The 57,671-nt window shown below is 42.1% G+C and carries 56 protein-coding genes and 3 pseudogenes (1 of these 59 running past the window's edge); 18 read left to right on the top strand and 41 right to left on the bottom strand.

Going from position 1 to position 57,671, the window contains the following annotated elements; translation table 11 throughout:
• The 4 genes from RRG12_RS19720 to RRG12_RS19705 all read left to right on the top strand — a co-directional run.
• Positions 1 to 1,709, top strand: the end of a protein-coding gene (locus RRG12_RS19720; protein WP_420760240.1) for a PfaB family protein. It extends 3,043 nt beyond the left edge of the window; the window shows 1,709 of its 4,752 coding nt (coding positions 3,044-4,752); the start codon falls outside the window, past its left edge; it ends in the stop codon at positions 1,707 to 1,709.
• 135 nt (positions 1,710 to 1,844) lie between these two features.
• Positions 1,845 to 3,521: a PfaD family polyunsaturated fatty acid/polyketide biosynthesis protein gene (locus RRG12_RS19715; RefSeq protein WP_420760239.1), complete on the top strand. Its 1,677-nt coding sequence runs from the start codon at positions 1,845 to 1,847 to the stop codon at positions 3,519 to 3,521.
• A 2-nt stretch (positions 3,522 to 3,523) separates the two neighbouring features.
• Positions 3,524 to 5,038 (top strand): thioester reductase domain-containing protein, encoded by a 1,515-nt coding sequence (locus RRG12_RS19710; protein ID WP_420760238.1) that lies wholly within the window; start codon positions 3,524 to 3,526, stop codon positions 5,036 to 5,038.
• 570 nt (positions 5,039 to 5,608) lie between these two features.
• A complete protein-coding gene (locus RRG12_RS19705; RefSeq protein ID WP_420760237.1) occupies positions 5,609 to 6,412 on the top strand; it encodes an SDR family NAD(P)-dependent oxidoreductase in 804 nt (267 codons plus the stop codon).
• Between the two features lie 67 nt (positions 6,413 to 6,479).
• Here the strand turns inward: RRG12_RS19705 and hetI are convergent, their stop codons facing one another.
• Entirely contained in the window at positions 6,480 to 7,199 is a 720-nt protein-coding gene (gene hetI, locus RRG12_RS19700) for a 4'-phosphopantetheinyl transferase HetI (RefSeq protein ID WP_420760236.1), read from the bottom strand.
• A 740-nt stretch (positions 7,200 to 7,939) separates the two neighbouring features.
• On the opposite strand from hetI, the gene RRG12_RS19695 reads away from it, so the two are divergent.
• Positions 7,940 to 8,107, top strand: a complete 168-nt coding sequence (locus RRG12_RS19695) for a hypothetical protein (RefSeq protein ID WP_176727194.1) — start codon at positions 7,940 to 7,942, stop codon at positions 8,105 to 8,107.
• Between the two features lie 201 nt (positions 8,108 to 8,308).
• Here RRG12_RS19695 and RRG12_RS19690 read toward each other — a convergent pair whose 3' ends face one another.
• On the bottom strand, positions 8,309 to 9,373 hold the full coding sequence (locus tag RRG12_RS19690; protein WP_069074232.1) for a YheT family hydrolase: 1,065 nt from the start codon (positions 9,371 to 9,373) through the stop codon (positions 8,309 to 8,311).
• Between the two features lie 157 nt (positions 9,374 to 9,530).
• Between RRG12_RS19690 and RRG12_RS19685 the strand changes: the two genes are divergently transcribed.
• Positions 9,531 to 10,274 (top strand): response regulator transcription factor, encoded by a 744-nt coding sequence (locus RRG12_RS19685; RefSeq protein ID WP_069074231.1) that lies wholly within the window; start codon positions 9,531 to 9,533, stop codon positions 10,272 to 10,274.
• 234 nt (positions 10,275 to 10,508) lie between these two features.
• Here the strand turns inward: RRG12_RS19685 and RRG12_RS19680 are convergent, their stop codons facing one another.
• From RRG12_RS19680 to RRG12_RS19655, 6 genes are all read right to left on the bottom strand, one after another.
• On the bottom strand, positions 10,509 to 11,255 hold the full coding sequence (locus tag RRG12_RS19680; protein WP_420760235.1) for a Uma2 family endonuclease: 747 nt from the start codon (positions 11,253 to 11,255) through the stop codon (positions 10,509 to 10,511).
• Between the two features lie 177 nt (positions 11,256 to 11,432).
• On the bottom strand, positions 11,433 to 11,825 hold the full coding sequence (locus tag RRG12_RS19675) for a hypothetical protein (protein ID WP_420760234.1): 393 nt from the start codon (positions 11,823 to 11,825) through the stop codon (positions 11,433 to 11,435).
• Positions 11,826 to 11,927: 102 nt separating this feature from the next.
• On the bottom strand, positions 11,928 to 12,185 hold the full coding sequence (locus RRG12_RS19670; protein ID WP_176727193.1) for a hypothetical protein: 258 nt from the start codon (positions 12,183 to 12,185) through the stop codon (positions 11,928 to 11,930).
• Positions 12,186 to 12,198: 13 nt separating this feature from the next.
• Positions 12,199 to 12,405 carry a hypothetical protein gene (locus RRG12_RS19665; protein ID WP_069074228.1) on the bottom strand — a complete coding sequence of 69 codons (207 nt, stop codon included), beginning with the start codon at positions 12,403 to 12,405 and terminating at the stop codon, positions 12,199 to 12,201.
• A 55-nt stretch (positions 12,406 to 12,460) separates the two neighbouring features.
• On the bottom strand, positions 12,461 to 13,960 hold the full coding sequence (locus tag RRG12_RS19660; protein ID WP_420760233.1) for a cryptochrome/photolyase family protein: 1,500 nt from the start codon (positions 13,958 to 13,960) through the stop codon (positions 12,461 to 12,463).
• Between the two features lie 255 nt (positions 13,961 to 14,215).
• Positions 14,216 to 15,007, bottom strand: a complete 792-nt coding sequence (locus RRG12_RS19655) for an SAM hydrolase/SAM-dependent halogenase family protein (RefSeq protein WP_420760232.1) — start codon at positions 15,005 to 15,007, stop codon at positions 14,216 to 14,218.
• A gap of 155 nt (positions 15,008 to 15,162) precedes the next feature.
• Here RRG12_RS19655 and RRG12_RS19650 point away from each other — a divergent pair, with 155 nt between their 5' ends.
• The 5 genes and pseudogenes from RRG12_RS19650 to RRG12_RS19630 all read left to right on the top strand — a co-directional run bounded on the left by RRG12_RS19650 (position 15,163) and on the right by RRG12_RS19630 (position 21,010).
• Positions 15,163 to 16,062, top strand: coding sequence for a hypothetical protein (locus RRG12_RS19650; RefSeq protein WP_420760231.1), 900 nt, complete (start codon positions 15,163 to 15,165; stop codon positions 16,060 to 16,062).
• Between the two features lie 14 nt (positions 16,063 to 16,076).
• Positions 16,077 to 17,999 carry a hypothetical protein gene (locus RRG12_RS19645; RefSeq protein WP_420760230.1) on the top strand — a complete coding sequence of 641 codons (1,923 nt, stop codon included), beginning with the start codon at positions 16,077 to 16,079 and terminating at the stop codon, positions 17,997 to 17,999.
• A 93-nt stretch (positions 18,000 to 18,092) separates the two neighbouring features.
• A pseudogene (locus RRG12_RS19640) lies at positions 18,093 to 18,767 on the top strand (M90 family metallopeptidase); the annotation flags it as partial.
• Positions 18,768 to 18,889: 122 nt separating this feature from the next.
• On the top strand, positions 18,890 to 20,632 hold the full coding sequence (locus tag RRG12_RS19635) for an IS1634 family transposase (RefSeq protein WP_420758750.1): 1,743 nt from the start codon (positions 18,890 to 18,892) through the stop codon (positions 20,630 to 20,632).
• Positions 20,633 to 20,836: 204 nt separating this feature from the next.
• On the top strand, positions 20,837 to 21,010 hold the full coding sequence (locus RRG12_RS19630; protein WP_420760429.1) for a hypothetical protein: 174 nt from the start codon (positions 20,837 to 20,839) through the stop codon (positions 21,008 to 21,010).
• Positions 21,011 to 21,127: 117 nt separating this feature from the next.
• On the opposite strand, the gene RRG12_RS19625 is transcribed toward RRG12_RS19630, so the two are convergent.
• From RRG12_RS19625 to RRG12_RS19545, 17 genes and pseudogenes are all read right to left on the bottom strand, one after another.
• On the bottom strand, positions 21,128 to 21,775 hold the full coding sequence (locus RRG12_RS19625) for a hypothetical protein (RefSeq protein ID WP_420760428.1): 648 nt from the start codon (positions 21,773 to 21,775) through the stop codon (positions 21,128 to 21,130).
• Positions 21,772 to 22,350 carry a PspC domain-containing protein gene (locus tag RRG12_RS19620; RefSeq protein ID WP_420760427.1) on the bottom strand — a complete coding sequence of 193 codons (579 nt, stop codon included), beginning with the start codon at positions 22,348 to 22,350 and terminating at the stop codon, positions 21,772 to 21,774. The genes RRG12_RS19625 and RRG12_RS19620 overlap by 4 nt, the downstream gene beginning before the upstream one ends.
• 57 nt (positions 22,351 to 22,407) lie before the next feature.
• Positions 22,408 to 23,280, bottom strand: a complete 873-nt coding sequence (locus tag RRG12_RS19615; RefSeq protein WP_420760426.1) for a hypothetical protein — start codon at positions 23,278 to 23,280, stop codon at positions 22,408 to 22,410.
• A gap of 167 nt (positions 23,281 to 23,447) precedes the next feature.
• Positions 23,448 to 24,008: a type II CAAX prenyl endopeptidase Rce1 family protein gene (locus tag RRG12_RS19610; protein WP_420760425.1), complete on the bottom strand. Its 561-nt coding sequence runs from the start codon at positions 24,006 to 24,008 to the stop codon at positions 23,448 to 23,450.
• Positions 23,989 to 24,273 carry a hypothetical protein gene (locus RRG12_RS19605; protein ID WP_420760424.1) on the bottom strand — a complete coding sequence of 95 codons (285 nt, stop codon included), beginning with the start codon at positions 24,271 to 24,273 and terminating at the stop codon, positions 23,989 to 23,991. The genes RRG12_RS19610 and RRG12_RS19605 overlap by 20 nt, the downstream gene beginning before the upstream one ends.
• Complete coding sequence (locus RRG12_RS19600) at positions 24,270 to 24,929, bottom strand: DUF998 domain-containing protein (protein WP_420760423.1); 660 nt, start codon at positions 24,927 to 24,929, stop codon at positions 24,270 to 24,272. The genes RRG12_RS19605 and RRG12_RS19600 overlap by 4 nt, the downstream gene beginning before the upstream one ends.
• Positions 24,930 to 24,940: 11 nt before the next feature.
• Positions 24,941 to 26,452, bottom strand: a complete 1,512-nt coding sequence (locus RRG12_RS19595) for a serine hydrolase (RefSeq protein ID WP_420760422.1) — start codon at positions 26,450 to 26,452, stop codon at positions 24,941 to 24,943.
• A 92-nt stretch (positions 26,453 to 26,544) separates the two neighbouring features.
• A complete protein-coding gene (locus RRG12_RS19590) occupies positions 26,545 to 27,660 on the bottom strand; it encodes an Acg family FMN-binding oxidoreductase (protein ID WP_420760421.1) in 1,116 nt (371 codons plus the stop codon).
• Between the two features lie 281 nt (positions 27,661 to 27,941).
• Positions 27,942 to 29,054, bottom strand: a complete 1,113-nt coding sequence (locus tag RRG12_RS19585) for a ferrochelatase (RefSeq protein WP_420760420.1) — start codon at positions 29,052 to 29,054, stop codon at positions 27,942 to 27,944.
• Positions 29,055 to 29,058: 4 nt separating this feature from the next.
• Entirely contained in the window at positions 29,059 to 29,373 is a 315-nt protein-coding gene (locus tag RRG12_RS19580) for a hypothetical protein (RefSeq protein ID WP_420760419.1), read from the bottom strand.
• A gap of 54 nt (positions 29,374 to 29,427) precedes the next feature.
• Positions 29,428 to 31,023, bottom strand: coding sequence for a pyruvate kinase (locus tag RRG12_RS19575; protein WP_420760418.1), 1,596 nt, complete (start codon positions 31,021 to 31,023; stop codon positions 29,428 to 29,430).
• Positions 31,024 to 31,102: 79 nt separating this feature from the next.
• Positions 31,103 to 31,657, bottom strand: coding sequence for an HdeD family acid-resistance protein (locus RRG12_RS19570; protein ID WP_420760417.1), 555 nt, complete (start codon positions 31,655 to 31,657; stop codon positions 31,103 to 31,105).
• Positions 31,658 to 31,696: 39 nt separating this feature from the next.
• The gene (locus RRG12_RS19565) at positions 31,697 to 32,866 is read right to left on the bottom strand and encodes an FAD-dependent oxidoreductase (RefSeq protein WP_420760416.1); all 1,170 of its coding nucleotides are present in this window, start codon (positions 32,864 to 32,866) and stop codon (positions 31,697 to 31,699) included.
• Positions 32,863 to 33,048, bottom strand: coding sequence for an SDR family NAD(P)-dependent oxidoreductase (locus RRG12_RS19560; protein ID WP_420760415.1), 186 nt, complete (start codon positions 33,046 to 33,048; stop codon positions 32,863 to 32,865). Before RRG12_RS19560 ends, RRG12_RS19565 begins: the two co-directional genes overlap by 4 nt.
• A gap of 62 nt (positions 33,049 to 33,110) precedes the next feature.
• Positions 33,111 to 33,464, bottom strand: coding sequence for a DUF5335 family protein (locus RRG12_RS19555; protein WP_420760414.1), 354 nt, complete (start codon positions 33,462 to 33,464; stop codon positions 33,111 to 33,113).
• 297 nt (positions 33,465 to 33,761) lie between these two features.
• A pseudogene (locus RRG12_RS19550) lies at positions 33,762 to 36,497 on the bottom strand (hypothetical protein); the annotation flags it as partial.
• A 496-nt stretch (positions 36,498 to 36,993) separates the two neighbouring features.
• The gene (locus RRG12_RS19545; protein WP_420760413.1) at positions 36,994 to 37,419 is read right to left on the bottom strand and encodes a hypothetical protein; all 426 of its coding nucleotides are present in this window, start codon (positions 37,417 to 37,419) and stop codon (positions 36,994 to 36,996) included.
• Between the two features lie 911 nt (positions 37,420 to 38,330).
• On the opposite strand from RRG12_RS19545, the gene RRG12_RS19540 reads away from it, so the two are divergent.
• Genes RRG12_RS19540 through RRG12_RS19530 form a run of 3 tightly spaced genes read left to right on the top strand, consistent with a single transcriptional unit; the run spans position 38,331 to position 41,832 of the window.
• On the top strand, positions 38,331 to 39,824 hold the full coding sequence (locus RRG12_RS19540; protein ID WP_420760412.1) for an efflux RND transporter periplasmic adaptor subunit: 1,494 nt from the start codon (positions 38,331 to 38,333) through the stop codon (positions 39,822 to 39,824).
• Between the two features lie 14 nt (positions 39,825 to 39,838).
• Positions 39,839 to 41,134 carry an ABC transporter permease gene (locus RRG12_RS19535; protein ID WP_420760411.1) on the top strand — a complete coding sequence of 432 codons (1,296 nt, stop codon included), beginning with the start codon at positions 39,839 to 39,841 and terminating at the stop codon, positions 41,132 to 41,134.
• A 5-nt stretch (positions 41,135 to 41,139) separates the two neighbouring features.
• Positions 41,140 to 41,832: an ABC transporter ATP-binding protein gene (locus tag RRG12_RS19530; protein WP_420760410.1), complete on the top strand. Its 693-nt coding sequence runs from the start codon at positions 41,140 to 41,142 to the stop codon at positions 41,830 to 41,832.
• Between the two features lie 77 nt (positions 41,833 to 41,909).
• Here RRG12_RS19530 and RRG12_RS19525 read toward each other — a convergent pair whose 3' ends face one another.
• The 11 genes from RRG12_RS19525 to RRG12_RS19475 all read right to left on the bottom strand — a co-directional run bounded on the left by RRG12_RS19525 (position 41,910) and on the right by RRG12_RS19475 (position 48,815).
• On the bottom strand, positions 41,910 to 42,431 hold the full coding sequence (locus RRG12_RS19525; protein WP_420760409.1) for a DUF3122 domain-containing protein: 522 nt from the start codon (positions 42,429 to 42,431) through the stop codon (positions 41,910 to 41,912).
• 54 nt (positions 42,432 to 42,485) lie between these two features.
• Positions 42,486 to 42,959, bottom strand: a complete 474-nt coding sequence (locus RRG12_RS19520; protein ID WP_420760408.1) for a rhodanese-like domain-containing protein — start codon at positions 42,957 to 42,959, stop codon at positions 42,486 to 42,488.
• A gap of 71 nt (positions 42,960 to 43,030) precedes the next feature.
• Entirely contained in the window at positions 43,031 to 43,402 is a 372-nt protein-coding gene (locus RRG12_RS19515) for a permease (RefSeq protein ID WP_420760407.1), read from the bottom strand.
• Positions 43,403 to 43,674: 272 nt separating this feature from the next.
• Entirely contained in the window at positions 43,675 to 44,454 is a 780-nt protein-coding gene (locus RRG12_RS19510; RefSeq protein WP_420760406.1) for a LemA family protein, read from the bottom strand.
• A gap of 8 nt (positions 44,455 to 44,462) precedes the next feature.
• The gene (locus tag RRG12_RS19505; RefSeq protein ID WP_420760405.1) at positions 44,463 to 45,737 is read right to left on the bottom strand and encodes a TPM domain-containing protein; all 1,275 of its coding nucleotides are present in this window, start codon (positions 45,735 to 45,737) and stop codon (positions 44,463 to 44,465) included.
• Between the two features lie 67 nt (positions 45,738 to 45,804).
• Entirely contained in the window at positions 45,805 to 45,972 is a 168-nt protein-coding gene (locus RRG12_RS19500) for a hypothetical protein (protein WP_229557312.1), read from the bottom strand.
• A gap of 160 nt (positions 45,973 to 46,132) precedes the next feature.
• Positions 46,133 to 46,375: a thioredoxin family protein gene (locus tag RRG12_RS19495; RefSeq protein WP_420760404.1), complete on the bottom strand. Its 243-nt coding sequence runs from the start codon at positions 46,373 to 46,375 to the stop codon at positions 46,133 to 46,135.
• A gap of 87 nt (positions 46,376 to 46,462) precedes the next feature.
• Positions 46,463 to 47,125, bottom strand: coding sequence for a GIN domain-containing protein (locus tag RRG12_RS19490; protein WP_420760403.1), 663 nt, complete (start codon positions 47,123 to 47,125; stop codon positions 46,463 to 46,465).
• 199 nt (positions 47,126 to 47,324) lie between these two features.
• Positions 47,325 to 48,002: a DsbA family oxidoreductase gene (locus RRG12_RS19485; protein WP_420760402.1), complete on the bottom strand. Its 678-nt coding sequence runs from the start codon at positions 48,000 to 48,002 to the stop codon at positions 47,325 to 47,327.
• A gap of 12 nt (positions 48,003 to 48,014) precedes the next feature.
• On the bottom strand, positions 48,015 to 48,551 hold the full coding sequence (gene petC, locus RRG12_RS19480; protein ID WP_420760401.1) for a cytochrome b6-f complex iron-sulfur subunit: 537 nt from the start codon (positions 48,549 to 48,551) through the stop codon (positions 48,015 to 48,017).
• A gap of 42 nt (positions 48,552 to 48,593) precedes the next feature.
• Positions 48,594 to 48,815 carry a YgaP family membrane protein gene (locus RRG12_RS19475; RefSeq protein WP_420760400.1) on the bottom strand — a complete coding sequence of 74 codons (222 nt, stop codon included), beginning with the start codon at positions 48,813 to 48,815 and terminating at the stop codon, positions 48,594 to 48,596.
• Positions 48,816 to 49,107: 292 nt separating this feature from the next.
• Here RRG12_RS19475 and RRG12_RS19470 point away from each other — a divergent pair.
• Together RRG12_RS19470 and RRG12_RS19465 are read left to right on the top strand one after the other, a co-directional pair.
• Positions 49,108 to 49,592, top strand: a pseudogene (locus RRG12_RS19470) (DUF4079 domain-containing protein).
• Positions 49,593 to 49,895: 303 nt separating this feature from the next.
• Positions 49,896 to 50,441 carry a rhodanese-like domain-containing protein gene (locus tag RRG12_RS19465; protein ID WP_420760399.1) on the top strand — a complete coding sequence of 182 codons (546 nt, stop codon included), beginning with the start codon at positions 49,896 to 49,898 and terminating at the stop codon, positions 50,439 to 50,441.
• Positions 50,442 to 50,487: 46 nt separating this feature from the next.
• Here RRG12_RS19465 and RRG12_RS19460 read toward each other — a convergent pair whose 3' ends face one another.
• The 5 genes from RRG12_RS19460 to RRG12_RS19440 form a co-directional block, all read right to left on the bottom strand.
• Positions 50,488 to 51,078 carry a PspC domain-containing protein gene (locus RRG12_RS19460; RefSeq protein ID WP_420760398.1) on the bottom strand — a complete coding sequence of 197 codons (591 nt, stop codon included), beginning with the start codon at positions 51,076 to 51,078 and terminating at the stop codon, positions 50,488 to 50,490.
• Positions 51,079 to 53,724: a cation-translocating P-type ATPase gene (locus tag RRG12_RS19455; RefSeq protein WP_420760397.1), complete on the bottom strand. Its 2,646-nt coding sequence runs from the start codon at positions 53,722 to 53,724 to the stop codon at positions 51,079 to 51,081.
• A 196-nt stretch (positions 53,725 to 53,920) separates the two neighbouring features.
• A complete protein-coding gene (locus RRG12_RS19450; RefSeq protein WP_335103554.1) occupies positions 53,921 to 54,370 on the bottom strand; it encodes a pyridoxamine 5'-phosphate oxidase family protein in 450 nt (149 codons plus the stop codon).
• Positions 54,371 to 54,653: 283 nt separating this feature from the next.
• Positions 54,654 to 55,022, bottom strand: a complete 369-nt coding sequence (locus RRG12_RS19445; RefSeq protein WP_420760396.1) for a Crp/Fnr family transcriptional regulator — start codon at positions 55,020 to 55,022, stop codon at positions 54,654 to 54,656.
• A gap of 644 nt (positions 55,023 to 55,666) precedes the next feature.
• Complete coding sequence (locus RRG12_RS19440) at positions 55,667 to 56,434, bottom strand: hypothetical protein (RefSeq protein ID WP_420760395.1); 768 nt, start codon at positions 56,432 to 56,434, stop codon at positions 55,667 to 55,669.
• Positions 56,435 to 56,603: 169 nt separating this feature from the next.
• On the opposite strand from RRG12_RS19440, the gene RRG12_RS19435 reads away from it, so the two are divergent.
• Complete coding sequence (locus RRG12_RS19435; RefSeq protein WP_420760394.1) at positions 56,604 to 56,888, top strand: hypothetical protein; 285 nt, start codon at positions 56,604 to 56,606, stop codon at positions 56,886 to 56,888.
• 6 nt (positions 56,889 to 56,894) lie between these two features.
• Positions 56,895 to 57,215 carry a hypothetical protein gene (locus RRG12_RS19430; RefSeq protein WP_420760393.1) on the top strand — a complete coding sequence of 107 codons (321 nt, stop codon included), beginning with the start codon at positions 56,895 to 56,897 and terminating at the stop codon, positions 57,213 to 57,215.
• Positions 57,216 to 57,671 lie beyond the last annotated feature (456 nt).

Raw genomic sequence — 57,671 nt, 5'->3', positions numbered from 1 at the left:
CCTTTGAAAACGGCACAGATTGGCAAACACCACTAGGTAGTTATTTCACAGCGAAACCATTAGGTAAAACTGGAGCAGTTGCTTACGTTTATCCCGCAGCAGTCAATTCTTACATTGGTATTGGTCGTACTGTTTTTCGCTTATTTCCGAAAGTATTCGAGGACTTAAAAAGTAACAATCTCTACAATCGGGCTGCCGATGTCGAAAAGTTAGTTTACCCCAGAAGCTTACCTAAATTAACAACCAGGCAATTAGAAACTCTTGAAAAGCAATTGTTAGATGATTCCCTAGCAATGTTTGAAAGTGAAATCGCCTTTGCTAGATACATGACGGCAATTTTCCGAGATGATTTTAAAGTCAAGCCGCAATCTGTATTTGGGTATAGCTTGGGCGAAACTAGTATGATGGTTGCCCAAGGAGTTTGGAGTGATTTTGAGGGCGGAAGTAACACTTTAAACTCATCACCTCTATTTGGCGATAAGTTATCTGGGCCGAAAAATGCAGTGCGTGAATATTGGGGATTAACCGATTCACCAAACAACAATCTTTGGAATACCTATGTTCTCATGGCTACTCCATCGCAAGTTAGAGAATGCCTGAAACATGAGAATCGCGTCTACTTAACTCAAATCAACACACCAGAAGAAGTATTAATTGCAGGTGATGATGCCGCTTGTAAGCGAGTGATTGCAACTTTAGGTTGCAATGCGTTCCCCGCTCCCTTCGACCATGTGATACATTGTGAAGCGATGCGATCGCAGTACGAAGAAATCAAGAAGGTAAACACCTTACCATCGCAAAATCTTCCAGGTATTATTTTTTATTCTGCCGCCGATTATCAACCAATTACACTTGATAGCGATACCATTGCTCACAACATCGCCAAAGGATTGTGCCAAGAACTTGATTTTCCGCAATTAGTTAATCGTGTCTACGGTGATGGAGTCAAAATATTTCTAGAAGCAGGCGCGGGTAATGTCTGTTCGCGATGGATTGACAAAATTCTCGGCAACCAAGAACATATCACAGTCTCTCTAAATCGTAGAGGCATGGATGACCATGCTGCAATGGTCAAAGCATTAGCAAAACTACTCAGTCATCAGGTGAATGTCGATTTATCACCGTTGTACAACAAAGCTCAAGGAACCGCTAATTCAAATAAAGCAACATTGAGAACAGTTACCTTGGGTGGGAAAGCAATCGCTGCTACAATTTTGAGTGAAGAAAATCGCCAGATTGTTAAAGATTTGGTTGAGGATATTAAATGCGATCGCTTCAAAATACAGCATCCAGATATACCTAACATCCAGCAATCTGAAATCACAGATTATCTTAACACTTCCAACCAAATAACCCAAGAAGAAAATTACTCCCCTAACATCTTGCCTCAGCCAGAAGAAGTAAAACCGAAAAATATCATTGATAACGTTTTTGAACCGAAAGAACAATTACAATCTTCTGAGTCAAGCGCAATTAGACAGCCAATTCCTCTTTCTTCTGCACCTGTCATAACTCGAAAAATTAGTAGCATCATCAGCATGTTCGATTTAAATAAGACCCAGTATCAAAAGCTCAATGCTAATAATTCAAAGATAACTAAAGCACACACAGCCTTCTTACAAGCTAGACAAGATTACAGTCAGCAAATGAGCGAAATCATTCAATTGCAACTAGCTTGCGCCCAAAACTTACTTAACGACGAATCTTGACATAAGTCTACATACTTCAACCGTCAATAACCTTGGGTAAGGGGAAAGGTGGATTGATAAAAGGAAAATATTTCTTCCCCATTCCCTATTCCCCACTGCCCTTATTTAATAATTGTAATCCGAGGGATAACTGCCGTGACAACCGTAGATACGGTACTAAGTAAACACGATAATGGCCTTAATTTTTCTTCCTGGTCATATAACAAAAACCAGGTTTGGAAAGGTTCTTTAGAAACTGTATCTTTTGAGAAACAAACCATCAAAGATAAATTGATGGTGTTAAATAAACCCTGCTACATCGTGAAAGTTGCCGGAAAAATCGGTGTCACAAACGAGGGGTATTTATGCCCTGGTGATAATGGCACAACAGCACAAGTAGAACTGCTAACATTTGCAGCTCCAATCCGCATTCAACAGTTTGGAGATCCCAATTTTCTCTCCTCTCATGGAGTAAAATATGCTTACGTTACAGGTGCAATGGCTGGCGGAATTGCTTCCGAAGAAATGGTCATTGCACTCGGAAAAGAGCAAATTTTGAGTTCCTTTGGTGCAGGTGGTTTAACTCCAGAACGTTTGGAAGCAGCCATCAATCGCATCCAACAAGCTTTACCTCAAGGGCCCTACGCATTTAATTTAATTCACAGCCCCAACGAACCTGCGATTGAACGCCGCGCAGTGGATTTATACCTCAAATATCAAGTGAGAACAGTAGAAGCATCTGCATTTCTCGACTTGACACCCAACATTGTTTATTACCGTGTTGCTGGATTGAGCTTAAATAGCGCCAATCAAATTGAAATCAAAAATAAAGTCATTGCCAAAATTTCTCGTCGAGAAGTTGCGACTAAATTTTTGCAACCAGCACCAGCAAGAATTCTCAAAGAACTTCTTCAACAAGGGTTAATTACCGAGTTACAAGCAACCCTTGCAACTAAAGTTCCGATGGCTGATGATATTACCGTCGAGGCTGATTCTGGAGGTCATACAGATAACCGTCCCCTTGTTTGTTTGCTGCCTTCTGTTATTGCCTTGCGTGATGAAATTCAAGCCCAATATCATTACCAAACACCGATTCTAATCGGCGTTGCAGGGGGAATTGGAACACCACAATCAGCATTAGCAGCTTTCATGATGGGTGCTGCTTATATAATGACTGGTTCCATTAATCAGTCATGTGTTGAATCTGGGGCTTGTGAACATACCAAAAAGTTACTAGCCCAAGCAGAAATGGCTGATATGATAATGGCCCCAGCAGCAGATATGTTTGAAATGGGAGTCAAATTGCAAGTTCTCAAACGGGGTACAATGTTCCCCATGCGAGCGCAGAAATTATTTGAACTCTATCGCGCTTATGATTCCATTGAAAGCATCCCTTTGGCAGAAAGAGAGAAATTAGAAAAACAAGTTTTTCGTAAAACTATTGCCGAAGTATGGGAAGGAACTGCGGCTTATTTGTCCCAAAAGAATCCTGAAAAACTTGGGAAAGCAGTCAATAATCCTAAACTGAAAATGGCGTTGATTTTCCGTTGGTATTTAGGATTATCTTCTCGCTGGTCTAGTTCTGGTGAAAAAGGTAGAGAAGTCGATTATCAAATTTGGTGTGGCCCGGCAATGGGCGGTTTCAATGACTGGGTACGCGGTTCTTATTTGTCTGAACCAAATAATCGTCAGGTAGTTGATGTTGCTAATCAAATTATGACTGGTGCAGCCTTTTTGTACCGCGTCCAAAATTTGAAAATTCAAGGGCTGCAAACTTCCGATTATTACAGTCAATATCACCCTGTTCGTTCTACATCCTTGTTGGAGATTTAAAAATGACTATAAAACAGTCTTTCACAGCAGACGATATTCAAAGATTTTTGGTATCTAACTTAGCTAAGTTGCTAGGAGTTGCAACTGATGAAATAGATGTCAAAGAACATTTAGAAAACTATGGGTTGGATTCAGCCCAAGCAATGATTCTAGTCAGTAACTTAGAAAAGTTGCTCGGATTTCAGCCCTCTCCATTGCTGCTGTGGCATTACCCAAATATTGAAGCTCTTTCACAGCGTTTAGCTGAAGAAGTGCAAGATGGTTCACCAGTTCAAGATACAAAGGTAGTAGCCTCTAATGCCAACACTGCACCCACTGTTCTAGATTTAGGTGCTGAGGCTGTTCTTGATCCTACCATCCATCCTGGTGCGGCATCTAATGTGCTTGTGGGTGAACCCAAGAACATCTTTTTAACTGGTGGAACGGGCTTTTTAGGAGCCTTTATCATCCGGGAATTGCTACAAGAAACCAATGCGGATATCTATTGCTTGGTGCGTGCTGCTAATGCCGAAGAAGGCAAAAGCAAGCTCCAAAAAAACCTGGAACAGTATGCCATTTGGCAGGAAGAATTTAACTCCAGAATTATTCCGATTGTCGGCGATTTATCTCAGCCATTGTTAGGTATTGGTTCAGAACAGTTTCAAATTTTAGCTGCCAATATTGATACTATATATCATAGTGCTGCTTTATTGAATTATGTTTTCCCATACTCTGCACTGAAAGCAGCCAATGTTTTAGGAACTCAAGAAGTTTTGAGATTGGCTTGTCAAATTAAAGTCAAGCCTGTACATTACGTTTCCAGTGTTGCTGTTTTTGAATCTACTGCTTATGCTGGCAAGGTTGTTAAAGAACAGGATGAATTCAATCATTGGGAAGGTATTTATCTTGGTTACTCACAAACTAAATGGGTAGCTGAAAAGTTAGTTAAAATTGCTCGTGACCGTGGGCTTCCTGTAACTATCCACAGACCACCGCTGATTTCAGGTGATAGCAAAACAGGTATTTGTAACACACATGACTTTATCAACTTGATGACCAAGGGCTGTCTACAAATGGGATATTTCCCTGATGTAGATTATATGTTGGATATGTCACCTGTGGACTATGTAAGTAAAGCCATTGTTTATCTATCACGCCAAAAAGAATCCATAGGTAAAGCTTTCAATTTACAACATCCCCAACCCGCCTCTTTGAAAATGCTCGTTGAGTGGATACGCTCTTTTGGTTATTCAGTTGAGATGATTCCTTACGAAAAATGGCAATCTGAGTTAATCAATAATGTCACTTCTGCTGACAATCCTTTGTACACTCTGCGGCCATTTTTATTGGAACGTTGGTCTGATGAACAACTGACTATTCCTGATTTGTATTTACAAGCTAGAAGACCCCATATTAGCTGCCAAGATACTCTTCATGCATTGGCAGGTAGTTCTATTGCTTGTCCTCCCATTGACTCTCAATTGTTTATGACTTATACTTCCTACTTGATTCAAAGCGGCTTCTTGAATCTCGCTTAGAAATTCACAACTTGCGTAGGATGTGTTAGGAACGTAACGTATTATCCCGGATACTTTCGGTGCGTTACGGAAGCCTTAACACACCCTACAAATACAACAAAACAAGTTTATTCAGTCGATGTTTTTTAAAACTCAGTACTGCTGAATAGTTAATATTTCAGATGCCAGCAACAACTTATATACCAACAGTGGCAATATAATTGCCCTGTTTTTTTATGCTCAATCATGTAAATATTTAGTATTCACCCCTTGACAGAAGCAATTGAGGATAGAATGGTTAATGTCGGGCATAAAGTTTGATTTTACCTGCTGGCTTTTGTGAGTGATTAAAAGCCTTATGCTAGTAATCTGAAATAACCGAACTTATTTAATGCCCAACTTCTTCGATGCATAAGTCCTAAATTTGCGTTTGGACTGCTACATCTATCCAATGCACTAAACAAGCATTTGAAAGAGTAATAACTCAAGATATTTCTTGTAGGTTGAGATATTACGCGTACTTAATTGTAGAACGAGAACCACTGTAAATGCAACGCAGCTTGATCAAGTTGAATTCACCAATATTCTTAAATGAACACAACACTTCAAAGACAGAGCAAACAAACTGCTCTTATTACCGGGGCAGCCGGTGGAATTGGCTACGAATTAGCATGTATTTTTGCTGCTCATGATTACAATCTGGTCTTAGTAGACAGAAACGGGCCAAAGCTAGTAGAAATTGCAGTTCAATTCCAAAAAAAATTTGGAATTTTTGTCAAGGCTATTGTTAAGGATTTATCTATATCAACGGCTCCTGAAGAAATTTTTACAGAGTTACAAAAAGCCGATATTAATGTTGATGTGCTGGTAAATAATGCCGGATTTGGTATCTATGGATTATTTCACGAAACAGACCTAGCTACTGAACTGGAAATGCTACAGGTAAATTTGGTGTGTCTCACCCATTTAACCAAGCTATTCCTGAAACACATGGTCAAGCAAGGTGAAGGTAAGATATTAAACGTCTCCTCGGCTGCGGCTTTTCAACCAGGGCCTTTGATGGCAGTTTATTTTGCTACTAAAGCTTATATCTTATCGTTTTCAGAAGCGATCGCTAATGAATTAGAAGGTACTGGTGTCACTGTGACAGTTCTTTGCCCAGGCTCAACCGCATCCGCTTTTCACGAAAGAACCGGAATGGCTGACTCTAAGCTGCTCAAGGGTAAGAGAATGATGGATGCACGAACAGTAGCAGAAGTTGGTTTTCGTGCCTTAATGAAGGGTCAAACCATTGTCATTCCTGGTTTACTCAATGCAATACTTGCAAAAAGCGTCAGATTTGTACCTAGAAATCTGGTAACAAAAATTGTGCGAAATATGCAGGAGGATAAGTAAGGGCATGGGGCATGGGGCATTGGGCATGGGGGAAGAATAACAAATGACTAATGACTAATGACTAGTATTAATACTGCCAACACTTCAAGTCCCAGCCAAAATTCTCTACCGCAACAGCAGCAACATAATTGTTTGCGGGTACTAGTTCAAATAAACTCCAGTCTTCAGTTATCTGTAACTTGGCTGGTTCTGTGGGAGTGAGCGACACTTCAATTTGCTCTAACTGGGATAGTCCGTCTCCAGTTGCTTTTAAATAAGCTTCCTTACAAGTCCAGTAACGGAAAAATATCTCTTGCTGTTGGTTAGGAGATTGCGATCGCAACATATCATATTCTCTCGGCAAAAAGAACCGTTTGGCAAGAGCTTCTAAATCAGACATCGGGCGAATATATTCTAGGTCTACACCAATTTGGCGAGTACAATTTACCGCACACAAACCTAAACCTTGGGAGTGAGACAAGTTAAACGCCAGTCCACTATCGGCAAATTTATCTGCTAATACTGGTTTCCCACGCTGTTGATAATTAAACTGTACTTGTCGGGGCTGGATATCCAAATAGCGACCTAATATAGTTCTGAGGATACCGCGACCAGCAATGAAACGCTGCCGATGTTCCTGAAAATAGAACCGTTCAGCACGAGCCGTTTCGTCACTGGAAAGAGTTGCTGCTAAACTTTGCAGTTTTGTTTCTGGTTGGTCAAGGTCTATGCGCCAGACATGAATCTCATCCGGTAGCAAAGTGAAATCCGTGGGTGCAGGTAGCCAAATATCATTAGAAGCGGTCATTGAGTCAAAAAGTCAAGGGAGTTTTACTTTAATAGTTTGTTTAATTACAACGATTATTATGGGTGGATCTAGTTTGACGCTTTAGCATTACTATATACAACTGCGCGTGTTTTTCCTAGAATCTACCATAGGTGTTGTTAGATATTAAGTCTAGCTGTAAACCTAAATACAGGTAGCCGCGATCGCTTTTGCTAGCTAAATATTATAATTTATTACTCTAGATGTACGCTCCTCAACTCCACGTTAAATCCCCTGAGAGAGAATACTTTAAAACTCTTGACAGAGAATCGCAAATTTTATTTTGGCTACAACATTAGCTATTACAGTTTTACTCAAAGCAACTAAGAGGAATGTCTGCAAGTGTTCTGACGTAGATATATCTTCACTGAGGAAAAAAGGTAAAGGGGGAAAGGGGAAAGGGGAAAGGGAACTCCATGCTTAAAAGCTCTTGTTTCAAATATGGACGCTGATTTTTATTGCACTACGTGTCGCTAAAAATCTTCTTTTAATATTTTCCATATTTAAAAATAGGGGCTTTATACCGTGTGGGAAAAGTTTTATCTTTAATTCCTTTACCCCTTCCCCCGCCCCTTATCCCCAGAGGGGGCCCCACCTTCCCCTTTTCCCTTTTTTGGTAAATAGGTTTTCTCCAAAAGTGTTAAATCTGGAACAAAAAACCCTTGCCAAAGCTTGTTAAAAACCTATTACAACTACTTTTTTGTAGAACATAGTGAGGATGAATGATTCTTAATTTGGAGTACTTTGCCTTTTTTATACTGCTACTAGCAGCGCTGCTATCAGCAATTAGGCAAATGAGCGTTGCTTTGGATGAGTTAGATATTGCGCGTTTTACTCTCTGGACAGGTATTGCTTCTGTTCTTGCTGGTTTACCAATGATATTGTGGTAGCTTCTGGGTCAATGCCATATTCTCTATAGCAATCCTACTGAGTTGTGAAATTAGTTGTGGAGACAGGCAATAGGCAATAGGCAATAGGCAATAGGCAAGAGATTTTTTTCACGAATGATTTAGGATTGCTCTATTTTAGGCTTCCAAGCAATACGACTCCATCCGTCGAGTATCCTAGCAACTAGAATGTCGTTCTGCCTATTACTCTGTTCGTTGTTGCTCTAACCATTGTAAGACCCGATTCCATGCCCACCAAGGATCAGAATCGTTTACCTGACGCTGGCACTCTTTACTGCTCAAATAGCCAACATGGCCGCCGTACTGAGTGAGAAACAAATCTATTGCAGAATTGCGATCGCAAGCTTCTTCTAATTCCGGTATGATACTTGGGTCAAAAAGTGGGTCATCAGCGGCATATAAAATCAAAGTTGGTTTCGAGATTTGCGGCAATATTTGTAAAGCACTACTAGCTTGGTAATATGCTTCCACAGAAGGAAAACCAAGTCGCTTAATTACCAGTTCATTGTCAAAACCCCAAATACTGTTCGCCCGTTCAATCGCTTCTGGGTCAAGGCTTCCAGGATGAGCATCATGAATCCGCCATGCCAGTTTTTTTAAATTTTGGGCAATCCCTGCTTCCAAATATCTACCAAATGGCTTTGTAACTAGATAAGATAGCGATCGCTCCGAATCCAAGCTTGGACAAATCACCATACCACCGCCAATATCGCTATCTTCTAGTCCTAAATCTCCATAGTCCCTAATCACCTCACCAGCCACCTTCACCGCCCATAGCGCCAATTGCCCCCCTAAAGAATACCCTGTAAACCAAAATTTACCCGGACATCCCATTGCCTTAGCTGCGGCGGCGATGCGAACAAAATCTTCCCCCTCATACAAACCATCAGAAGTTAGAGTCGGGGACAGTTCGGCACTTTTGCCGTGGGCACGCCAATCAAATAACACAATCGCGTATCCTTGAGCGTAAGCCTTACGTCCTAGCACCCTCAAAAACCATTCCGTCTCTAACTCTCCGGTAATGCCATAAGTACCAATAATCGTGCTGTGAGCATTTTCCGGGATGGCAACCAAGCCAAAAATTGGCACACCTTGACCACCAATGAAGATTTTCTCGTGATAAGACGGTTCTGGGTCTTTAGTAGTACTTTGCCAGTTACGTTTTCCCCACAAAGCGGTGTATACAGTCATGATCACACCGTTTTGTAAAAACCAAGACGGATTGTAGGGGGGAGTATAACACATCATAGACTATAAGATTTCGTGTAATTGAGTCTTGATTTCACAGTCATTTAATCTTAATATTTATGTAAGATTTAAAAACTTTTTCATCATTGATTCAAAAATCTTTGTATCTATCAAAGGTTGTTAATTATCCTTAATAAGTAGTAATAATTTTTTAAGAATGCCGAGGATTCTTGTCATAGACGATGACCCAGCGATTTCAGAACTAGTTGCCGTCAACTTGGAAATGGCTGGCTACGATGTTAGTCAAGCTGAAGATGGCATCAAAGGTCAAGCGCTGGCTCTCCAGCTACAACCAGACTTGATCATGCTCGATTTAATGTTGCCTAGAGTAGATGGGTTCACCGTTTGCCAACGCCTGCGCCGAGACGATCGCACCTCTGAGATTCCCGTGTTAATGTTGACGGCTTTGAGCCAAACTCAGGACAAGGTGGAAGGCTTCAATGCTGGCGCAGATGACTACCTCACCAAACCTTTTGAAGTTGAAGAACTGCTAGCGCGGGTACGGGCACTTTTGCGGCGGACTGACCGGATTCCCCAAGCCGCAAAGCATAGTGAGATTCTCAACTATGGCTCATTGACCCTCGTTCCCGAAAGATTTGAGGCAATATGGTTCAATGAGACGGTGAAATTGACTCACTTGGAATTTGAGTTACTTCACTGCTTATTGCAACGCCACGGTCAAACAGTTTCTCCCAGCGAAATCCTCAGAGAAGTTTGGGGCTACGATCCTGATGATGACATAGAAACGATTCGAGTGCATATTCGCCACTTGAGAACCAAACTTGAACCAGATCCTCGCCATCCCCGCTATATCAAAACAGTGTATGGTGCTGGATACTGTCTTGAGTTACCCGGTATACCTCCATCAGTAGAAGGTGCTTCTGTAACAGTGGTGGAGTGAAATCACCCAAGCAGTACTGAGTGGTGAGTGTCCAGATTTGTAGGCTAGCACAGCTGTGCACGCCTACGAATTTTATATACTTTTGTACCAGCTTTTAAGCTATGGAACCTTTAACTACTGAGGCGATCGCATTTTTGCCTCAACTGTATTCTAAATATTCTGAATTCTAACTCCTGAATTCTGACTCCTGAATTCTGAATTCTGAATTCTGAATTCTGAATTCTGCTCTAAGTTCTACGTTTCTATTTCAGATTTATTCAAACCTGTTAACCTAGCTACCTGTTCGATTGTCATCCCAGACTCAAGTAAGTTGCGTGCAGTTTGTAATAACTGTGATTCTGCCTTGTCTGCCCTTTGGCGTTCCTTTTCTTCAGGAGTTGGCAGTAATTCTCCTAACGACATTGCCCAGCGTAACCAAGTAGCATTAATACCTTTATAATTTCCCTGCCAAAGCTGCAATGCTAACCCTAAAGATTGACTCACCAACTGATTTTGAGCATTTGCGGCAATGGGTTGATAAACTCCTTTTTCATTAGAAAAACCAGCCAAATCATCAGGGTTAAAAGGGTCATACCAGAAATATTCTGGTACACGCATTTGATTTTGATAAATCAACTTTTTGAAGTTTTTGTCTGCTTGGGCTGTGCTGTCAGAAAGTAACTCAATAACTACATCTGGTGCTTTTCCTTCTTCCCAAACTACCCAACTGCGTCGTTCTCCTTTAGGGACTCCCAACACAGCAAAAAAGTCTGGCCCTTTAAAGTCTTTGTTCCGCACCTGCGCCAGACTGTAGTAAACAAACATATTACCGCCAATAAACCCATCCTCTCGTTCTGACAACCAAGGTATCAGAGCATCTATGAGCAAGTCCATCTGGGCTTTATGGCGTGCGCTTTCCATTGGAATACCGTCATCGTAGGGTAATTCTGCTTGGGTGGGTGGGAGTTGAATATCTGGTGCAGCTAGGATAGTTTCTGACATAGCTTTTCACCTGTTGGCTGGGCGTTGCGGATATTTTTATCTTAAGCGATCGCCTCAATCTAAACCCCAAGATCGATAAAGGCGATCGCTTCATCCCGGAAAGAAGTGTGCGATCGCCTTTATAAAAACCCTAATTGCAATGCAACGTCTCTACTAATGATTGAAGACTGCGATATCCTATTTAATTTGCAAACCAGTAGAAGCAGGTTGACCGAAAGCAGAAACCACACTTTGACGCACAATACGCTTGCGAGCGCTTTTACGAGTACCTCCAGCCATCTGATACTCATAGCTATTATTACCAAATTTATAAGCTATACCACGCAAAATTTTCTCAGAATAGTCTGCCAAATCTTCTTCATTTTCAAGAATCTGGGTTAACAAGATATCAATAGTGGAGAGGGTGGTATTGTATGCTTCTAGAGATTGTCGCAGGCTTTCGATTTTTACAGTATAATCTTTGACTGACAATCCCTCTCCGACATCTAGACTTGAATTAATAGATTTAATGCTTGCTAGACGTGTTTCAGCTTTGCCAAGAATACGTGAATTACGTTTTGGTCTTGCCATAATTGTTACTCATTTTTTAAATTTACATAACTCTATAGTGGACAATTGTTTAAAAAGTTGTCATACGTAAAATTATTGATTTTTATCAATAAACTTAGAATTTCAGTAATTTACATCTACTGTTGATAACGTCAGGGCGGAAGCTGCTACAGCCTGCGCGAAACACTCAAACGTGAAGGCAGAAATTGCTACAGCCAAGGCAGAAGTTGCTACAGACTGCGCGAAACACTCAAACGTGAAGGCGGAAGTTGCTACAGTTAAGGCGGAAGTTGCTACAGCGTGCGCGAAACACTCAAACGTGAAGACAGAAGTTGCTACAGCCAAAGCAGATTGGAAATGGCTGGCTACGATGTTAGTCAAGCTGAAGACGGCATCAAAGGGCTGTAGCAGACTGACTAATTTCAGTTGGCGGCCGTTTAATTTTTCCCTCGCAGTAACCCAGGTCGTACATACTAGCAGCTTGAGAATCTTCTTCTGGTGCCAATTTAGCTTTTCCAGCCCAAGCATCAGATTTTCCTAAGTTAAACCAATCTTCATTAGTCATCCCTGAACCAAATGTGTTCTCGGTTGTTTTTGTCATTTAAGTACCTCTACCGTACTGATAAGTGACTGGTTCTGATATACCTTTACGATACCTATAATTGGGCGTGCCAATCTTGAGCTTGTTGACGGATAGACTGTAATTCTTCAGCAGACATTTTATCCAAATTCTTTAAAATAAAACTCATCCTTCCTTGAGACTGTAGTTGTTGGCGGTGTCTGTCAAGAAAATCCCAATAGAAGAAGTTGAACGGACAAGCATTTTTACCTACACGTTCCTTATGGTTATAAACACAACTTTTACAATAGTCACTCATTTTATTTATATAGTTAGCAGAAGCAGCATAGGGTTTAGATGCCAACACACCTCCATCAGCAAATAAACCCATACCAATAACATTTGTCTGCATTACCCAGTCATAAGCATCTATAAACACTGCATGGAACCAGTTTTCTACAGATTGTGGTGAAAGTCCGGCAATTAAAGCAAAATTACTCAACACCATTAACCGTTGGATATGATGAGCGTAGCCAGTGCGTTCCACTTGCCTAAGAATCTGGTGTAAACAATTCATTTCGGTTCTACTTGTCCAGAAAAAATCTGGTAGTGGTTGTGTATGGTTAAACCAATTTTTATCTGAGTAATCTGCATCTACATAGTGATAAATACCGTGCATATATTCTCGCCAACCCAACAGCTGACGAATGAAACCTTCCACACTATTTAAAGGCAATTGCTGTTGGAAGTATGCTTGTTGTACGGCTTCAATTACCTCAATTGGTTGGAGTAACCCAATATTTAAATAAGGAGAAAGTAGCGCGTGCCACATTGTTTCTTCTCCCGTTACCATTGCATCTTGATAGGGGCCAAAATTCGGTAGACGGTTTTGAATAAACCAGTCTAATACTAGAAGTGCCTGTTGACGATTTATCCCCCAGCGAAAAGGTTTTATTTCTCCATAAGTTGGGCAAGTGAGAGAATTAACTTGATCAATGACATCGAGAGTAATTTCGTCTGGTTCAAACCATTGTGCAGGTGGTGTGTTTAATTTACCTTTGGGTGGTTGACGATTTTCTTTATCTAAATTCCACTGTCCGCCGACTGGTTTATCTTTCTCCATTAAAATTTGGAAACGTCGCCTTCCTTCCCGATAAAAGTCTTCCATTAATAGACGCTTACGACCTGACGCCCAATTATTGAATTCTTCTGTACTCCACAAAAAATGATTGTTAGGAATCAAGGTAATTGTGCAAAATAGTTCTAAACTTTGAATCATTTGGGTGAACGGTAGATCATTCGGTGTCATCACCCGCAACTGAGTAATTTGATTTTCCCTAATCCATTCTTGGAGTGGTGTTTCAAAATCTTCAGCTATTTTGTATGTGACTGAATATTTTAGTTGTCGCAACTCTTGGGCAAAATGCCTCATTGCCGACCAAAGTAAGACCAGCTTTTGCTGATGGTAAGGTCTTACTTGAACATGATCCAGTGACTCAATTAAAATTACAGGCACGTTCTCTTGATCAAAACAACTTTGTAAAGCTGCTTGTTTTACCCAAAGTTGGTCGCCTAATATCCAAACCCCAATTGTCATTGTTATTACCACTAATACCCACACCTACAGATAAACATAGATAGTGTTTATTTGTAAGGCGTGGGGGAGTGGATTTGATTTGGTAGTTTATCGAACAGAATTCAGGAGTCAGGAGTCAGAATTCAGAATGAATTCTGTACGACCCGCGACTGATTGATTCTGACTCCTGTTAGCGGATAGCTAAGGTTTAGCCCATTCTGACTTCTGAATTCTTCTTCAAGAGTTTTCTTTTAGAATTTCTGGGGGCGATCGATTTTAGGCAATTCTAGTTACTTGCTGATTCACACGGGGACGACCAAAGCGCTCCCAAGCACTCCCTCCTCGCAGAAATAGTTCTAAAAAGCGCAATGGTTCCCCTGAATCGCCTCTTGACCAACCGGAACTACCAGGAGCAAAAGCTAAAGTTCCTTCAGATACCTTGAAACTGCCATCAGAATATACTGCATCGCTGACCACATCTCCAATGCGAATCACGATCTTGCTTTGAGGCTCCAAGTTAAGTGTATGCGCCCCAATAGTTGTTTTGATGTTGCCGTAGCCATCAACCCAGGCAATTCGATCTGGTGGAACGTCTGGGATTTGCTCACTCTTCAAGCTATCTCCCAAAAGGCTAAAATCTTCATTCATAATGGCAGCCGCAGCTGGAGGAAACACATCCCGTGAGCGAAACTGCGAACCACCACGAGAAACGTTGACCACTCGCAACTCCTTTGTATGGTCTTTGATAAAGGAGAGGGTGTAACCTGCATTCACACCCACTACTTTTACACCATTGGATAAAAGGGCATAAGTTAGTCCTTCACCTTCATTGTCTCGACGGGCTTCAGGATCATCTTGGCGAGGCGCACAGTTGTGATAAATTAAGCGATCGCTAGGGCCTGGGTTAAGTCCGAGTTGGGCAATCCAAAATCCCGTTGCTAAGGTACTGAATGCTGGAACCGAAAGCAAATGAATTTGGGCATGGGGAAAAGTCATCAGCAGACGTTGTGTGACTTCAGTAAATGCCGGATCTCCTGTACCGTAGTCTGCAATGACGCAGATAAACATTCTGTTACTCCTTCTGATGAGTAGTAATTTGCAATCAACTTAATTCATAATTAGGAATTATGAATTATTTCGTAATTATGTGATTACAGGTTGAAATGAAAAAACGATTGTTCATTTCACTCCTAATTAATAACCTTAAAGTCTTAGTCAACGCAATGAAAACAATTACTTCACTTTTTAGCGAAGAACGCAACCAACTTCAGACAGATATTGATAATACAATCGGCATTGAGCAAATAGTGAAACTGGTTCAAAACCGACTCGATAATCTCGAAAGAATTTACATTGAAAAGCTGAATTTGGCTCAAGTTCGTCTGGCTTCCTTTTTTCTGGATACGCTGCGGCAGTCTATCGCTACTCTTGCGGCAGCTAACTATCTTCAAGTTGCTCCAACAGGACAAAAGCAAATTACTAATACAGGGACAAAGTTGTTTAGCAGCAGATTAATTCTGAAACTGCTAAAGGGACTAATTTATATAGGCATCTTAGGTTCTTTGTTTTCCTTAACGAAAACTACCCCAGGTGCGTGGATGGCTATCTTATTAACCTCTTTACTTATAGGATTAGAAATTGTACTTCAACTCGAATTAAACAATCAGCAAAATAATTCTATATCTGAAGGACTATTGGAATTACCTCAACCCATTCTTAGGGTTGATAGCAAAGTATTTCTAGATCATCTTGGCGATGCTCTCAACACTATTGACCTAGCAGTGGCTAGAGTAGAAGAATCAAATAAACATGAAGGCGATCTAGCAATAGAAGAACTGCCAGAGCTATTGAATTTTCTCCAAAGACTAATGGGCGCATCCAAACTTGATAAACCCCAAATGGCTCATGAACTGGCGAAACTTCTGCCACAGATTTTAATGTCTCAGGGAATTAACGCTCAAATTTACCGAGCAAATAGCGATCGCAATTATTTTGACTTTGAGCCAAGTATCGACCCCGATACCAAAGAACACGTGACTCTAACGCCGGCTTTGTTAAAAGGCGATCGCTTGATTAGACGCGGTAGGGTAATTGAACCAGCATATTCCTCTGCTAGAGAATAATAGACAATAAAGGTATGGAAATTTTAGAAACAATCGGTTTTGATTTGGGACACGGTGAAACGGCTGTAGCGAAAGCGATCGTGGAAAGCATCGAACCCCCCCAAATGCTGGAGATTAATAACAAGAAGAACCAAATTACGGCTCTTGGCTGGCATCCCAAACTCGGTTATCTTGTCGGCGAACAAGCATTAATTCAAGCTGGCGTTACCCAACTGACAATTTCATTCAAGCAAAAACCCAATAATGATCCCAAATATCGGGAAACAATTAGCACTTTTGTGGCAACCTACTACCGCCTTTTGAAAGAAAGTAAACAACTTGAAGGTGGTGAAGGTAGCTATTTTTACATTGGTTGCCCTTCAGGATGGACAGTTAGCGATCGCACCGAATACCAAAAGCTACTTCAAGAAGCTGGCATTCCCCAACTAAATGTTGTACCTGAATCGCGGGCTGCTTTCATGCAAGCCAAGGAAGCCGGGAAGTTGGAGTATGACAAACTTCTGGCATCGGTGCTAATTGTCGATATTGGTTCTTCAACCACAGATTTTACTCTAGTTAAAAGCTTAGAAGAGATACCCATCGATTTCGGGAGTAATACTTTAGGTGCATCCCTAATTGACAAAGCTATTTTTGCCCGGACTCTCGCCAACCACGAACAAAAAGCATTACTCGAAAAAGTATTTAAGGAATATCCCCATCACCAAGCTCGTTGTGAACTTGCTTGTCGCAAAGCTAAAGAAGATTACTTTTCTAATGAACAGCTATACAGCGATCCTGAATCCTTTGCGCGTGGCTTCGAGTCGATCAACGAACAGATTTATTTTATTCCCCAAGTGAATAAATTGATCATGGAGGAAATTTTAAACCAGCCCTTACCGGAACTGGAGCTTAATAGTTGGGTGCGATCGTTTAGCAACTCTTTAACCGAGGCGAAAGAAAAGCTAGAAAAACTTGGAATCGTGCCGAAACTTTTGCTGATGACTGGCGGTGCATCTCGCATGAAGTTTACGCACGTTCTTTGTCAGGAAATGTTTCCTGAACCAGAAACGCTGCTTCGCCCTGATCCAGAACCGGAACGCTGCATTGCACTGGGTTTAGCACGAGTAGGACGATGGGATCTACGTGCTGCTGCTTTTAAACAAGAAGTCAACAAACTATTTACCTCAAATAAGCTTAAAGGCTTGATTGAAAAGCATATCCCGGAGTTAATCGAATCACTAACTAAGCCTTTGACAGATGGCTTGATTGTCAACGCAATTAAACCAGGTTTAAAAGATTGGCAAAAAAACAAAATACGGACTTTAGCAGATTTGGAAACATCTTTATTCAGTCAAGCAGAACAGTGGCTCAAAAGCGATATTGCTGTGCAGATAATTAATCATCAATGTGCTTCTTGGTTTAGCAATAAAATCCAACCCGATTTAGCCGCACAAACCGATCCAATATGTCGAAAGTTTCAGATACCTAGAAGCAGCTTAAGATTCGAGGATAGTATTGATCCAAATTTTGTTAACCCAGAGCTACGAATTGGAGATGCTATCCTGGCTGAGACAGTAGCGTTTATTGTCAATGTAGTAATTGGTGGAGGCGCTGTGGCTAGCATCATTACTCTCATACTAACTGGGCATTTAACCTGGCCTATTGCACTAGTATATGGGGCTTCGGTTATGGCGGCAGGAATGGAGCTAAATCGTAAGAGTGTTCAAGAAGTAATCAAGACAAATGTGGATATTCCTAGTTGGATTCGTTCGAGTTTTTTGAATGACAAAAAAATTGATGATATGTGTGAGCAAATCAAGCCGGAGTTAGAGAAAGTTTTTCAAGAACAATTGACAGCAAATCAAGAGGCTTTTGACAAACTGATTGTCAAAGTTGAACAAGGGCTACAAAAAACCCTTGCCACTAAAGTTCAATCTTGTATAATTCTGATCCAATAGCAGTTATATTACCAGTAAATGTAGTTTTTATAAATTTTTACCGCATCGCCTCAGTTGACCGATAAATTAAATATGTAAACTGCTCAAAAGGAAATGATTAAAACAATAGTTGTCTTTCTCATTATTGGGCTGATCATCACTGGAATTTTAGTCAATCCTATCCTAGTTAAGAAGCGAAGAAACCGTCTGAAAAATCGTCCTTTTCCTCCACTTTGGAATGCCATTATTGAGAATAATCTTCCCATTTTTCTCTGCCTTGCTCCCGATGAAATCAGGCGACTTCAGGGGCATATTCAAGTTTTCTTAGCAGAAAAGCAATTTATTGGCTGTAGAGGATTACAGGTGACGGAGGAAATGAAACTGACTATTGCTGCTGTCGCCTGTTTACTCCTATTAAATGAACGTGGACAGTACTTTACCAAACTTCGTTCAATTCTGGTATATCCCAATGCTTATTTTGTTCAGGAAAAAAATTCTGTCGGAAATTATGTTGTTGAAGAAAGGCGTGTAGCAAGACTGGGTGAATCGTGGACGAATGACCAATTAGTAGTGTCTTGGGAACAGGTGAAACAAGACACGAATAACTGGAGAGATGGACGTAATGTTGTGCTTCATGAATTCGCCCATCAATTAGATCAAGAAAATGGTAAAGCTGAAGGAGTTCCGATACTGCAAAGTAACTCAGACTATACTATTTGGGCGAAGGTGATGACAGAAGCATATCAGCAACTTTGTAATGATGTTTTACAAGGTGTAAAGACGGTAATGCTGTGCGTTCGCTGATTTTAAGGCAGTCAAAGGAATTAATTCCTTGAGGGGTAATGATTAAGAGGATTTTTGAAGCAACTCCCTGATGAGAGTGGATTTGGGGGTAGTTTGAGTAGAGAATGATGTCAGGTGGTGGTGCATCGATGAGTGAGACAGAAGTAAAAATAAGCTCCGAGCGGATAGACGATATTCCATTAATAGTTGAATGGCTTGCTCAGATAGAGATAGCCAAACATATCGACCAAAAACTGAAGAAGCCGCACGGAAACCACCAAGGAATGAGCTACGGGCAGTTGAGTGTATTATTACTAACGTATATAATCACTCAATCAGACCATCGGTTATGTGCAGTCGAAGAATGGGTAGAAACACATCGAAAGATTTTGGAATTGACAACGGGGTGGTCGATAGGAAACAAAGATGTCAGTGATGACAGATTGGGAAGGGTAGTAGAAGAATTAGGCAAGCAATCACTTGCTAGACAAGAAATAGAAATTAAATTAGGAAGGCAGATAATTAGAGCATACGAATTACCGACAAAAATTGCACGCACAGACACAACAAGCTTCAGTGTAAATCATGAAAACACAAGTCATCTAGAAGACAATCTATTGCGTCATGGCTACTCCAAAGATAAACGCCCAGACTTATTGCAATATCGTCAGTTACTAGCAACGCTCGACCCGATGGGAATGCCGTTAGTCAGCGCCACTCTTGAAGGCAATGGAGCCGATGACCCTTTATATTTTCCCACCTGGCAAAAGATACAAAAAGTAATTGGGCACAAACATTTTGTCTTCATCGCTGACTGTAAGGCTGGTTCGATCTCAACCCGTGCCAACATCGCATTAAATGGAGGATTTTACTGTGTTCCCTTGCCAATGAGCGGACAAAACCCCCAATTGCTCAAACAATGGGTAAAACAATCATCAACAGAAATCATCGATATTCGTTTACCCCAACAAGAAGAACAAGAAACTGCTGTTGGTAAAGGTTTTGAGGTTGAGTTGGGTAAGTTTTGGTTAAATCCAGAAACAAATAAATGGGTTCGTTGGCACGAACGCTATTTGGTAGTTTATTCCCACAAGCTTGCTCTAGGAGCGATTGATAGTCAAAACAAACGCATCAATCAAGCTCAACTTGCCTTGGAGAAATTAGCCAATAAACCAGGAACCGAGCTAGATGTGCTTACTTATAAGGTTGAGAATATCCTCAAACGCCATCGCGTTACTGATTTTTTCTCAACTACGATTACAGAACAAACACGAACAGAAACTCGCCATCAAAGACGAGGACGACCCTCGAAAAATACTCTACAACAACAGGTTACTTCGACACGGCTTCAACTCCAAATTGAGAAAATTGATAGTGCAATTGTTGAAGCAGAAATTTTGGCTGGTTGGCGATTGTACGTAACTAATGCACCTACCGAACAGCTAACTTTATCTGAGTCGGTAATGTATTACCGAGACGAATGGCTTCTTGAACGCGGTTTTCATCGCTTTAAAAGGGGTTCTTTGCCTGCTTTACCGATTTACTTCCAGAATCAAAACCGAATCACTGGCTTGATGTTTTTATTAAACATTGCTTTGCGCGTTTTTACCCTTATGGAGTTTGTTGTCAGGCAGGCACTTCAACAAGCTGAAGATTCTTTGCAAGGTCTTTATGATGGCAATCCCAAACGAAAAACTCCTCGTCCTTCTGCCGAACAAATGCTTAAGGCTTTTTGTCACCTAACTCTTTACTTCCTCCCTGATTCTACGGTCTTCATTACCCCTATTAACCAGCTTCAAAAACAGATTCTTTTATTGATGAAAATCCCTGAATCCATTTATGAGCTTGAACTTAAGCCCTGTAAGACATAATTCTCACTCACAAGGTCAAAATGAGCGAACGTCCAGTCAATAGGCTTGGTCGGATCGAAAGAGGAATCATTTACAATGCCCAGATACAGGATGCGATCTTTCACGCGACTCTCTAAAAGCGGAAGGATGTTGTCTTCAGCGCTAATAGTCAGGGACTCTTTTCCCGTCTGCTGCACCCTGACCCTACCCACGGATTTAAAGGAGATGGATGAAAATCCAGCAACTTCTCTGGATTCAGTTTTGACGATCCCAGAGCCTCTAAGCGCACCGAAGTTAAAAGAGCAGCCTGCAAACATACTCAAAGCTGCCAAGCACGCAGCTAAACTGTATAGCTTTGATCTCATTATTTTGCCTCCCTTGCTTCAAACTGAAATTTAAATAACTGAGCGCGATTCTCTTTTCCTGGGGAACGCTCCGCGAAGAGAGAGGCTACGTCAACGTCCGCACAATTTTCAATTTGGATAACTGAATAAAGTGACCTATGATAAAGCTTCCTTACCCTCTATTTTTGTTTTTCCTTGGTTTTGGATTAAGTACTGCTTCCGCCGCATAGATGCCAGCCAAGATACCCAAGATATTTCCTATCCAAGTGCGCCAATCAGAACTGTAACCCACATAGATCATGAATTTGCCAGATAAAATAGCGAAGATGATCAGTCCAGAAAATGCCGAAACTAAGACATATGTGATCAGGAAAAAGAAAATTGCTTTGAAACATGTGATCAGGAAAAAGAAAATTGCTTTGAAATATTTCATAAGTACCGATGCAGAATTTGCCTCCCTTGGTTCAAGCCGTCTTAAATGCCCATCCATCCATCTATCAAGTGGTAAACCAATGGCCAAGCCACCGATTAAGAGGAAAACTATCCCCGTCCATCCGATATGAAAAACGTAAGCGGCGAACACAACACCAAGGATTGCACCCGTTATCATGGCGACGATCGTGAGGGGCAATACCCACCAGAAATTTGCTGTGGCCTGGGATATTTCCCGACATTCAGGACATCGGTAATTTCCCCACGGCGCAGACCAATATCGCCGCCACGTAATGGGAAAAGCCGTTTGGCAATGGGGGCAAACTAACTGTCCCGCAAAGGTGGTTTTTGGGTGGTGAGGATTTTGATGAGCTTTGCGTAGACTCATGATTGTTCTCCTACAGGTTGTTGAGATCGCGGCTCGATTGGGAATGCCAACCAACACCAAAAGTACAGAAAAATAAATCCAGGGATGACGATCGCTAAAATAACGGTCACAATCCGAACACCCAGGATTGGTAAATTCCATAGCTGAGAAAGGGCATAACACACGCCTGCGAAAACTTTACGACGACTGCGATGAAATACAGTCCTTGGCATGACGGGAGTATTGGCATTCGATCGCTTGACCTTGAGAATCAAAGAAATCAGGAGTCCGATCGCACCCAAAATAGCTGATGGAATCGCAAAAATCGCCAGCCAGTGAGCCATGAACATCCCCGAAATGACTCCTCCAAGCCAAGATGAGGACGGACAAATAAAGCAAACTGCTTCCGCTGAACAACCAAAGCGTTCAGCTAAACCCATCCCCCCCCAAGTGACCAGGAATGGAAAAATTCCGTAGAGGATACACACGCCCAACAAAACTAAATGTCCACGGGTGGTCAGCGATCGTGTTATGGCGATCGCTGCAAGTGCTGGTCCAACAAGGAACAGGATTGAAATCAAAGGCAAGTAAATCATGGATTTTCTTAAACTTAAATAAGGTCAAATGTAGGATGAACATTCATGTCAACCTACTCACTCAGTAGCTATTTGAGGTTTTTCTTTACCAAATTTCCACAACAAGACGACACCCAAGCTGAAGAGATTGACTAAGAAAATTACTAACCCTCCGAAAAATGGAATTAGTGTCAGAACTGTCAGGATCGCTAAACCTACCAAAAACTGCTGCTGTAATGACCAATTGCCATTACTAAATAGGCGTTGACCGACAAAAAGTGCCACGGCTAATGACCCTACTAGAGAAGTAGCGATCGCACTCAGACTTAGCAGTGGAATCAGGGGAATACCAATAAGCGTAATCGCCAGAAACACACTGACAAAGATAATGGCGACCATCGCCCCCATTCCCCATAGAACAGCCGAAGTGGGGTGCTGACGCAATTTTGTAGCCAAATTCGGTAGGAACTGTGGATTGGTATGCAAAATAATCAGTCCGAGAATAGCTGCTACTACGGCGGCACTAATTCTAAAAATGGGACTGAGAGAAATAGTGAAGAAGAAGCTACCTGTACTTCTATTGGAACCAGAAATTATGCCATGTCTATCGCTAAATGTGGCGCGTTCGCCAACAATGATCGCACCTGGTTCCTGTACGATTTTGCCGCCAAAGGAGTAAGCATCACCATCTACCCGCACTCCTTTTTTCAGTATGACATCCCCGCCAAAAGCGATCGCAGTATCCAAAACTCTGGCATTAGGCAATACGGTAACACTCCCCCCGAAAGCCAAAGCGTTTTCGACAACTTGATTCTCTGGTACGGTTACGCTTCCACCAAAGCGAATCAGGTTGGTGTTATTGATATTGATATCAGTCTGCGCCAGGGCATTGCCTGCAAATATTAAGCTTATGGTGGCTATAAAAACCAGAATTAATTGTTGCCATTTCATAGATTTTATCCTCGTGAACAATAAGAACATCGACTATCTCTCATGACATTGAAAAAAATATAGTAAGAGCAAAAACCAGCAGAAAGAATTTTGATGGTGTTTTCTGGTTTGGTGTTATCCATAATTATTGTTAAATGAAGTTATTTTTCGTATTTTGAAAGTATTGCTTAATACAGAAGGGATTTCTTCCGACTATATGCTATTCCTAAAATGAGAGATACTATTAGCTCGATGGAAAAAACAACAATTACTTTCCAATTCAAGTTTAGCTGCATGGCTCCATTATTACCTATATATAAAGCTAACCCAATACATCCATTAAACCAGGCGTGACTTAATACACAGAAAAATAAGTTATTTGTGTATTTATACAGAGTTGTAAAACTAGAAGTTAAAATTATTCCTGAAAATAAATATAATCCAAATGGAAATGAACTTTGAATTGTCCCTTTTATAAACCATAACGGCAAATGCCATATACTCCATATAGTTCCCACCATAAGGATAGAAGGCAAATAATTAACTACCTTTTCTAATTTAGGCTGCAAAATTCCACGCCAACCTAATTCCTCTAATCCACCTAAAAGAATAAGGAGTGGTAGATTAATAATTACAGAAAGAATTGATATAGGCTTATTGATTCCAAAGCCAATCCAAACCATAAATAAACGCCAAATTAAAAATAATCCAAATATCAGCCACACTTTTTTATCTGTTTTTTTTACCAAAGACAAACTTCACAAAAGATTTTTCACCAAAATCTTCCTTGAACTGTCGATAAATAATATAAGAACTAATTGCTGGCCCCAAAACACCAATTAAGTACGGTATCCAAAATAAAGGCTCACCATACCAAAGAGCATTAAAATATCTGTTCCCAATGATGATAATTAGCCAGCACAACCATGTGATGGCAAAAGTGTAAAGTAGAAAAAGTCCAATTTGCTTTAGCGTTAGCGAAGCTCGCTGAAGGCATCGCTTCTTTTGTTTCATATTTTTATCGCTCCTTCACTTTTTGAAAAATCTTTCTCTATGTAATGGCCGCCAAGTTTTTTGGTTGTTGTTATGTTCATCAGATAACCGCCCAAGCCTGTTATCCATAGCACAATAGGATAAACAAGCCATCTTTCTGTTCCACCCAGACCAATAAAAGGAACAATAATATTAGGGGCAAACACAACAGCACACCACGTTATTAATGAAATAGCTCCAAAGACAATTCCGATAAACTTAAACGGAGCAGAAACAATTTTAAAGGACATAATAGCTGATACTCCACCCGATATAAAAGTGAGCAAAGAGAATATTCCGTGATACGGGACTTTATCGCCAGAAAAGAATCCAATACCCACTAGACCTAACCCAAATAGACTAAGTGGAATACTGAAAAGCAGTTTTTTGAAATATCTATGCTGATAAAATGTTGCCATCAAAGCCATTAAGCCAGATAACAGCATGGTGATATTAAAAATACTAGCGGATGGTTGATAGATTAAGCTGTTAGGTGGTTTTGTTGCACCAAGATCGCTGATTTCGCTGCGAAAAGTTGTGTAGCCAGATGGATATAGCACTTCGGCAGTGATGATGCCCATTAAGGCAAATGAACCAGCAAGAAAGAGTAATAAACCAGAAAGTTTTAATTTATTCATGACAGATTGTTTCACTTGATTTTTTGAGCAGGCGTATCGCGTTCGCGTTCCCGCGACACTAATCCCGTAACTTTTCCTTGAGTGTTTTTGACGAATTTAATTTCCAATTCAACCGCTTTCAGAAAAAACTCCGTTTCTGATTCGGCGAACAACTCAAAGTTCGGCTGTCCAGTCGCTTGACTCATTAATTTCCCGTTTTCGTTTGTGATAGTGAGAATAAAGTTTGGGGCAATTTGATATTGTCCGGCGTAAATGTCGTATATTTTGGGTTCAACCGAAACGATAACTTTTGCTTTCGGAAGATAATCGAACCAACCATATTCTTTGGCAATACTTCGCATTATTTCTTCCGTAAAATTAGTGCCGTTTACAGAATTCGTCATCACAACTGCACCTTGTCCACTATCGGTATAGGCAACCATCAAACATCTGTAACCTTCGTTCCCGCCGCCGTGAGCGAAACGGGCGGATTTATTTTTCCCTCGCAGTTCGAGTCCAAGTCCCCATCCTCCGATTTGCGGTGTGAGCATTTCATTAACCATTTCGATAGATAAAACTCTGTTTGACTTTCCGCTTTTGGACTTTTGAATTTCAATTGCAAAACGAGCAAGGTCGGAAGGCGTTGTCCAAAGTCCAGCCGCCGCCATTTCAGGATAAGTATGCCAATTGCCTTTCATTTTTGCTCCATTGGATTTGTGACCGGCGGCGGCTGAAGCCCAAAGTTCTTTCGGAAGCGCCTGCTGATACGTGCTGCGGGTCATATTAAGTTTTTTAAGAACCTCTTCCTGCATAAAGGAGCGAAACGGCTTTTTGGTTACATCTTCCGCCAGTTTTTGCACAACGACATAGCCGCCTCCGGCGTATCTAAAATCTTTGTTCGGTGTGCCATCAACCCTTATCGGAATTGAATTAGCTGGCGTTACTCCGTCTAAAATTTGCAGAATTGTCGGAATTTCTTCATCCACCGCGTAACCGCGAAAGCCCGAAACCATCAGACTGGCACTGTGACTTAACAAGCCGCGCAAAGTTACCTTTTGCTCTTTCGTAAAATTGTTTTCGAGAACTTTCCACGAAACAAGTTTTTCATTCACATCTTCGTCAAGATTCAATTTATTCTCTTGGACGAGTCGTAACATTGCCATTGCTACTATCGGCTTACTAATTGATGCTGCTTGAAAAAGCGTTTCGGGAGTTATAGATTTATTCCCGCCTGTTTCTTGAACTCCGTAACCATTTGCCCATTCAATCTTTCCGTTATTAATGACGACAACACTGACACCGGGATTTTTATAAAATCGCATTCGGTCAACGAGCTTCATAGCCACACTTGGCTCACCCTTGATAATAAATGGCAGAAGCAACCCGTTCTCGACGCGCCGAATTCTTTCGTCTATCCTTGCACTTTGGGTTGATGTATAAATTCGCTTTTTAGCTAATCCGGTTGGCGAAAATATACTGGCAATACCCAGGCTGAAAGCTGTGCATAAAAATAGGAGAATAAATACTGGTATTCTTATTTTCATAAGTTCAAATTACGGAGTTTTATTAAAACATCAAGAGTTTAACTTTGAATTCTATTGAAACCCTTTCCATCTAATTTTGTAAATTCATACAATCATTTCCGCAGAAACCAATCAACAGGTCGGCGTAGTGAAACTGGCGACGGATAACTCTTCAAATAACCCGATCGCAAGATAAATTGAATATTTTCGCTAATCCCAATTGATTGATTCAGAGTTTGTCTCGTTGAGGCTTCTTCCAATATCTGAGTCATCGGATGAATCGCAATACTCTTTTCCCGCACTTTCAGGAAAAGTCTTTGCATTCTTCTGCCAGTTTCCAGCAGTGTCGCCACCGAATTGTCTTTACTGGTAATGAGAATCCAACCTGCCGATTCCGACACTTCCTGTTTAATTTTATCAAGCCCTGTCTCTTTGAAATCCTTTTTCATCACATTATCTTTGCTGTAAAAGTTCCGCACCACCCAGCCAGAAAATCCTTCTATTTCCATGCTTGCCGTTGTCAGCCCGTCACGATATTTCTCAGCATCCTTAGTGGAGAATCTGATCCAGTCGGCTAACTCTTGCTGCGCTGGGTTGCGATCGCATTGAAGGCGGTTAGCAACGATAGTTTGTTCGTTTATAAATTGACTTTCTTTACTGGTGACAGGTAGATAATGAATAAATTCCGATTCTGAATTGAGAAGATATTTGATATCTTCTGGTTTCAGCACATTACTTAAAAAATCGGAACGAACAGTGCGGCGATTTTTTATTTTTGCGATATCAAAAGCATTTTTTAACTCTTTTTTTTTCAATTTTACTTCCATCACCCGTTCGTCCTGATTAGTCTTAGCTAGCAAATTCCAATGGCAGCCGTAGCCAAAAGAACTAGCGGCATATTCAATATTTTGAATAAAAGTACCGATTGATAAAATCGTTTCTCTCTGAGTTGGGTCAACGGCAGGTAGCCATTTACTTTTATCGTTGCAGATAATCCAGTGATAAGGTTCGAGATATTGAACAAACCACGGCTGTGTATTGTGTCCACTCGGCGCGAGGGAGGCGAGAAACAGAATTTCTTTTTCATCCGGTTTGAGAGTTTCTTTGTTATCGTTTGCTGGTTTTATATCCGTCCTTAAAAGATTCCTTTTATCACTCAACAAATAAGATGTTGTCACAGTTGCAATTATTGTTCCTCCTACAATACTGATAAAATTTTTCCTGTTCATAACGCTCGTAATTGAGGGTAAAGAGCAACTAATTTGAATTATGAAAAATTTAAGAAGAATTCAGAAGTCAGAATTCAGGAGTCAGAATCAAGACGCGACACTCGTTCGCCTTTGGGGTCTCCCCTTGGGAGAAGACTCGCTATCAGTGGGGGATTCAGATCCGCCAGTCGCACAAAATTCATTCTGTTAGCGGTAGCGGGGCGTTTAGCCCATTCTGGCTCCTGACTCCTGAATTCTGTTTCGATAAATCCCGCACTGTGGTTTTTAACCTATTTCAAAGTTCAGTCAAAATCAAGTCTTCTAGTTTGAATATGCTCGTGGTGTTGCGGCACTGTCAGCATTGCTTCAATGTGAGGATTTGCCCATTCTGCCGCTATTTTCAGAAAATCAGGATCGTCATTGACACAATCGAGTCGTGTATAAGTCACCGTTGGATATTGACGCTGCAAAGATTGAATCGCATCTTCGACATCGAGAATAGTTTCATAATTATCTGTCACCCAGCCGATGGGTTTAAATAGAATAGTTTGGGCACCTGCTGTAATCAAGCTTTTCGCGGCTTGTTTCAGATCGGGTTGTGACCAATTAATGAAAGGTGTGTCATGATTCACCCAACCGATGGAAACTAGGGGATATTGATGCTGTAACTGTGCTTGGACGCGATCGTAAAGAGCTTGTCCATCAATCACCCCGGTTAACAGTCCTTGCGCTTTTTCTGGGCCACCGTGAACCGTTAATACAATGCCAATCTGAGACTCAAAAAAGCGGCCAACAAATAGCTGATTCAGAGTTTCCTTAATCCGACGCACCATCAAATCAATGTAGGCAGGCTCAGTAGCAAAGGCTGGAATATATCGAATTGCTTTGAATGGGGAATGTTGAGGCTCATTTACGGATGCACTTGCAGCAATAACTTCATTGACTTGCTCGACAGCTATTTTGCCCGTGAATGCAGAATCGACTACAAGCATTGGATAAATCAGCAAATTCTGAAACCCTTGCTCAATGATATCTGCTACAACTTCTTGCACAAAGGGCTTACAGAAATAAAATCCTTTGAACACTTGCACCCGATTTCCCCATTGGTGTTGTAACTGTTTCTCGATACCAAGACGTTGTTTTTCAAAAATCTCATTTTCGGGCGATATGAAATGATCGTGCTTTACCCCAAAATTGTACAAATCTTGAAGCGCAAGAAACCAACCAGCAAGAGGATATAGCCATTCTGGAATCGGCACAAACTGAGATGCAATATACTTAGTTGCAGCTTGGTTGTAAACACTCAGAGCGCGGTAAGATTGCACTTCACCATACCCTGCAAGCAAAACTGCCACGCGTTCGCTATTTTGGTTTTCGACGGGTTGGGTCGATTGAGATTGATGACTAATAATCATTGTTTTAAGCCTGAGTAGGTTGTTTTTTAGAAGTACGTTGTAAATGAAGCCACATAGAAATTCCAGTAAAAAGGAATACGAGCAAACTGAGAGCAGTTAGGAAGGGATAAATGATTTCTAGATTAATTATTCCAAAGTCTCCCTTGTGCCAATGTAATAACCATTTGAACGCATCTTTGTTGCCTGCCAAATCAACAATTTGATAAACTGTTCCTGTAATGGTTGTTATCAATAGAGGTAACAACACAATTGGCGCAAGTATGAGATGAAGATGGCGAATATCTTGAAAATAGTGGCTGTTATTTTTGGCGGTTGTCATAAAATAATTCCCTTGATGTGCGGGTTGATGAAAAATGAGTTTAGGTTAAAAAAATTACCAGGAATGAAGCGCCCGCAACTGTGGCGTTTTTTTCAATTGATGGGCTTCCATGCGTGTGAGAACATCATCTAGAATGGCGATCGCTTCGGCAATAAACGGCCCTTTATTTAACATCACACACTCAGCCCGTTCAGCCATTGCAGCATCCGTCATCTCTCCCCGCGAAGGTGTGCCATCTTTTACCAAACTCTCTAGTACTTGAGTTGCCCAAATAACAGGAACATGAGCAGCTTCGCAAATCCAGAGAATTTCTTCTTGGATCTCTGTTAAACGCTGGTACCCAATTTCAACTGCTAAATCGCCTCTGGCAATCATCACACCAAATGATTGCTTACCTGCGGCATAAACGATTAATTCTGGCAAATTAGAAACTGCGATCGCGGTTTCAATTTTTGCCACGATCGCCGGTCGGGTTAGCCGTTCCTCAGAGCGCTTGTCCAATTCTTGTTGGAGTAACTCAATATCGGCAGATCGTTGTACAAAAGAGTAGCCGATAATATCTGCGTGGATGGCAACAAAATCCAAGTCGGATAAATCTTTTTCAGTCAGTGGACTAAGAGGTAACACTGTATTTGGGAAATTCAACCCCTTTTCAGGTTTGAGTTTAACTCCTTTGGGGCTTGCATGAGTCACTTGTAGTAAAAGTCCCGGTTGTCCATTGGCTACTGAGTACTGGGTATCAACTACGCGAGTCCGAATCTTGCCATCGTCTATATATACAGGGGTGTCAACAGTTAATAAATCGAGAATTTCAGGAACCGTACAGCAAGTTTGGAAATAGTCTACAGGTAATGCACCTGCTTCACTTCCGAGTTCCGGCTCACACCGCGACAGCAGGATATGATCTCCTTTAAATACCCGTTTTTTATGAAGTGGTGCAAGTACCGCTCCCGTGCGTATTTTCACACCAGCTAAGTCCATCATGACTTTACAAGGCGTTCCTGTTTCCTGTTCCCCTCGACGGATATGATCGATCATGCTCTCCCAAGCTTCAGTCGTATCGTGAGCGCAGTTAATTCGCACACAATTTGCCCCGCGTTGCATAATTTCTCGCACTATCTCATAGTCAGTGGCGGCCTCGGTGGGTAGTGTTACCATAATCCTGACCCGACGCTGAGATGGAGACTGACCAAACAATTCTTCGGTATGCTGTTGTAGTAAGCGATCGCCTTCAAAAAAGAACTCGATGGGTGGACGGTTGAGGTGCTGGGTAGACTCAGAGCCACAAATGAGTTCCAAGGTGGCAATGACAGCATCAAGATTGGGCATCACCCGTGCTTCAATCCTTCCTAATGAGGATAAGCCCCAAGGCATTAGTGCAGCTTGTAGGGAGCGGAGATCATGCCGACGTAAAGCTAGATATTCAGCTAAATTTAAGGCACTAGAAAGAAACTCAGTCCGCTGAATGTGCAATTTCCACTGGTTAAAGGTGGCTTGTCCTTCGCTTTCAACAGTCTGGCGAAGTTCTTGCAGAGTCGATAGTAAATTCTGTGGACTTGATAGATTCAGAAGTGTGCCAAACGGCTGAATTTCTTGACCATGCTGATTGCTTTCTGTCTTAGCATTCGGGTTTGAAGTTTTAAGCTGCATTAAAGTTTTTTCCTATTATTTTTTGGTTCAAAGCTTTAGACAACTATCGACAGAATGATTTTGTTTAGCATCTGCTTCTCTACTGTAAAGCGCGGCGCTGTCCTGAATGCAGAGTTAGCATCCAAACTCCATCGAACAAAAGATTGATGCCAATGAAAGTGCCAATCAGCCAAGCTGCGTTAAATGGAAAGTTAGACCAAATGAAAATACCGAAAATAATGCCGATGATTCCGCTTACAAGCATTAATCCCCAGTTAGATGAAATCCGGCGCATTTGAAATGCCATTGACACTTGAATCACACCTTGCACAAAAATGGTAATACCCAATACCAATGTCAGGGCAAGCACTCCTTCAAACGGATTTGTAACTACTAAAATTCCAGATAGGAGATACAAAAGACCTAGAATCAGCTTCCCGATAACTTTACCTGCACTTCTTGATTGAAAGGCATAAACAATTTGAGTAATTCCAGCAAAGATGAATATCCAGCCAAACAGTAAGGTTGAAGCAACGCTGGCAAAGAAAGGAAATGCGATCGCTATTATGCCCAACACAATCATGAGAATAGCGATCGCGGTTGTCCACCCAGAACTAACAACTTGCTCATCAACTTCAGACTCAATAACTCTCATGTTCATCTCCTTTTAAATTTATATAAAGAATTTGATGGATCAATGTTGTACAAATTGTGGTATCGATTTAGGATTTGTGATATCAATCGAGCCTTGGCTTAACCCAACCAGTTGAGCAACTCGAAAAGCAGAAGTTATAGCTCCTTCATGCAACCCATCACCAAGGTAGGCTCCCGCATGGTAGGTGTTGTTCTCGCCATTAGTGGCAACTACTTCATCTCGGTATTGAAAAGATTCAGTGGTATATAACGGAGTGTGATGTTTTTGAATGTGAATAATGCGATCGCTAGCAATCAACTCCTCTAGTTGGAACGAGAGAAAATAATTTGGTGGCGATGAGATGTTACAAATTTGATTCAGGCAACTGTTATAACCCCATCGGCTTTTTGCCTGAAAGAAATCAAATTCTGAGGGTTGTTTAATGCCATAGCGGTTGTATATGGAACTATCTGTATGAAGTAAAGTAGTCGCATAATTGGCTTTCCAGGCAGAAAACCGTTTGATTTCGGTATCGGTTGGATCTGCTAACAACGCCATTACTTGGTCGGGTGGCGTAGCAAACACGACTTTATCAAACTCCTGAATTTCACCTGTTGATCGCACAATTTTCACAGCATCCGAGGTTCTAAAAATCCGGTCAATATCTGCATTCAGCAAAACCTCACCCTGGAATCGCGCCAGAATTTTTTCAATGTAAGAATACACACCGCCTTTAACCCTGAGCCAATGGACTGCGACATCGTTGCGTAAGACAGGCATTGCCAATTCTGCCGGAAAATCATCAATCAGTTCCAACGGCATTGAATAGCGATACATAATTAGCAATTTTAGCCAAGTATTATGAATACAGGGCTGTTTCAAGTATTGCGACAAAGGCTGATTATAAAAATCTTGCAGGTTGACTCTTGATAGAAAGTGGCTGCCATTTTTGAAAAACATCGCTGAACCCATATTTACAGGTTCTAGTTCCACCCCTAACTCTTCCATGAGGGCGATGAAGTTGTGAAACACAGTCGGAAATTCGAGTACTCCGTTTTCCAAAATTTCCTGACAATCGGCTTGATTCGGTTGAACGTTCTTGTTCAGTGTCCGAATATGTCCACCTAAAGTAGGTTGCCGCTCAAACACAGTGACATGATGCCCTTGTTTATCGAGCAGGTAAGCTGTCACCATGCCACTGGCTCCCCCCCCAACGATAGCAATTCTCATGATTTAGCGATTGCGAAGCGTCCGCCTTGCAGAATCGCTGCAACCAAATCTTTGAGCCGATCTTCGCGGCGGGCGGTCAGCATCAGTTTGGCTCCACTAGCAGCAAGTCGCTTCGCAGTCGCCTCACCTAAACCACTGCTGGCTCCGGTGATGATGACCACTTTGTTTTGAATAAGAGACATATTGATTAATCTGGGTTATGAAATATTGAGTGCTGTTTTAAACTCAGCATTATGCAACCATATCAACTAGCTTGTAGCTGGATCAACGTTTTTGTCCCGGCAGCGTCACTAATCCGAACGGCTATCATCACACCGTTTGAGTTCTGTCCCGTTAAAACTTCAGTTGGTGAATCGATTGTGTGAGCATAAGTCACTTCATCTCTACCTACTTCAATTACCAAATCATCTCCCTTGCCGGGGCGATCATAAACCATTGCCATCAAAGGTGCGTTATTAATCAGTTCTGCATTATCGAGTTCTGAATCGATAATTTCGATTGAAATATACCGTCCACGATTACCACTTGAAAACAGATCAAAAAATTCACCCCATCGCTCACGCGGCACAGATTTTTTGATGTCAATTTTACTTACCATGATGATTCCTTTAAATATCTTCAGAAATTAAATATGCGTTATCCAGAACCGAATGGCACTAAGAAAACCGGAAACGGTTATCAATTAAGCGCTTTGCAACTGCTTACGTAATTCATGCCGGGCTTTGGTCATTAAGGGGTAAGCTTTCGGGCGGCGTTTACGAACCCGTGCTTCACTTCTACCGGGGCGATCGCTATAATTGCATTGATGAATCGGATCTAAGTTGCTATTTCACACACCTTGCAATCCGACCATTTTCTATTCTCTCTGCTTAGAGTGATAGAGCGCTAACCCTAATTAAACAACCACAAAATTGTTGTTGGTTAGTGACAATCCAGTTGATAGTTGAGCAAATTGTACCTGAGCAAACCCAGTGTCACTGCCATCTTGGTCAAAGTACAGCCCACCTGTAGAATTATCATAAATGAATCGTTGAGCGATCGCAGTTGCAGATGTGCCGATGGTAAACTTATCAGATGAGAGTGAACCTATTGATAACCCACCACCAAAAGCAAAATTATCTACCCGAATCAGTTCATTAGTAGTGTCAAAGTCATAAACTCTATCAATGCCTTCATTTAAACTATTGAAAGTAAAGGTATCAGTACCAGATTCTCCAATTAGGCTATCATTACCGTTGCCACCTATGAGGGTATCATTGCCACCACCACCGTTGAGAGTATCATCCCCATTGCCCCCCACAATCAAGTCATCGTAAAATGTACCGATGATATATAATCGCTCGATATTCTTGTAGATAACCCCATTTGTCCCTGCCGTAATTGATCCTTCGTTAGTGGTAGTATTGAAAGTTGAAGTAATTCCCTCGCTACCATCCCTGTCATGGACGATCAACAAATCGTCACCTTTGCCCCCATCTATCGTATCATTGCCACTAATAGCCTCACCCGAAGGTGCATACCCGCGACTGTAAGTATAGTTTCCTATTATGCTATCGTTGCCATTGCTCCCCACAATATTGTCATCGTATTCTGTACTTGAAATATTTAATCGTTCAATATTCTTGTAGCTAACTCGATCCCCGCCCACAGTAATTAAGCCAGTATTAGTGGTAGCATCGAAAGTTGAAGTGATTGCCTGGTAACTACTGACGCCATAGGACAACAAATCGTCACCAGCGCCCCCATCTATCGTATCATTCCCGCCATTGAACGTAGAGATCCTATCGTTGCCATTGCTCCCCACAATATTGTCATCGTACCTTGTACCTGAGATATATAATCGCTCGATATCCTTGTAGTTAATCAGTCTCGTGCCTGCGGTAATTGTTCCAATATTAGTAGTAGTATCGAAAGTTGAAGTAATTCCCTGACCATCATTATCGTAGGTAGAAAAGCTCAACAAATCGTCACCTATTCCCCCATCTACCGTATCATTTCCACTCAGACCCGGAACAAGCGTATCGTTGCCATTGTTCCCCACAATCAAGTCATCGTAGTTTGTACCTATGATTTCTAATCGCTCGATATTCTTGTAGCTAACCCGACTCGTGCCTGCCGTAATTGAGCCAATGTTAGTGGTAGTATCGAAAGAAGAAGTGATTGCTCCGGTAGCACTACCGTAATCGACGCTTAACAAATCGTCACCTATTCCCCCGTCTGTCGAAGAAATTCCCGGGGCATCATAGTTGACATTGACGCTTAACAAATCGTCACCTATTCCCCCACTTAAAGTATCATTGCCACCATAGCCCCCGTTGAGAGTATCATCTCCATTGCCCCCCACAATCAAGTCATCGTAGGATGTACCTGTGATCTCTAATCGTTCGATATTTTTGTAGCTAACCCAGTTCGTGCCTAGCTTAATTGAGCCAATGTTAGTAGTAGGATTAAAAGTCGAAGTGATTCCCCCGGTAACACGGTAGAAAGAATATCTGGTGTCATAGGACAATAAATCGTTACCTTTGCCTCCATCTATCGTAGCATTGCCACTGTAGTTCTTGGAGAACGTATCGTTGCCGTCACCACCATTCAGCAGGTTATTGCCTTTTGAAAAGTTAACAATCAAGTAATCGTCACCAGCGCCGCCGTTAAGGGTGTTGTTACCAGAGGAATAATACTCCGGCTGACCGCCGCGATCAAAAGAGACTGAGGCAGATAGAGTATCGTTACCATCATCCCCAGACAGCAGCTGATCACCTTCTAAAAAATCAAGATTTGAATAACCAATAATCAAGCTATCGTCACCAGTACCACCATTGAGGGAGTCATTTTCGCTACCACCAAAAAGGTTATCATTGCCCGCACCACCCCTCAACAGGTCGTTACCAGTACCACCATTGAGGGAGTCATTACCAGTACCACCCTTAAGTGAGTCATCCCCTTCACCACCGTTGAGGGAGTCATTCCCTTCACCACCAATGAGAGTATCATTGCCCGTACCACCGCGCAGCAGGTCGTTACCACTCAAGCCATTGATTTTGTCATTACCTGCCTGACCATTCACCACATCATTCGAGTTATCGAAACCTGTAATGTTGTTGTTGAGGTCATTGAGGAATGTTACTGTGTTCTTGTTGAACAAGTTAGTTTGAGTGGAGTTGGCATCAAACACATCAAAACTGTCGGTGATGTTGGTTTGTCCATTAAACAGGATATTACCAATCGCAGACCGTGAAGAAATTGCTGGCAGATTATCCAGGTTTTCTAATTTGAAGTTTTGAAGGATGACTTTTGTACTAGCCTCCCCTTCAAAGGCGATTTCCAGATTGCTGCCGTTCTGAGTAAGCAGCAGATTTTTGGCAGTAAAACTAGAGCCTTGGAATTGGATGGTATCCACTTCGGCAATGACTGCCTCTGAGGGAGTTATGCCCTTACCCACGCCACCGAAATCAGTAATAGTATCGGTGTTAGTAAAACTCCCATAGCCTATGACAAATTTATCCTTACCACCGCCACCAGTCAGAAGATCGTTGTCCTGATATGAGAATGTATCGTCATTACCTTTAATCGTATCTGCCTCGTCACTGCCGAATAGAGTATCGTTCCCGCTGATTCCAATGATATTTGCCATGACTTTTTCCTACGTAAATCGATTTTTCGAGTAAATTAATTTCTCAAGTTGCAGTTAGCGCTGTTTGAGCGCCCAAAAATTCGCCAAATGTTGACGTTTCGACGTTATTTCATGTCACTTTAAAGGGTTATGAATAAATGGCACGAAGAAAAGATATAGCCCTTGCTCTGACTTGTTCCCACCTTGGAGGCTGGGAACAAAACGACACAAGCCTTTGGGCTTTTCTTAGTGCCATTCGGTTTGGTTGTCTTTACCAATAATCGAGAGCTTTTGCATATCGAAGCCTTCTTTTTGCAGCTCCAATACAACCCTTTCTGCTTATGGATGGGAGGGGAAATTAGCAACAACCGTATATGTATATGTCATGAATTTCGCTCCTTTATATATGTCAAGCTAATTCATAATTCATAATTAAAAAGGGTTTGTCTCTAATGCTTATAAAAGCAGCCGGAGTCTTGTTTGGGGTCTGAAACAGTCTTTAATTACGAATTACGGATTATTTCTTTGTAGTTACCGCAGCAGCTTCGGCATCTAGTCTGGCGGCGATCGCTTCCAAGGTTGCTTTTTCAGCCTCTTCAATGGTGGCGATCGCTAGGAAGGTCGCCGTAGCTGCATGGTTTTCAGCTTTATCTGCCCGATGTTCGAGTTTCTTTACTTTGCGACCCGTTTTCCATTCCTCAACATGGGACTTCACTTCAGATTCTTTTTCCTCGAATTGAGTTTTGAGCTTTGCTCGATAATCATCGAATTCTTTTTTCTTAGCATCCAGCTTTGTCTTCGCTTCATCAATTTGAGATTCAATCTCAGTTTGAGTTTTTTTCGGCGCAGATTGAATACTTTCTCTCAGCGATTTTACCCGTTCTTCAACCGCTTCTAAATTGTCATGAATATTTTTGGTGAAGTTATCAAGTGCAGTACTCATGATAATTGCTCTAGTATGTTGAATTTCGGAAATCTTGGCTATATTATTATCAAGTTAAGATTGAATCTCAGTTTGAGTTTATTTAGCCGCACGTTTAATGTTTACAAATTTTAACCAACATAACCTCTACCTTTGGAACGTTTTAGTGGAATTCATACAATTCATACACTATATAACCCCTTTTCAATAGCTATTTTCTATTACAATTGATTCTTTTTTACTGCTTTTAGCAAGACTTTCAGTACTAGGTTCAGACAATGATATTGTACTATTATTGCCACCATCTTAAACTACGCTCAGAACGTATTCTAACTGATTTTTTTTCACAAGCGAGTGTAAGTATACTCCTTGAGGAATAGTAATTCAAATCAGGCTTTTTGGTAAATATATACTTATCTATTTCGCAAAAATGCCCCAACTAAAGCTGATAAATTAATGCGTATAGACTCTGGTGAGCGAATGCTACCGTATTTTTGAATTTTTCTATAGTAATTCCTTGATCGTTATCAATAACCAAGATGAAAAGGTGAGATTTTTGTAATCAACCAAATAACCCTATAAATCAAACATCAGTTTGTCATAATTTAAGAGTCCTCTATTTAATAAATCTCTAATTACTAATAAAAATAGAGGAAATCTTGAAGGAAAATGCAAAATGCATAATCAAACATAATTCAATTCTGTTAGCGCAGCGGGGCGTAGTCCATTCTGGTTCACTTCTCCTGTCGGAGACGCTACGCGTAGCTTGCTTCCACGTTCGCGTAGCGTCCCGTAGGGAAGTGGTACGACTACGCTCAGTGACCACCTGACACCTGAATTCTTTCTGATAATTTTCCAAAATCTTCAAATCATATAGACAGTTTTTATACACCTTAATCAATTATTGCATTCTGAAATTAGAGGTATTACATATGACCATTGCCCTAAAACCGAAGGAACTAAAGCCTAAAGAACTAAAACCAAATGGACTGAGTAAGCTAAAAGCAAATAAATGGCTACTTGCTTTACTGATATTGATACCCATAATTAATATTAGCTATCTTGCTTATAACCAACTTGTTGTGGTGCCTCAACAACAAGCAAAGAATAAGGTGCAAACGGCTTTAGTCAAGCGGAGCAATCTGCCCATCACAGTTTCTGCCAATGGGACTGTTGAACCTGAACGTTCAGTAAATGTGAGTCCCAAAACGTCAGGGATTCTGAAAAAATTGCTAGTTAAAGAAGGCGATTCTGTACAACTTGGACAGGTACTTGCTTACATGGATGCCTCGAATCTTCAGGGGCAATTACGGCAGGCTCAGGGAAATCTCGCTGCGGCTGAGGCAAATGTGCAAAAATTACTGAATGGGAATCGAACTCAAGATATCGCCACAGCAAAGGCACAACTGGCTGAACAAGACGCAAATCTCCAAAAATTACTCAATGGAAATCGACTCCAAGAAGTTGCCCAAGCCCAAGCACAGTTAAGGGATGCTCAATATGCCCTGCGTCAAGCTAACGATGATCTTAAAAGAAATCAAGAACTTTATAACTCAGGTGCGATCGCTCTCCAAAGTCTGAATACCTTCCGTACTAGCCGCGATCGCGCCCAGACTCAAGTTAACCAAACACAAGCAGCTGCTTCATTGATGCGATCGGGAACTCGGCCAGAAGAGATTACTCAAGCCGAGGCACTCCTCAAACAGAAACAGGAGGCTCTATCACTCTCTCAAGCAGGATCACGACCGGAAGACATTCAGCAAGCCCGCGCCCAAGTCGCGGCGGCTGAAGGAGCAGTGCAAATTATCCAGACAAATATCAATGATATGGTAATCCGCGCCCCCTTTAGTGGGATTGTCGCCCGGAAATTTGCCGATCCTGGCTCATTTGTCACGCCTACCACCGCAGGTAGTTCGGTTTCTTCTGCTTCATCGTCTTCCATCTTGGCTCTTGCATCCACGAATCAGATTGTTGCCCAGGTTGCAGAAGCGAACATTGCCCAAATTCGCATCGGTCTAGTTGCGACGATTCAGGCAGATGCTTATCCTGGGAAAACTTTTACTGGACAGGTAACGCAAATTGCCACGCAGTCAGATGTTGTGCAAAACGTGACTAGCTTTCAAGTGAAGACATCAGTCCCAGATCCTCAACATCTGCTGCGATCGGGGATGAATGTAACTGTGGACTTTAAAGCCGGAGAGTTAAAAAATGTGCTGGTGGTGCCGACTGGGGCGATCGTTCAACAAAATAATTCTCAGGGCGTATTTGTGGCCAAGGACAAAGGCGATTCAGTCTTCGTGCCGATTGTAGTTGGGACAACGGTGAATGACAAAACCGAGGTAAAGTCTGGCTTAACTGGAAACGAACACGTCTTACTCAGCTTTCCACCTGGAACTCGTAAGGTTTCTACACCTAATGGCAGATAAGTCTTTTTCTCATAATGAAAAAACGTTCTAATTTACAAACAACGAATCGTCCACGCCGTCCACGAAAGGGCAAAATCTCTTTCGGTGAAGTCCTGATCATGTCAGTCGAAACGCTTTTGGGCAACAAACTACGGACAGGTTTGACCATGTTGGGGGTGATTATTGGCATCTCCTCGGTAATTACGATTACCGCCGTTGGACAGGGTGTGCAGAAGTCAACGGAGTTACAAATCCAAGCCTTGGGAACAAACGTGATGGTAGTCACGGCGGGGGCAGCCAGAACAGGCGGCATCAGTCTAGGAGCAGGTTCAGCCAGTACACTGACGTGGGAAGATGCTAAGGCGATCGCTAAACAAGTTCCAGCCGCTAAATCGGTTTCGGCATTCTTACAACGCAATTCAATTCAGATCGTCAGAGGCAATACTAATATTGCCACCACCCTTGTAGGAACGGATTTGAACTACCCAACTATCAAAAACATTCATCCCCAAACGGGACTCTTTTTTAGTCAAGGAGATTTGGATGCTGGCCGCCCTGTGGCATTTCTTGGTTCCACTGTGCGCGATGAATTATTTAACACAAATGAATCCGTGATTGGGGCTGATTTACGGATTCGGGGCAAGCGCTACACCGTGGTAGGGGTAGCAGAATCCAAGGGAACGGCGGGTGGACAGGATCTTGACGATGTGATTTATATCCCCTTAACCAATATGTCTGCCCAAATTGTGGGTAATAACGCCTTAACGGGTGTCGCAATTAATGGATTCTGGTTAGAAGCGCTTGATGGCGATCAACTGAACTCGGCTCAATTTCAGGTGACAAATATTCTGCGTCTACGGCATGGCATTCATCCGTCAGCCGTCGATGATTTTCGGATTACCAATCTAGTTGATATTATCAGCACTTTCAGCAGCGTGATGGGTTCATTTACCTTGATGGTGGGTGCGATCGCAGGTATTTCTCTGATTGTCGGCGGCATTGGAATTGCCAACATCATGTTAGTTTCGGTGATGGAACGAACGCGAGAAATCGGCATTCGCAAAGCTGTAGGTGCAACCGGCACAGATATTTTAAGGCAGTTTTTGACTGAAGCGATCGTCATCTCCACAGTTGGCGGTGTGATTGGCGTGGGATTGGGCATTGGGTTCGCCTTTGCTGCTGCAACTGCGTTCAAATTTCCGTTTATTGTGCCTTTGTGGTCAATTGGGGCAGGGTTTAGCCTTTCTTTCATCGTTGGCATTCTAGCAGGTGGCATCCCAGCGCGTAATGCTGCCAAATTAGATCCGATTTCAGCACTACACAATGAGTAATCACTATGGCAAACATGATTTTAATGGAGGGCATCACGAAAACCTATCACTTGGGAGAATTGGATGTCCCCGTTCTGAAGGAAATTGATTTATCGATTGAAGATGGGGAATATGTGGCGATTATGGGGGCTTCGGGTTCAGGGAAATCAACACTGATGAACATCATCGGATGTCTGGATCATCCTACGAGTGGACAATATATCTTAGACGGTAGAGATTTGACGACTCTGGATGACGATGAACTTGCAGATATCCGCAATCAATATATTGGTTTCGTGTTTCAACAATTCAATTTGTTGCCTCGGTTGACGGCACTAGAAAATGTCATGCTACCGATGATTTATGCAGATGTATCCCGATCAGAACGAATACAATCCGCGACTGTAGCCCTAGAAAAGATTGGGTTGGGCGATCGCTTAACAAACCGCCCTAGCCAACTTTCAGGAGGACAGCAACAGCGAGTGGCGATTGCTCGCGCACTGGTGAATCATCCTGCCTTAGTGTTGGCGGATGAACCAACGGGGGCTTTAGATTCTAAAACTTCTCACGAAATTATGAATTTGCTGACGGAATTAAATCAACAAGGAACTACGATCGCGATTGTCACCCATGATGCAACCGTAGCAGCTCAGACAAAGCGGGTAATTCAGATGCAGGATGGGGTGATTGTTGAGAGAGCGATTGCGGCTTTGGGTTAAAGCTTGGAACATTGAGGCAACAGCGAGTAGACTTTGGTTTTGACTAACTGTTACACACGAAGCATTTGTAACAGTTGTCAACGAACAGAAATTGTTTGCCACTCTTGGATCGCTGTGGATGGGATTTGTAACTTGATCCCTGAACCAGTTACCATCGGCAAAGTTAACTCAAGAGGAATTTCTGACCGCAACTGCGGTAGGATAGCCTGAATGTCATATTCTCCAACATTTGCTAGGGGTGGTGTGTCCTGAGAAATTTCGCTAGAAACATCCTTGGCGATCAGAGTTTGTCCCAAAGATGTTGTCAGCGTGAGAGGTTGAGTGTGATCTAATTCCATCGCACCAGGAAAGCCCACTAGTCGCAGGGAGATAATAGCACTACCATCGGGATGGATGCGCTTGAAGGCGATCGCCTGCCAGGATTTTCCAGTCTGATCTCGCAGGTTTTGCCGAGATTGGTAGAGCATTTGCCCTGGAGATTCTTCAATTTGCGCTACAGCAGCAAAAGCGGGTAATGGACTCCAGACAAGCAGTGAAACGCAGATTAAAGCAGCCAGCAGGCGGCGAATTTTAAAACCGTTGAAGCAGATAGATTTCATGACAAAAGTCCTCACCAAGTTAAAATTCGGGAACGGAGTAATTATTTTTGTGCATTACCTGGACGCGATCGCCTCTTTTGCGTTTTTCCAACCGACAAAGCTAGGTGGGAAACCTTGCACATTCTCATAGCCTAATAGGTGCAGTGTCATTACTCCCATTGCCGAGCGATAACCGGAAGAACAGTACAACACCACGGGGCGAGTGCGTGGAATTTGATTCAGATTGTGCGACAGGGTTCTTAGGGGAATGTTAATTGCGTTAGGTATATGTCCAGACCGATACTCAGAGACTTCTCGCACATCTACTAACATGGGTTGAGACTTCTTTAACAGGCTTTTCAATTCTTCGACACTGGCGATCGTGTAATAGCCTACTGGAATCGACGTGAGAAAGCGATCGACTCCCGATTCTAGATTGCGGGATTCAGGCAGAGTTTGCATCCTTTCTTGAGATATCGATTCAGCCTCCGTGAGAGTTGCTGCTAGGATCGGGTTTTGCCCAACACCAATCAAGAGGCAAAAACACATAGCAAATCCCAGCAATATGGTCTGAATTGATTTCTTAAATATCATATATTTTGCAATTGTAAGAGAGGAAGTCAATTAATTATGGCGTTGAATATGTAGCCGATGCTGATAATGCCAACGGTCATTAACCCGACAAATACGGCTAATAATTGGAGTCGTAGCACTTTTTTGAGAATCACCATTTCAGGAAGAGATAATGCTGTTACCGCCATTGTGAAAGCTAAAACTGTACCCATAGGCATTCCTTTATTTACTAAAGCTTCAGTAATTGGCATTACACCCGCAATATTCGCATAGAGTGGAACACCTAAAATTACTGCGATCGGCACTGCAAAAGGATTATTCGCACCTGCATATTGGGTAATAAAATCTGTCGGCACATAACCATGAATCCCTGCACCGATCGCAATTCCGATCACCACATAAAGCCAAACCGATCGCACAATTTCGCTGGATTGGAATCTTCCTTGCTTAAATCTTTCTTTGTCCCCAGGTTAACGCCACTGGTTCTAGGTTGTCTTCCCCTTCTAGAGGCATTGCTTGACCGCACGAGGGGCATTTTTTTTGAACACAATCGAGTACTTCAAACGATGTTGCCTCTGGTTTTAAACAATTTCATGCCAAGTTTTTGCACCATTATTTCGCTACAAGGTCAAGATTACAGGATTTCCTCTCTTCTCTAGTAAGTTTTGCCACGCTAGGTTATTATTACTTTTCATTCCCCAAAAATTTCAATTTTGGGAATACCAGTATTTGTAGCTTGGAAAAATTCTTTCTTCTCAAACCCAAGAGTATTAGAAACTAAGAAGTTAGGAAAACTTTGAATTTTTTGATTATAAGCTTGCACTGCTTGATTATAACGCATTCTCTCTACAGCTAAACGATTTTCAGTACCCGTAAGTTCGTATTGAAGATTGGTAAATAGTTGGCTTGATTGTAATTGGGGATTGACGCTGGCATAATCACGGAAACGGTCAATTGCTTGATTAACTTGCACTGTTGCAGCACCCTTTTGATCGGGAGTCGTTGCTTGCAAATAAGCTTGGCGTGATCGGATTAATAAAGAAACTAACTCTTTTTCCTGTTTGGCATAAGCTTGGGTGACATTCACAAGGTTAGGGATCAAATCAGCACGTCGTTGGAGTTGATTTTCGACTTGTGCCCAAGCTGCTTTTACTCTGGAGTTACTATTTTGGATGGAGTTGTAAGTCCAGGCACTCCAGACACTCAGTGCAGCTATTACGCCAGTGACAACCATTAGTAGTCTTTGATACCGATAGGCTAATTGCTGTTGTTGCTGTTGTTGTTGCTTATGCCTTGCTTGTACATCCAGAATGGCTTGCTGAATAAATTCAGCAGGAATATCAACTTCTTTACCTGCGACTACCAACTCCGAAGCTGAATAACTTTGAGTGTGATTGGCATAATAGCGCGAGGCTAGCTCCAGCACTTCTGGGGCAAAATCTTCGGGAATTCTTTTATCTTGACTGCTCATAAAATTATTTACCAACTACCACCAGCACCGCCGCCACCGCTACTGCCACCACCGAAGCTACCACCGCTACCACCACTGCTACTGCCGCCACCGAAGCTACCACCAGCACCGCCGCCACCGCTACCCCAAGAACTGCTGGGAGGTGGTGGTGGAGGCAAACGAGGAATTATTTCCTCTCGCTGATTATGGTAAGAACAATTGTGGCACTCATCAGTAATTAGTCGTTTTCCATTACTAGCTCGTGTAGGTGATTGAACAGTTTTCTCGTCATGAGTGAGAGTCAATTCATTACATTGAGGGCACTGGCGAAATCTGGAGGAATGGGACTGTTGGGCAACAATATGGAACCCATTACCAGTTGTTTTGTGAGTGCAACTAAGACATCTCCAACCCTGAAACTTAATACTACCTAGTTTTTGTGCTGTTATTTCTGGTTTGTTCAGATAGGATTGGACTGTAGAATCGTCTACTTGTTTCATTGGCTTTTGACAATTAGCACACAAAAAAGTGTAGTTGCCTTCACTCTTACGAGTGCGCCCTTCTGGTGCAATGAAGATTTTACGAGGACGAGTTAGGTAAACAGCACTTCCTGCTGCCAGTGTTATTATTCCACCTCCAGCTAAAACTCCCCATACAATCCCGCCACCTGTGTTATTTGGGGTTGTTTGAGTGTCTGGTGGTGTTACCTGACTTCCAGATGATGGTTGATCCGACTTGAGAACTACTATTAATGCTTTGGTTCCTGCCAGTGTACCGCCTGCAAAATCTCCTTTTTTGAAGTGGGGAATGATTTGAGTATCGATAATATTTCCTACTTTGGCATCAGGTAAAATCGCTTCTACACCATAACCCGTTTCAATTTCTACACGCCGATCACCTACAGAGATCAAAACTAGTACACCATTACCTTGTCTTTTCTTACCGATTCCCCAAAAATTAAACAATTCGCTGGCAAATGTTTTCGGTGATGCAGCAGAACTTGTTTCTGGCACGGTTACTACTGCCATTTCCATTCCTTTTTTTGCCTCCAATTCAGAAACCATCTGATTGATTTGGGCTTCTGTCTCGTCGTTGAGAATTCCTGCCATATCAGTTACCCAACCACCATACTCTTTGCGGGGATTTGGAACTTCTTGTACGGTTACAGCCAAGCCAGAAATAGGAAAAAGCAAGAACACGCAGGAAAAGACACTGACCCAAAAAATACGTTTTGGCTTGAGTAGATTAAATTTTATTACTTTCACTTTCAGCCAAAATGGTTTGAAGCTTACTTTGATTGCCATCAGTTTCTATTGTGACTTTCTCTTGTAAGAATTGTGTGAGCGAATAAAATAGCTATTCATATCTAAACTACGGCTCTATTCCTTCATCAATCCAAGCATCAATTGCTGTTTTTACGTTTAATTCAGTCACGGCAGACCATTCTTTTTCGTTGATAGTTGTTTTAAATACCGCTCTTTTACCGTGACCAACTTTTTCCATTGAGTGTCCGCGATACAAATTTTTAGGCTTAATCATTTTTCTTAATCATCTTTAATGTTAAGACTTTTGGCACATCGTAAAGAAAGAAGTGCAGACTCGATCCTAAATGCGATGAAATCGACAAGCCCAATTGGGTGACAATCTGAGTTGCCAACCAATCAAACGGATAAAAAAGCTCGAACATAACTTTGCCTGTTTAACGCTGCAATAAGGGCTGAATTTGTTCGGGACTGATTACTTGACCTTTGCTGACAACTTTGCCATTGATTATCATGGCGGGAGTAGACATCACACCTCGTTTAGCAATTTCGATTGGGTCGGTAATATGTGAAACTTCAGCAGTTAAATTGAGATTAGTTACAGCTTCTTTAGCATTTGCTTCTAGCTGTTGGCACTTTTTGCAGCCTGTACCCAAAATTTCAATCTTGATAGCATTCATGACATAACTCCTTTTTGTATTCTCTAATTCAGTTCTCTCTCTACTGAATCCAAGCGATACGCGCAGCGTAAAGCCTCTGGCTTATCGCTACCGTTTCTTAACTGACCCCACGCCCCGCCCAGATTCCCGAACTTGAGGAGAGCCAATATACTCTATTGAACCCACGCCGGATACAGTTGCATCTAACTGCTGAGTGACATTAACCACAGCACTCCCCACGCCGCTATTGCGAACCGTAGCCTGCTTAGTCTTGAAATTCTCACCTTGGAAACTTCCCACCCCGGAAAGATTGAGTTCCAGCACATCAACACTTCCGGCGATTGTCATGCTACCCACCCCATCAAGGGAAATCGACAACTGTTTACCTTGGATATCCTTTACCTCAACACTACCAACACCATCTATATTCAAGCTCTCTAGGCTCTTCACCTCCACAACGAACTGAATGGGCTTGGTGGGATTCATATTGGTATCTTTCATGATGGTGAGATACAGAACATTGTCAGCTACACGACTTTCTAGCAACGGCAGAATGTTGTCATCTGCGGTGATCGTTAGGGATTCTTTTCCCGTCTGCTGTATCGTGATTTTACCTACGGATTTACTAGAAATGGATGAGAATCGACCTACTTCTCTAGATTCGGTCTTAACTATTCCAGAGCCTCTAAGCCCACCCAAATTTAGAGAGCAGCCTGTGAACAGGCTCAAAGCTGTTAAACACACAACCAAGCCGTATAGCTTCGATCTCATTGTTTTGAACGCTATAAGCGTTTATCAAATAAAAGTGGTTTTTTCATGGGTGCATTTTGATTGCGATCGCAGCTTTCAATTACAGCAGATTTCAGGTAAATGAAGTACATATATAAAACCCAAAACCTTGTAGAGGCGTAGCAGTACTACGTCTCTACGTGTACTCGATTAGAGCGCAATCTGCTGTAACGCAATATCCCTAACACCAAGATTGTTCTCCCGAAGGATTGTGCAGTAACTCCCGAATATTGGCTTCGATAACCCGATAGCCCACATTGCCATTGAGTCTCTGCCGTCCTTCATTAAAAATCAGGGTGGGGCTGACTGTAACTGTATGCTCTTTGACTAATTCAAAATCCTGGGATAGCTTGGCATAAGCCTCACCACTATCGATCTGAGCTTGGATAGCTGCGATCGGCAGTCTTAACTCCTCCGCAATTTGAAATTGCACCTTGCGGTCAGAAACGTTTGCCAGTTGAGTAAAAAACGCCTCCCGAAATGCCCAGGTTGCTTTTTCAAATACCTGTTGATTTCGCTCTACTAAATCCTTTGTTTCTAGTAGTTGAATTGCATGGAGAAACAAATGACAAGATGTCGATGAAAATGGTGTAACGTGAGTCCAAATATCAGGATGAACGGTGATGTGATCGAACTTTTTCACAACCTCTTGGACATGATTGCTGTATCCTTGCAAACCACCGCGATCGCGCCATCGGTTTTCCAGTTTTTCACGAGCAACACCAAAGACGGGGACAAAGTGCTGTGCGATCGCAATTTTGTCTTCAAAGGTTGTTTTCAACTCATCCAAACGAATCTGAGCAATATAAGCCCAAACGCAGAGAACATCGGAAAAGTAAAAAATACGAATCGGTTCCATATCACTTCATCCTTAGACCCACCAGGGTTTCTTTCCAGTGCGAGGATCAGTTTCCGTCCACGGCGAGATTAAAATGCTGTTATCGATCACTGCAACCTGGACAATCTTGAGCGGTAGAGGAGCCGGGCCACGCACCACCGCCCCATCTGGGGCATAACGGGAACCATGACAGGGACATTGAAACTGCTGATCTAGGGCGTTCCAGGGGAAGGTACAACCGAGGTGAGTGCAGTTATCGACAAGCCCAATATGATCCAGGGTGCGATCTTCTTTGACAATCAGATAAGTGGGTTCTCCTGCCAAACCTGCAACCAGGGCGCGGCTTTGGGGCGGTTCAGCCAGAATTTGCGAGGCGGGGATTTGTTTCCCTAGAATATCTTTAGCAAGAATAGCACCCCCTGCTCCCGTTTTTTCGCCTGGAGCAATAAAGAATTTGCCAGCAGGATAGAGCGCAGCACCAGCTGTAGCAGCAACAGTTGCTCCGGTAATAAAGTTGAGTAGTTGCCGTCTTGATAGGGATGGACTTTCGATTGGAATACTAGTATCCATTATGGATCTCCTTATAAAGTTGATGAGTGAATCCCTTTAAAGTTAAAGTTGCTCGTTGGTATGGCTGGTATGAATTCCCAGGAGGCTATAAAGACCGCAAAATCCTACTAAAGCTGTCACCAGCAATACGCTACCTGCAACGATAAGACCAATACCCAATCCTGTACTGCTGTAAGGGAAAAGTCCTAGATAAAACAACGCCGAAGCCAACAACAGACGGATCAGGCGATCTAACGAACCAACATTCGTTTTCAGAACTGTCATCTCCAATATTGAATGGGCTACAAAACCCTTGGGAAAATCTTGAATGGGCTGCGAAACCCTTAGAAAACCCTTGGTGCAATTATGCGAGAAGCAACTCTCAAGGGATTGCAATTTTTTTCTTATCTTCTCTTTAATTATAACCCCTAAATAGCTGGGAGTTTTTAATATCAGCATTTATATGTTTCTAGTACAATTCATACAGTTTATCCAGTATTCAAACATGATTTCAAACAACAGGATGCCATACTTTTTTTGTGATTAATTCTCTATAGCTAATTTGGAAATACCTATTATGAGTTCGGAAAGTTTAGCGGCTCTCAAGCCTTATCTCAGCTTTTTTCACCCTGTTACTATGTGGATCTTGCTGGTCGTTGCGCTCTATGCCATGTACTTGGGTGTGCAAGTTCGACGGACGAGGCTGGCAGACGGAGATATCAAGAAAGAATTGGTCAAAGGTCGGTTCACCATCCGGCATCACCAAATTGGCTCTATCCTCCTGGCGCTGATGGTAATGGGTGCGATCGGGGAATTACTGTCACCTACCTCAACAGTGGCAAGATTGTGATTGGCCCTCATCTGTTTGCTGGCTTAGGGATGGTGGGGTTGATTTCCACTTCTGCTGCGTTGGTTCCCTTTATGCAGAAGCATGACTGGGTTCGCAGCATCCACATTTCGCTGAACCTCACTCTGCTGGGATTGTTTGGCTGGCAAGCTGTGACAGGGGTGCAAATTGTGCAAAAGATTGTTACCCAAATGATGATGAATAGTGCAGCGTAAGTAGTATTTATCCTACGGAACCAACGATTTATGTCGGCATCCGATATGAATCGTTATTAATCTGCGATCGCGCTCAGTAAATTAAGATGGAAAAATTACATTGAAAATATTCATATAACCCTATATTGTTATGTTATGACATATTAAAGTAGTTAAATAAACCCGATAACTAGATAGCAATATCTAGTCAATAGCACCCACCTATTCACAGGAGATGCTCTATTAATTGGGTGGTGTAGTAGTGGATATTCTATTTAGATATTTTTGCTTGAAGAACAGTTTAATTTTTAGGAAAGACTATTTATGACAAACCAACTTTCTACTCATCTGCAATCAATCAAGGCTGAGACACTCAAGCAGTGGCTAGACCATAACCAAGCGATATTAGTAGATGTACGGGAGCCTTCAGAATACGCCGCAGAAAGGATTCATGGAGCTAAATCTGTTCCATTGTCTCAATTTGATATTAACCAGATTCCCGTTGAAACAGGCAAAAGCCTAGTGCTGTGCTGCCAGACTGGAAATCGATCTGCTCAAGCTGCTAAGAAACTCTTAACCAATGGTGTAGAAACAGTAATTAATCTGGAAGGTGGGCTAAATGCTTGGAAGCAGTCGGGCTATGCCACTCAGATTAATATAAATGCCCCCATTAGTATGTTTCGGCAAGTACAAATTGTTGCTGGTTCACTTGTTTTTGTCGGTACAATTCTAGGAGCATTTGTATCGCCTTGGTTTCTAATTCTTAGCGGCTTTGTCGGCACGGGGCTAGTGTTTGCTGGGGTATCAAATACCTGTGCGATGGCTGCTTTACTAGCAAAGTTACCCTATAACCAACGTGGACAGTCGTAGTCATCGAAATTTTGATTATTGTTAAATGTGTAGCCGTCGAAGCAGATTATTTAAAACCAACCAAATGGGATTCGATTGGCGGCTCCAATGGTAACGCCAACCAAAGCCAAACGTACAGTAACCAAACAAGTCCAGGGATGACGACTGCTAAAGCAACTGTGACAATCCGTACTCCTTGAACTGGCAGTTTCCATCGCTGTGCAATTGCTGCACACACTCCTGAAATTACTTTGTGGCGACGACTACGGTAAAAAGGTATTGTTGTTTTCCCTGAAGTATTTACTTTTGTGCGTGATGGATTAAGTTTTACAATTAAAGAACTAATCAGTCCTATAGAACCCAAAATAGCCGATGGGATGGTAAAAATCGCCAGCCAGTGGGCAAAGAACATCCCTGTAACTAGTTCTCCTAGCCAGGAAGAGTTAGGACAACGAAAGATGATCGCTTCTGACTGACAACTAAAGCGTTCAGCTAAACCCATTCCTCCCCAAGTTAGTAGGAGGGGTAAAATCCCGTAGAAGATGATTATGCCAAGCAAAACAAAGTGCCAACGAATTGAAAGCGATCGCCAAATTGCAATCGATGAAAGCGCTGGGCCAACAAACAACAGTATCAAAATCAAAGGATAGTAAATCATTTATAGATTTCCTTCGATATGTTTTTTTGATTTAGATTGATTAACTCGTTGAGGTCGATTGAGTAACTTTAATAGTTCAAACCAAAGCAGAGCGATCGCCCCACCGCCTAAACAAATTGCTAAGTCGATTGGGTGTAAAAAGGAGAAGCTAAACAATTGACGCAAGAAGGGAACATACAAGACGATCGCTAGAAAAGCCAGTCCCCCACCAATCACCCACCAAAGGGCATTATTGGGAGATTTCAAGATTTTTAAGCTGAGGCGAGATGAAGAACTTTCACTCAAAATTAGGAATAAATTTGCCAAAATCAACGTCGTAAACGTTAAGGCACGGGCATCAAGTTCGCCTTGTCTGCGATATAGTGCAACTATAAAGATGACGAGAACAATTACCAAAATCCCCACCCCTTGCAGTACTGCCAAACCCAAAGTTTTCCGGCCAAATAATGGTTCTTTGGGGTTGCGGGGAGGACGCTGCATCACCGTTGCTTCTGCGGGTTCGGCTTCTAAAACGATGGAGCAAGCTGGATCGATAATCAAATGTAGAAAGGCAACGTGAACGGGAAGTAATACTAACGGTAGCTTAAACAACACTGGAATCAAAGACATCCCAGCGATCGGAATGTGAATCGCTAGCAGATATGCCATTGCTTTACGGAGATTATCAAAAATTCGTCGTCCCAGTTTCACCGCTTGCACAATGGACGAAAAATCATCATTCAATAACACTAAAGCCGCCGACTCACGGGCAACATCTGTGCCTCGCTGTCCCATCGCAATCCCGATTTGAGCAGATTTGAGAGCCGGGGCATCATTCACACCATCCCCAGTCATAGCAACGACTTCACCCTTGGCTTTCAAAGCATTAACTAAGCGCAATTTTTGTTCGGGAACGGCTCGTGCAAAGATATTTGTACTTTGAATACGTTGTTCGAGTTCAACGTCACTCATCAGATCCAATTCTGCTCCCGTCAGAATGGCTCCCATTTGCATCAATCCAATCTGACGGGCAATAGTTTGAGCCGTTCCAGGATAATCACCCGTAATCATAACTACTCGAATACCTGCGGTATAACATTCTTGAATTGCCGCCGCAACGTTTGGACGCACTGGATCAGACAGTCCAACTAAGCCGATAAATTGAAAAGGAAAGTCATGTTGCTCATCGGGTAAATGATTTGGATTAAGGGACGGATGAGGCGGTAAAAATGGCGGTGGCGCATCAACAAGAGAGGCTTTGGCAACGCCTAACACACGCAATCCTTGATTTGCCATTTCACTGATTTGGGTTGCCATAATTCTCTGCTGTTGGGGCGTGAAATGACAGAGATCCGCGATCGCTTCCGGCGCTCCTTTGGCTGCAATTTCATACTGCTGGCCATCGGCTGACTGCCAAACGTGAGACATTGCTAGTAGATGCGGTGAGAGCGGATATTCTCGCAACAGTATCCAATCGTCATGCAGATGTTCAGTATGTGCGAGATAGCGATCACCTAATTCCTTAAATGCTTTCTCCATTGGATCAAAAGGATCTCTTTGGCTTGCCAGAATGCAGAACTCGACTAATTCATGAACCGTTTCGGGGAGAGACTCTCGTAAATGCAATTCCAAATTATATGGGTGAGGGTTTTCTGCATGGTTATATGCAAATAGCTGTTGCACAGCCATCTGATTCAGCGTCAGCGTCCCGGTTTTATCGACACACAGAACCGTTGCAGAACCCAAGGTTTCCACGGCGGAAGCGCGACGAGCTAAAACGTGTTTCTGAGAAATTCGCCAGGCTCCCAAGGCTAAGAAAATCGTCACGACAACCGGAAATTCGTTTGGCAAAATTGCCATTGCTAGGGTAATACCTGCGAGAAATCCTTTGAGCCAATCTCCTCGCGTGATTCCATAAATAACAACGATTGCCACACACAACAATAAAGCGATGCCAAACAGACGGCTCACCAACCGAGTCATTTCTTGTTGTAGGGGAGTCGGTTCCGGCTTGACTTTTTGCAAAGCGTTACCAATCTTGCCCATCTCTGTTTGAGCGCCCACTGCTTGGACTTGAGCAATTCCCTGTCCTTGAACTACCAAGGTTCCAGAATATACAAAGGGCAACTCGTCTCCCCCTGGACGCGCCATTTTCACGGTACCGGCGGCAGCAACTTTGCGAACGGGTAGGGATTCCCCAGTGAGTAACGATTCATCAGTTGAAAAATTTGAGCATGATAGTACCATTGCATCGGCAGGAACGCGATCGCCTTCTGCCAACACCAAGACATCTCCCCGAACGACTTCTCGCCCTGCAATTCGTTTTCGCTCTCCATCCCGAATCACCAAGGCGCGAGGACTAGAAAGATCGCGCAAGGCTTCTAGGGCGTGTTCCGTCTTACCTTCCTGGTAAAGGCTAATTCCGGTGATGAAGAAGACGAAACCTAGCAAAATCAGGGCTTCCTGTAGATCGCCTAAAATCCAATAAATGATACCACCACCGACTAGCAAGAGGAAGATCGGATCTTGAACGGTTTCCCAAGCGAACGATAAAATACTGCCAGAGCCAGCCGAGGGGAGTTCATTGTAGCCATCCTGTTTGAGCCGAGCGATCGCCTCTTGCTCAGATAAGCCATCCACGGTATTGAGATCGACGGTGGAAACCATAATCTCGCTTTTTCCTATGAAACACAAAAACAGAGCTATTCAACTTGATATTAAATACCAAACTTGAAGAACTCGTGAGGTAATATAAACGTTTATCCTGATTCACTTCCAAACTCGCTTCTTCACCGAGACAGTTCTGAGTGCTGTTACCGGATAGCTAGGGTTTAGCCCGTAACGAGTGCTGTGTAAAAAATTTTCACTGACTGCTAACTCCATCAGTGGTTCGTCCACTTATCTCACTCTCGTGGATGCGGTAGATTGCGATCGCTTCTGAACGTCCCTCAGCATCAATCCAAGTTCGATTGATCGCAGGTGAGAGCGTTGTATTGCGCTCTTTGATCAAGTGCATTGCGCGATCGATGTCTGAATGCTCGGTGAGGCGTGAGGCTCGACCATTCACAATCACGCTGCGCCAATGAAGGGGCCCGTGAATTTCTTCAACCTGTAGGCAGATTTCTGGATTCGCATCTATGTCGTGAGTCTTCATGCCGACCGTTGTAAACAGGTAGATGTCCTCTTCTTCAAGATAATAATACATTGGCATCACGTAGGGTTTGCCTTCGTGTACGCAGCCAAGATGACCGTATCCTACTTGGTGTAGTAGTTCATGTATTTCTTTTGAACTCATTTCATCAATATCTAACATTAATATTCTCCTAAAGATTCAGTTGATTGATAGTGTATTAAAGAGAAATATTCTCCGCCTTACATCTGTTGTTAGATAGAGTAGATATGTGAAAACTGAAATAATTCATAATTAAGAATTCATAATTTCAAGACGCTTCCAAACTTGCTACCGTTGCGCTATCAATGGTAAGTCCTAAACTATCCACTATCCTGTTGACCAATGAATTAAAAATTCATTGGGGGCTGCTGTAGAGTCTTTTTAATTATGAATTAATAATTATAAATTAATAATTATTTGGACATTAGACCAGATGCTGCAAGCGACTCAGACGCTTTGAGTAACTTTTCATCACCTCTACGGCAAACATGGGTGTTTCCTGAACAGCAAAGAGAAACTCTTCCTCATTAAGGAAAACCAGTTTGGTATCTACCTTGGCGATCGCTGTATAAGTTCTATTTTTAATTCCTACAAGTACCCCGACATCGAAAACTTCCCCCGTATCAATGGTTTCTACAATCTTGCCATTGACTAATATATCTATCTCTCCTTCGAGAATCCCATACATTTCATCACCAGGCTGTCCTTCTTCAAAGATGACTTGGCCTGCTGAAAATACTTTAGGGTCGGATTGTTTTTGAAAGATACTGACTGTTAACACAGGACTTAGCATTAGAGCAACCCCAAATTATTTTTTTTTAAACGAAACCTTTATATAACGTCAGTTCGGGTTAAGAACTCAAATTTGATTACTTGGACGAAAGAATAAGGCTTTCACCCTATCCAAACTAACGACATAATCAAAGTTTCAGCTTATCCCGATCTCAGGTTTATATAGCTTTAGGCGAACCCAGAAAAGTACACTACTTTTTGTCGATTAACTCTCGAACTTCGCAAATTTTCTGATTAGCTGCCTGACATATCATTAAATCAGAAAGCATCAAATCCTTCTTGTATCTTGCTAGGTAAATAAGTTCAGTTTTCTCTACCACTTTTGAATGTTTTATGAGGATTTGTATAAGTTATACATCAACTAAAACATTTACTCAAACATAATATTTGACGGCAAAACTTTATACTTATTCTTGTCAAAATAAGGTAATATTAATATCTAGAAAAGGAAGTGTCCAATATTGGCGGCTATAAAAGGACACTCACCATGACCTACTCAGATTTCTCTTTGAATCGATAAGCCTAACGTTATGGCAACTCTTAGAGACACTCCGCGATCGCTTACCGCTTTCATACAATGAGTTAATTGTTGCATTGTTGCATTGTGTATTTGTTGGATTAACCTCTTGTTTACTAGCTGTATCGTCACTTCTGCTGCTTCCAAACCAGGTTGTACTCTCTCTCAACAGTCACCAGCAATTTTGCCTGCAACGAAGATAAATAAGGTTTAGCTTGTTTCCCCAACCCCTGCAACAGCCAATCCACAGCCTCGTCACGGGTCGCCACTTGATGCAACTGCCGTAACCTCAAACATAACTGCTGCATGAATCTACAATCTTCATCAAATAGTTCCAGTAACTTCAGGTGTTCGATTTTTACAGTGTAGTCACCATCCCAGGTTTGAACTGTACAGCTATAGTCTCCAACATGGCTGACTACGCCCCAATAACCCGCTTTACCTCTCAAGTCTGGATTATCTTTGGGCAGAAGAACGCATATCTCCCCAACGTGGTAAGGATTGGGTACTTTCGTCCTTTCGCGTATCCTATCCACAACGTCTTTCACTATGCGACCGGATGGAATTTTATTGCCAGCTTGCTCTACTGCCTGTTGCCATACATCCGCTTGCACAGCCGGTTCCAACTCGGCTTTCGCCAAAAAGCGCAATTGTCGTTCGTTGGTCGGCATTGGAATTTGCCGACCAATGGTCGGCAAAAACTTTTGAAGATTCTCATAAACCACAGTAGCCGAAATCTTTAAGTACGCTGCATCACGACTATAATTGAAGCGATCGCGGCAGTATTCTTCAAAAGTACGATGCGTGGAACGGTACAGGCGTCTGTCCCTCAACTCCATCAGCGCCTGTATCCTTTTAACAGGTTGGGGTTTTTCATTGCTTTTTATATTTTGCACTGATGAAAGAATACTTTGACGAAAATCAGTCCAATACCACAGTTAACAAGAAAGACTTCAGTTGTCAGGAGCCTGAATTCAATTCTGACTTCTGACAACTGACAACTGAATTCAATTTCAGCTTATTCTAGAAAATACCCTCTTCAGCACATGGGTAAAACAACGGCTAATGCTTGATTATTTAACGGCGGGTATTATATTTTGGATGACTTTGTTTGGAGTACAAGAGTCGTTGTTAGAATTTCGCCTGGGTTATCTCGGTCGCTACTGGTTTCTTGCAATTAGTGCTAGCTTACTCCTGAGCTTTTTGCTCTCTGCCCCAATTACTATCACGCTAATCATTAAATTTGCGGTAGATCCGTTTACTTTCCCAGGTAATGTAATTCTCTCAGGAATTGCTGCGGTAATCTTTGGTGTGATTCTTACCCTGGCGCAGTGGTTGATACTTCGTTAATCCGAAATGACACCGAGAGTTTTTGCACTGATCAATACAGTTATTGGAATTCTCGTCTACTTCCTATTGGTATGGCTCAATGAAGGTACTCTGGAGTGGAGTGGTAATCCCTTTAGCGGCTGGAAAACTGTCCTCATCTTTTTAGCTGGTGGTGCGATTACCGGAGCAGCCACTGGTAAAGCCTTGGATTTTTATTGTGAGCGAGTCGAACAGCGATTAATTCAGCTTGAGAGAGAAAGAGAAGAGAAAGAAAGACTCAGAAGAGAAAAAATAGAAAACGAAATATTTGAAAGGAAAAAGCAAGAAAGAGAGGGGATGGTTCGCTAGAGCGAGAAACCCCATACATAAATTTAGGGCTGCTGAAACAAGAACCGGAGGCAGAGCGTTTCGCCTGTCCACCGCAAACACAGACAAATTTCTTAATGCTCCTCCAAAGTGAAACTATTAACCCTCTATTATCAGACTAAAATGAGTCCAAAGCACAAAATTACTCTGACTTTTATCCTTCTTTAGTAGTACAGGAGAATTTTTGTGTAGCCAAGGGACTTATAGTAGCCAAAATCTCATTGAGACAAAGAGGCAGCGCGGTCTTCTGCCTTTGGGAGCTATATCTGCATGGTATTTATTGAACTCTTGGAGCGCGATCGCAATCTCAAAGTTTTCTTGTCTTTTAACCATTTAATATCAAGCAGATAAATGTTATTCGCTTAAATTCAAGATCAAAATCATGATTTTAACTTGCTAAGGGAGTCCGAAATTAGCAATTCTGACAAAAGAAAGTTT

The organism is Nostoc sp. CALU 546 (assembly GCF_048836525.1).
This window is presented reverse-complemented; position numbering and strand designations above follow the sequence as displayed.

What these genes read in the sequence shown, in the direction of transcription:
- RRG12_RS19685 (WP_069074231.1), top strand. Translation starts at nt 9,531, where the DNA reads ATGCCGAGGATTCTTGTCATAGACGATGACCCAGCGATTTCAGAACTA.
- RRG12_RS19710 (WP_420760238.1), top strand. Translation starts at nt 3,524, where the DNA reads ATGACTATAAAACAGTCTTTCACAGCAGACGATATTCAAAGATTTTTG.
- RRG12_RS19570 (WP_420760417.1), bottom strand. Translation starts at nt 31,657, where the DNA reads ATGAGAGTTATTGAGTCTGAAGTTGATGAGCAAGTTGTTAGTTCTGGG.
- RRG12_RS19460 (WP_420760398.1), bottom strand. Translation starts at nt 51,078, where the DNA reads ATGATTTACTATCCTTTGATTTTGATACTGTTGTTTGTTGGCCCAGCG.
- RRG12_RS19465 (WP_420760399.1), top strand. Translation starts at nt 49,896, where the DNA reads ATGACAAACCAACTTTCTACTCATCTGCAATCAATCAAGGCTGAGACA.
- RRG12_RS19705 (WP_420760237.1), top strand. Translation starts at nt 5,609, where the DNA reads ATGAACACAACACTTCAAAGACAGAGCAAACAAACTGCTCTTATTACC.
- RRG12_RS19490 (WP_420760403.1), bottom strand. Translation starts at nt 47,125, where the DNA reads ATGAGATCGAAGCTATACGGCTTGGTTGTGTGTTTAACAGCTTTGAGC.
- RRG12_RS19545 (WP_420760413.1), bottom strand. Translation starts at nt 37,419, where the DNA reads ATGAGTACTGCACTTGATAACTTCACCAAAAATATTCATGACAATTTA.
- RRG12_RS19590 (WP_420760421.1), bottom strand. Translation starts at nt 27,660, where the DNA reads ATGAACAGGAAAAATTTTATCAGTATTGTAGGAGGAACAATAATTGCA.
- RRG12_RS19620 (WP_420760427.1), bottom strand. Translation starts at nt 22,350, where the DNA reads ATGATTTACTTGCCTTTGATTTCAATCCTGTTCCTTGTTGGACCAGCA.
- RRG12_RS19520 (WP_420760408.1), bottom strand. Translation starts at nt 42,959, where the DNA reads ATGTGTTTTTGCCTCTTGATTGGTGTTGGGCAAAACCCGATCCTAGCA.
- RRG12_RS19645 (WP_420760230.1), top strand. Translation starts at nt 16,077, where the DNA reads ATGGAAATTTTAGAAACAATCGGTTTTGATTTGGGACACGGTGAAACG.
- RRG12_RS19660 (WP_420760233.1), bottom strand. Translation starts at nt 13,960, where the DNA reads ATGACAATTGGGGTTTGGATATTAGGCGACCAACTTTGGGTAAAACAA.
- RRG12_RS19650 (WP_420760231.1), top strand. Translation starts at nt 15,163, where the DNA reads ATGAAAACAATTACTTCACTTTTTAGCGAAGAACGCAACCAACTTCAG.
- RRG12_RS19605 (WP_420760424.1), bottom strand. Translation starts at nt 24,273, where the DNA reads ATGAAACAAAAGAAGCGATGCCTTCAGCGAGCTTCGCTAACGCTAAAG.
- RRG12_RS19600 (WP_420760423.1), bottom strand. Translation starts at nt 24,929, where the DNA reads ATGAATAAATTAAAACTTTCTGGTTTATTACTCTTTCTTGCTGGTTCA.
- RRG12_RS19665 (WP_069074228.1), bottom strand. Translation starts at nt 12,405, where the DNA reads ATGACAAAAACAACCGAGAACACATTTGGTTCAGGGATGACTAATGAA.
- RRG12_RS19585 (WP_420760420.1), bottom strand. Translation starts at nt 29,054, where the DNA reads ATGATTATTAGTCATCAATCTCAATCGACCCAACCCGTCGAAAACCAA.
- RRG12_RS19560 (WP_420760415.1), bottom strand. Translation starts at nt 33,048, where the DNA reads ATGTCTCTTATTCAAAACAAAGTGGTCATCATCACCGGAGCCAGCAGT.
- RRG12_RS19575 (WP_420760418.1), bottom strand. Translation starts at nt 31,023, where the DNA reads ATGCAGCTTAAAACTTCAAACCCGAATGCTAAGACAGAAAGCAATCAG.
- RRG12_RS19555 (WP_420760414.1), bottom strand. Translation starts at nt 33,464, where the DNA reads ATGGTAAGTAAAATTGACATCAAAAAATCTGTGCCGCGTGAGCGATGG.
- RRG12_RS19485 (WP_420760402.1), bottom strand. Translation starts at nt 48,002, where the DNA reads ATGGAACCGATTCGTATTTTTTACTTTTCCGATGTTCTCTGCGTTTGG.
- RRG12_RS19630 (WP_420760429.1), top strand. Translation starts at nt 20,837, where the DNA reads ATGGATGAAAATCCAGCAACTTCTCTGGATTCAGTTTTGACGATCCCA.
- RRG12_RS19510 (WP_420760406.1), bottom strand. Translation starts at nt 44,454, where the DNA reads ATGAGCAGTCAAGATAAAAGAATTCCCGAAGATTTTGCCCCAGAAGTG.
- RRG12_RS19535 (WP_420760411.1), top strand. Translation starts at nt 39,839, where the DNA reads ATGAAAAAACGTTCTAATTTACAAACAACGAATCGTCCACGCCGTCCA.
- RRG12_RS19565 (WP_420760416.1), bottom strand. Translation starts at nt 32,866, where the DNA reads ATGAGAATTGCTATCGTTGGGGGGGGAGCCAGTGGCATGGTGACAGCT.
- RRG12_RS19615 (WP_420760426.1), bottom strand. Translation starts at nt 23,280, where the DNA reads ATGAAATGGCAACAATTAATTCTGGTTTTTATAGCCACCATAAGCTTA.
- RRG12_RS19505 (WP_420760405.1), bottom strand. Translation starts at nt 45,737, where the DNA reads ATGGCAATCAAAGTAAGCTTCAAACCATTTTGGCTGAAAGTGAAAGTA.
- RRG12_RS19450 (WP_335103554.1), bottom strand. Translation starts at nt 54,370, where the DNA reads ATGTTAGATATTGATGAAATGAGTTCAAAAGAAATACATGAACTACTA.
- RRG12_RS19430 (WP_420760393.1), top strand. Translation starts at nt 56,895, where the DNA reads ATGACACCGAGAGTTTTTGCACTGATCAATACAGTTATTGGAATTCTC.
- RRG12_RS19680 (WP_420760235.1), bottom strand. Translation starts at nt 11,255, where the DNA reads ATGTCAGAAACTATCCTAGCTGCACCAGATATTCAACTCCCACCCACC.
- RRG12_RS19445 (WP_420760396.1), bottom strand. Translation starts at nt 55,022, where the DNA reads ATGCTAAGTCCTGTGTTAACAGTCAGTATCTTTCAAAAACAATCCGAC.
- RRG12_RS19525 (WP_420760409.1), bottom strand. Translation starts at nt 42,431, where the DNA reads ATGAAATCTATCTGCTTCAACGGTTTTAAAATTCGCCGCCTGCTGGCT.
- RRG12_RS19540 (WP_420760412.1), top strand. Translation starts at nt 38,331, where the DNA reads ATGACCATTGCCCTAAAACCGAAGGAACTAAAGCCTAAAGAACTAAAA.
- RRG12_RS19690 (WP_069074232.1), bottom strand. Translation starts at nt 9,373, where the DNA reads ATGATGTGTTATACTCCCCCCTACAATCCGTCTTGGTTTTTACAAAAC.
- RRG12_RS19635 (WP_420758750.1), top strand. Translation starts at nt 18,890, where the DNA reads ATGTCAGGTGGTGGTGCATCGATGAGTGAGACAGAAGTAAAAATAAGC.
- RRG12_RS19695 (WP_176727194.1), top strand. Translation starts at nt 7,940, where the DNA reads ATGATTCTTAATTTGGAGTACTTTGCCTTTTTTATACTGCTACTAGCA.
- RRG12_RS19500 (WP_229557312.1), bottom strand. Translation starts at nt 45,972, where the DNA reads ATGATTAAGCCTAAAAATTTGTATCGCGGACACTCAATGGAAAAAGTT.
- petC (WP_420760401.1), bottom strand. Translation starts at nt 48,551, where the DNA reads ATGGATACTAGTATTCCAATCGAAAGTCCATCCCTATCAAGACGGCAA.
- RRG12_RS19625 (WP_420760428.1), bottom strand. Translation starts at nt 21,775, where the DNA reads ATGAGTCTACGCAAAGCTCATCAAAATCCTCACCACCCAAAAACCACC.
- RRG12_RS19530 (WP_420760410.1), top strand. Translation starts at nt 41,140, where the DNA reads ATGGCAAACATGATTTTAATGGAGGGCATCACGAAAACCTATCACTTG.
- hetI (WP_420760236.1), bottom strand. Translation starts at nt 7,199, where the DNA reads ATGACCGCTTCTAATGATATTTGGCTACCTGCACCCACGGATTTCACT.
- RRG12_RS19595 (WP_420760422.1), bottom strand. Translation starts at nt 26,452, where the DNA reads ATGAAAATAAGAATACCAGTATTTATTCTCCTATTTTTATGCACAGCT.
- RRG12_RS19655 (WP_420760232.1), bottom strand. Translation starts at nt 15,007, where the DNA reads ATGTTTATCTGCGTCATTGCAGACTACGGTACAGGAGATCCGGCATTT.
- RRG12_RS19435 (WP_420760394.1), top strand. Translation starts at nt 56,604, where the DNA reads ATGCTTGATTATTTAACGGCGGGTATTATATTTTGGATGACTTTGTTT.
- RRG12_RS19495 (WP_420760404.1), bottom strand. Translation starts at nt 46,375, where the DNA reads ATGAATGCTATCAAGATTGAAATTTTGGGTACAGGCTGCAAAAAGTGC.
- RRG12_RS19475 (WP_420760400.1), bottom strand. Translation starts at nt 48,815, where the DNA reads ATGACAGTTCTGAAAACGAATGTTGGTTCGTTAGATCGCCTGATCCGT.
- RRG12_RS19455 (WP_420760397.1), bottom strand. Translation starts at nt 53,724, where the DNA reads ATGGTTTCCACCGTCGATCTCAATACCGTGGATGGCTTATCTGAGCAA.
- RRG12_RS19580 (WP_420760419.1), bottom strand. Translation starts at nt 29,373, where the DNA reads ATGACAACCGCCAAAAATAACAGCCACTATTTTCAAGATATTCGCCAT.
- RRG12_RS19675 (WP_420760234.1), bottom strand. Translation starts at nt 11,825, where the DNA reads ATGGCAAGACCAAAACGTAATTCACGTATTCTTGGCAAAGCTGAAACA.